The organism is Pseudomonas sp. NPDC047961 (assembly GCF_050272435.1).
Taxonomy (GTDB): Bacteria; Pseudomonadota; Gammaproteobacteria; order Pseudomonadales; family Pseudomonadaceae; genus Stutzerimonas.
The window spans coordinates 57,672-114,661 of record NZ_JBNNMD010000003.1 but is presented as its reverse complement, the minus strand read 5'-3'; the positions used below and the strand labels follow the sequence as shown (position 1 = coordinate 114,661).

Below are 56,990 nucleotides of genomic sequence, written 5' to 3'. Positions count from 1 at the left end.
TCGAATTGTACGAAGACCGCACCCTGGTGCATGCGCAGCTGGCGATGCGGCGCAATCCGGAAGCCGGCACCGGCTTGCCGCCCTTGCAGCTCAACGGCCAGGATCTGGAGCTGATGTCGCTCTCGCTGAATGACCGGCAGCTGGGTCTGGGTGACTACCAGATCGCCGAGGAAAGCCTGACTCTGCAACCCGACGCTGCGAGCTTCACGCTGGACAGCACCGTAGTGATTCATCCGGAGAGCAACACGGCGCTTGAAGGCCTCTATAAGTCCGGCAGCATGTTTTGCACCCAATGCGAAGCCGAGGGCTTTCGCAAGATCACCTACTACCTTGATCGCCCGGATGTGATGAGCACCTTCACCACGACGGTCACGGCCGAGAAGCATGCTTATCCGATCCTCCTCTCAAACGGCAACCCGATTGCCAGCGGCGAGGAAGACGACGGGCGTCACTGGGCGACTTGGGAAGATCCGTTCAAGAAACCTGCCTATCTGTTCGCGCTGGTCGCGGGTGACCTCTGGTGCGTCGAGGACAGCTTCATCACCATGAGCGGTCGCAACGTGGCGCTGCGCATCTACGTCGAGCCGGAAAACATCGACAAGTGCCAGCACGCCATGAACAGCCTGAAGAAGTCGATGAAGTGGGATGAAGAGGCCTACGGTCGCGAGTACGACCTGGACATCTTCATGATTGTCGCGGTCAACGACTTCAACATGGGCGCCATGGAAAACAAGGGGCTCAACATCTTCAACTCCAGCGCCGTGCTGGCGCGCGCCGAAACGGCCACCGATGCTGCACACCAGCGCGTCGAGGCGATCGTCGCCCATGAATACTTCCATAACTGGTCCGGTAACCGCGTGACCTGCCGCGACTGGTTCCAGCTGTCGCTCAAGGAAGGTTTCACCGTGTTCCGCGATTCGCAGTTCTCCGCTGACATGAACTCGCCGACCGTCAAGCGCGTCGAGGATGTGTCCTACCTGCGTACTCACCAGTTCGCCGAGGATGCCGGCCCGATGGCCCACTCGGTGCGCCCGGAATCCTTCATCGAGATCTCCAACTTCTACACCCTGACCGTTTACGAGAAGGGCGCTGAAGTGGTGCGCATGATCCAGACGCTGCTGGGTGAGGAGGGCTTCCGCAAAGGCAGCGATCTCTACTTCGAGCGGCATGATGGCCAGGCGGTGACCGTTGATGATTTCGTCAAGGCGATGGAAGACGCCAATGGTGCCGACCTGACGCAGTTCAAACGCTGGTACAGCCAGGCGGGCACGCCGCGATTGGCCGTCAGTGAGCAGTACGACGCCGCCGCAAAAACCTACAGCCTGACATTCCGCCAAAGCTGCCCGCCAACGCCGGGGCAAAGCGAGAAGCTGGCGTTCGTCATCCCAGTTTCGCTGGGCCTGCTGGATGGGCAGGGCAACGAAATTGCGCTGCGCCTGCAAGGTGAAGACGCACCGGTCGGTACCACCCGCGTGCTGGCCGTCGACCAGCCCGAGCAGACCTTCACCTTTGTCGACGTGCCAGAGCAACCATTGCCTTCGTTGCTGCGTGGTTTCTCCGCTCCGGTGAAGCTGGACTTCCCCTACAGCCGTGATCAGCTGATGTTCCTGATGCAGCACGATTCCGACGGGTTCAACCGCTGGGAGGCGGGGCAGCAGCTGTCGGTCCAGGTGCTGCAAGAGATGATCGGGCAGCATCAGCGCGGCGAAGCGCTGCAGCTGGATCAGCGTCTGGTCGCTGCACTGCGCAGCCAGCTCGAGGACGAAAGCCTCGATCAGGCGATGGTCGCGGAAATGCTGTCGCTGCCGAGCGAGGCCTACCTGACCGAGATCAGCGAGATCGCCGATGTCGATGCCATTCACGCCGCGCGTGACTTCGCTCGCCAAAGCATCGCCACCGCATTGTTCGAGCTGTTCTGGAAGCGTTACCAGGCCAATCGCGAGGTTTCGCGGCAGACGCCCTATGTTGCCGAAGCGGGCCACTTCGCTCGTCGTGCCCTGCAGAACATCGCTTTGTCGTACCTGATGCTCAACGGAAAGCCCGAAGTGGTCGCCGCCTGCGTCGAGCAGTTCGAGGACGCGGACAACATGACCGAGCGGCTCACGGCGTTAGCAGTGCTGGTGAACTCTGGCTTCGAAGCCGAGCGTGACAAGGCACTGGCCTCGTTTGCCGAGCACTTCAAGGATAACCCGCTGGTCATGGATCAGTGGTTCAGCGTGCAGGCTGGTAACACCCAGCCGGGTGGTCTGGAGCGCATCCAGCATCTGATGCAGCACCCGGCGTTCACGCTGAAGAATCCGAACAAGGTTCGCGCCTTGATCGGCGCCTTCGCCAACCAGAATCTGGTGAACTTCCACCGTGCTGATGGCGCTGGTTATCGCTTCCTGGCCGACCAGGTCATTGTGCTCAACAAGCTCAACCCCCAGATTGCATCGCGCTTGTTGGCGCCCTTGACCCGCTGGCGCAAATACGACGTAAGCCGTCAGGGACTGATGAAGACCGAGCTGGAGCGAATTCTGGCGTCCGGTGAGTTGTCGAGCGACGTGTACGAGGTGGTCAGCAAAAGCCTTGCCTGATCAGGCCTGCGACGCTAGATCGTGACAGACGAAAATCCCGCACTTGCTGCGGGATTTTCGCTTTCAGAAGACTGAGAAGGCCTGGTCAGACGCCCCCTTCCGATGCGTGACGTGAAGGACGCAAAGCGCCATGCCATAAGGCTCACCTATCACGCAACATCATTGAGCCATGCTTAACAAAACATAACGTCCAGGCAATTGCCGCCGCTTTCGAAAGCCCTATAGCATGGCCTCGCCTGTCTCCATACGCAGGCCCTACCTAATAAAAATAAAGGGGGTATGTATGAGTGAGCCCGTCATGTGGCGCACACCGGTTGGCCGCGCGAAAAAAACTTCCCGCACGCCGATGTTTAGTAGTCAATCGCCGCTGGCAAGAACGCTCTCGCTCTGCAGTGTTCTCTCCATTTTATTTCTAGCCGCGCCTGCTCAGGCCCAAAGCCCTGCCGAGCCAGGCGTTCGCTATGCGATCGAATCGCAGAAAGCCGCAACCAGCTTGCTTCTCGATATTGCCCATGCTGGCAAACGTCTGGTTGCAGCCGGTGATCGCGGCCACATCCTTTATTCCGACGATGGTGGCGCCAGCTGGACCCAGGCCAAGGTGCCCACCCGGCAGCTGCTTACGGCGGTGTATTTTGCTGATGACAAACATGGCTGGGCGGTGGGGCATGACGCGCTGATCCTCGGCACGACGGACGGCGGCCAGACTTGGACGCAGCAGTACGAAAACCGCGAAGGTGAAGTGCCGCTGCTCGACGTCTGGTTCGAGAATGCGCAGCACGGTTTTGCCACCGGCGCTTACGGCGTTCTGTTGGAAACCACCGATGGCGGGGAAAACTGGGAAGACGTAGCTGATCGCCTCGATAACGAGGACGGTTCCCACCTCAACGCCATTGCCGAGATTCCCGGGTCCGGCCTGTTCATCGTCGGCGAGATGGGTGGCATGTTCCGCTCCGCTGACATGGGCGAAACCTGGGAGCGCGTCGAGTCGCCCTATCAGGGCTCGTTCTTCGGCGTTGTTGGCGGCGGCGAGCCGGGCGTCGTCGTCGCGTTTGGCCTGCGTGGCAATCTGTTCCGCTCAGCCGATTTCGGCGACAGCTGGCAGGCGATCGAGCTGCTGGATGACGGTGATGCCGTGGAATCGGGTCTGGCTGATGGCAACCGGTTGGCCGATGGACGCATCGTCGTGGTTGGCCATGGCGGCACCGTGCTCAGCAGCGAGGACGACGGACAAAGCTTCAAGCTGTTCAGCCGCCCTGACCGGCGCTCCTTGTCGGGCGTCGTCGGCAACCCGGATGGCAATCTGGTCCTCGTCGGGCAGAGCGGCGTCCGGATCGTTTCGCCGACCGGCGCCAACCTGCCCGTACAACAACAATAAGCCGGAGCCAACATGACCAAGCATCAGCAGAAGCCGGCGTCTTTTCTCGAGCGCCTGATATTCAACAATCGACCGGCAGTGATCCTCGTCTGCCTGTTGATCAGCGTGTTCCTGTTCTATCAGGCCGCCCAGGTTCGTCCTTCGACCAGCTTCGAAAAGATGATCCCGCTGGGGCATCCCTACATTCAGAACATGCTCCAGCATCGCGACGATCTGGCCAACCTGGGCAACACGGTGCGGATTTCCGTGGCAGCCAAGGATGGTGACATTTTCTCCAAGGACTACATGGAAACGCTGCGTCAGATTCATGACGAAGTCTTCTATATCCAGGGTGTCGATCGCTCCAACATGAAGTCGCTGTGGAGCCCCAGCGTTCGCTGGACCGAGGTGACGGAGCAAGGCTTTGCTGGTGGTGAGGTCATTCCGCAGACCTATGACGGGTCGCCGGAAAGCCTCGATGACCTTCGCAGCAACATTCTTAAGTCCGGGCAGGTCGGGCGTCTGGTTGCCAACGACTTCAGGTCCAGCATCATCGACGTGCCGCTGATGGAGTCCTACTCGGATCCGGATGATCGCAGCAGGCAGATCAAGCTCGACTACCAGCAATTTTCTCACGAGCTGGAAGAGAAGATTCGCGACAAGTACGAGGCTCAGAATCCGAATGTGGAGATTCACATCATCGGTTTCGCCAAGAAGGTCGGTGATCTGATTGACGGTCTGGTCGGCGTTGCGCTGTTCTTCTTTGTTGCCATCGGCATCACCCTGGCGTTGCTGCTGTGGTTCACCCGCTGCTTCAAGAGCACCATCGCGGTCGTCGTGACCACGCTTATCGCCGTTGCCTGGCAGCTCGGTCTGCTGCACACGCTGGGTTTCGGGCTCGATCCTTACTCGATGCTGGTCCCGTTCCTGGTATTCGCAATCGGTATTTCCCACGGCGTGCAGAAGATCAACGGCATCGCCATGGCTTCCGGCGAAACCGACGATCCGCTTGCGGCCGCGCGGATGGCATTCCGTCAACTGTTTATCCCCGGCATGGTGGCGCTGGCCTCCGATGCCGTTGGCTTCGTGACGCTGCTACTGATCGACATCGGGGTAATCCGCGAACTGGCGATCGGTGCTTCGCTGGGTGTGGCGGTCATCATCCTGACCAACCTGATCCTGTTGCCGGTGGCGATTTCCTACATGGGCATCAGCCAGCGAGCAGTCAAGCAGGCTCGAGATGAGGCCGCGCGTAACCATCCGTTCTGGCGCCTGCTGTCCAACTTTGCCAACCCGATCGTCGCGCCGATATCCATTGTCATCGCGCTGCTCGCCGTGGGTGGAGGACTCTGGTACGGACAGAACCTGAAGATCGGCGACCTTGACCAGGGCGCACCGGAACTGCACCCGGATTCGCGCTACAACCTCGACAACGATTTCGTCATCAGCAACTACTCGACCAGTTCGGACGTGCTGGTGGTGATGGTGAAAACGGCGCCCGAAGGCTGCGCCCATTACGACACGCTCGCCGCCATGGACGAGCTGATGTGGAAAATGGAAAACACCGAGGGTGTCCAGTCAGCGGTGTCGATGGTCACCGTGGCGCGGCAAAGCATCAAGGGTATGAACGAGGGCAGCCTGAAGTGGGAAACGCTGTCGCGTAACCAGTTCGTACTGAACAGCTCCATTGCTCGTGCCGAAGGCATGTACAACAGCGATTGCTCTCTGGCGCCGGTGCTGGTGTTCCTCAATGACCACAAAGCCGAGACGCTTGAGCATGTGGTGTCCGCGGCGCGTGAATTCGCCGAGGAAAACAACCGCGAAGGTTTGGAGTTCGTCCTGGCTGCGGGCAACGCCGGTATCGAAGCAGCGACCAACGAAGTCATCGCCGCTTCTGAAACCACCATGCTGATTGCGGTCTACGCCGCGGTGAGTTTCATGTGCCTGCTGACCTTCCGCTCCGTCGCGGCGACTCTGTGTATCGTTCTGCCGCTGGTGCTGACCTCCATTCTCGGCAACGCGCTGATGGCCTTCATGGGGATTGGCGTAAAAGTCGCGACGTTGCCGGTGATCGCACTCGGGGTGGGTATTGGTGTGGACTACGGCATCTATATCTACAGCCGTTTGGAATCCTACCTGCGCCAGGGCATGACGCTGCAGGATGCCTATTACGAAACCCTGAAATCGACGGGCAAGGCGGTCATCTTCACCGGTATCTGCCTGGCGATCGGCGTGTTCACCTGGGTGTTCTCGGCGATCAAGTTCCAGGCGGACATGGGCCTGATGCTGACCTTCATGTTCCTCTGGAACATGGTCGGCGCGATCTGGCTGCTGCCTGCACTGGCGCGCTTCCTGATCAAGCCGGAGAAGCTGCGGCAGAAAGCGTGACATAGCCAGGCGCTAAACTAAGAACCCCGCAAAGCGGGGCTCTTAGTATCTAGCGCCGGGGACGCGGAGTCTGCCATCACGTCGCTCTACCATCGCGGGCTGTCTGGTGGGCTGAAGCCCACCCTACCTTAGGATCACGCCCTGCTGGGCATTCGCTGCCCGAACCTCAGAGTAGGGTGGGCCGGGCGGCGCTCCGCTTCAGCCCACCGTTCCCCGGTAGGACGGTCCGGTGATATGGACCACTACGTGCTGAGTGTCAGCTCCAGCTTCGACCATCCGGTCCAACGTATCAGCAGCTACCTATCACGCAATCTGGCTTAGCCCCTGCGTAACGGCTTGCGCGGCGACTTCGCCGATGACCAGGATCGCGGGGCTCTTCAACCGGAACGCGGCAGCATCGGTGTACATAGCCCCCAGTTGCGAACGGCATTCGCGCTGATATGGCAGCGAGGCGTTTTCAATCATCGCCACCGGAGTGCTGGCCGGCAGGCCGCCTTCCATGAGGCCGGCCTGTACCTGCTGCAAGCTGCTCACGCCCATGTAGACGACCAGCGTGGTGCCGGTTTTAGCCAAGGCATGCCACTCGGGGCTGCTGCCGTCCAGGGTATGTGCGGTGACCAGGGTGACGCCGCGCGCTACGCCGCGTTGGGTGAGTGAGATACCGCATTGGGTGGCGCCGGCCAAGCCTGCGGTGATGCCATTGACCAGCTCGACCTCGACGCCGCGCTCCGCCAGCCATTCAGCTTCCTCGCCGCCGCGGCCGAAGATGCAGGGGTCACCCCCTTTGAGCCGTACCACGCATTTGCCCTGGCGTGCGTAGCGGAGCATCAGCCGATGGATGAATGCCTGTGGCGTCGAGCGGCAGCCGCCGCGCTTGCCAACCGGGATTACCCGAGCGTTCGGGCAATGCTCGAGTACTGCAGGGTTGACCAGATCATCGATCAGCACCACCTGCGCCTCGCGCATTGCGCGTACGGCCTTGAGCGTCAGCAGTTCCGGATCACCGGGCCCTGCACCCACCAGCCAGACTTTTGCGCTCATGTTTCTACCTCTCATGCTGCTGTAATCGTATCGGCGACACGTCGTGCATCGCCGGTTGCTCTCAGGGTGAGCCGTTCAGGCCACCGCTGGCTGCTTTACCAGCAACCGCTTGATTTCCGGTAGACAGGACCCGCAGCTGGTGCCGCAACCCAGCTCCCGCTTTAAACCATTGAGGTCGAGGCCGCGATCTATGCCCGCACAGATCGCGCCCTCGCCAACGTTCATGCAGTTGCACAGGGTCTTGGCCGCGCGGACGCCTCCGCCCGGCGGTGTGCTCAGTGGCGCCAGCAGCCAGCGACGCAGTGCCTGATCGGCCGTGCCGTCGTGCCAGAGCTGTTTCAGCCAGTCGCGTGCGGCGGTTTCGCCGGACAGGCTAAGGGCGACGATGCGACCCTCCTCGATACGCACCCGCTTGCCGACAGCACGTCGTGGGTCGTCGTAAGCCACCACCGGGCCTTCGTCCAGCCCAAGCAGCTGTTCGATCTGCGCCAGTTGCGTCGCATCCGGGGCTTCGTTACAGGCGGCGCGGATGACCAGCGCCGAACGGTCTCGCCCGGTCAGGCTGAAACTGGCATAGGCGAAGCCTTCGAATAAGGGCCGCAATTTTTCGAAGCGCTTCTGCACACCGCCTTCTACCAGGGCAAAGAATTGCCAGGGCAGCTCCACCTTCTCCACTTCCACCCCGGCGTGCTTGAGCTCCGGCTGTTTGGAGACTGGATCGAAGTCGGGGAGGGTCAGCACATTCACGCCCATTCCCTTGAGGAAACGATCCCCCCAATGCATCGGCATGAAGGCCTGGCCGGGCCGCAGGCAGTCGTCCTTCTGTACCGGTAGCAGTAGCTCGCCGCGGCGGCTGCGGACCTTGACCAGTTGACCATCGAGCAGACGGCGACGGCGCATGTCGTCGGTGCTCATGCTCAGCAGTGCTTCCTCGACGTGGCCGAACAGGCGCGCCGCGGTGCCAGTGCGGCTCATGCCGTGCCAATGGTCGCGCAGGCGGCCGGTGTTCAGCGTGAGCGGGAATCGCGCCTCGCGTCGTTCCTTTGGCGCCTGGTACTGCTCGGTGAGAAAGCGTGCGCGGCCGTTGTCGGTAGGGAAGACCCCGTCGCCATAAAGGCGCGTGGTGCCCTCTGTGCTGCCGGCGGGGAAAGGCCACTGCTGCGGCCCGAGCCTGTCGATCAATGCGTGGCTGAGCCCGGACAGATCCAGGTCGCGGCCTGCGGTCAGCCACTTGTATTCCTCGAATATCGCCGACGGCGTATCGAACGCGAACAGGCTGGCCTGGCCCGGACGCATCAGCGTTTCCAGCCGGCGGGCGAAGTCACAGGCGATCGACCAATCGGCCCGCGCCTCGCCTGGCGCATCGATGGCGGGGCGAACATGGCTGATGCGGCGCTCCGAGTTGGTCACCGTGCCTTCCTTCTCGCCCCAGCTGGCGGCGGGCAGCAGGAGGTCGGCGTAGCGACAAGTTTCGGTGGTGAAAAAGGCTTCTTGCACCACTACGAAAGGGCAGGCGGCCAAGGCCTCGCAAACTTTTTGCTGGTCCGGCATGGATTGCGCTGGGTTGGTACAGGCGATCCACATCGCCTTGACCTTGCCGCTGCGCACCGCCTCGAACAGCTCGATGGCGGACAGGCCTGGCGCTTCCGGCAATGCCGGTACGTTCCAATAATCAGCCACTTCAGCTCGATGCCCCGCATTGCCCGCTTCGCGATGGCCGGGCAACAGGTTGGACAGGCTGCCGGTTTCGCGACCGCCCATGGCGTTGGGCTGACCGGTCAGGGAAAAGGGCCCGGCGCCGGGCTTGCCGATCTGGCCGGTGGCCAGGTGCAAGTTGATCAGCGCGCTGTTTTTGGCGCTGCCAGCGGTGGACTGGTTGACGCCCATGCACCAGAGCGAGAGGAAACTGTTCGACGTGCCGATGAGGCGGGCGGTGGCCTGCAGTTCATCAATGCCGATGCCGCAGAGGTCCGCCACCATGGCCGGGTTGTAGTCGCGCACCATGCGCTTGAGGTCGTCGAAGCCATCGGTGTGGGCCTCGATGAAGTCGCGGTCGATCCAGCCTTCCCAGAGCAGGATGTGAAGGATGCCGTGGAACAGCGCAACGTCAGTCCCCGGCAGGATCGCCAGGTGCATGTCCGCCAGGTCGCAGGTATCGGTGCGGCGTGGGTCGACGACGATGACCTTCATTTCCGGGCGCTTGGCTTTAGCTTCTTCGAGGCGACGGAACAGTACCGGATGGGCGTAGGCCATGTTGCTGCCGACGATCAGCAGGCAATCGCTCTGTTCGATGTCCTCATAGCTGCACGGCGGTGCGTCGGTGCCGAGGCTGCGCTTGTAGCCGACCACGGCGGATGACATGCATAGCCGCGAGTTCGAATCGATGTTGTTGGTGCCGACCAGCGCGCGGGCTAGTTTGTTGAAGGCGTAGTAGTCCTCGGTCAGCAGCTGGCCGGATATGTAGAAGGCCACGCTGTCCGGGCCGTGCTCGGCAATCGTATCGGCGAACACATTAGCCGCGTGGTCCAGGGCGCTGTCCCAGCTGGTGCGTGCGCGGGCCAGCCCCTTGGCCAGCCGCAGTTCCGGATAGTGCGCGCGGGCGTCCAGGTCGCCGGTCAGGTGCAGGGTCGCACCCTTGCTGCACAGCTTGCCGAAGTTGGCGGGATGATTCGGGTCGCCGGCGACATCGAGGATGCGCTCGCCGTCGTGCTCGATCAGTACGCCGCAGCCCACGCCGCAGTAGCAGCAGGTCGAAGCGGTTGTCTGGCGCATGGCGTCGGTTCCTAGGAAGTGTGGCTTCGTAGGGTGGGCTTTAGCCCACCGTTATTTATTGGTGCAGCGGTGCATCGTTGCCCGAGCTCGCGTCCTTCGGGGAAACCCTGCGGTGTTCGGGCCAGTTCATATGGTGGGCTGAAGCCCACCCTACGATTTGGGCCGCCGTGCGGTCGGGTAGGGTGGGCCGGGCGGCGCTCCGCTTTAGCCACCTGTCTGGCTGTTAAGCGAAAGCAGCACGCGGCCGTTCTCGATGCGCGCTTCGTGTCGATGCGCGCAACCCATATCCGGCGCCACGGCTTCGCCGCTATCCAGGTTGATCTGCCAGTTGTGCAGCGGGCAGGCGACCTGCTTGCCGAAGACGATGCCCTGGGACAGCGGGCCACCCTTGTGCGGGCAGCGGTCGTCCAGTGCGAACACCTGATCGTCGGAGGTGCGGAAGACGGCGATGTCACCCTTCGGTCCGGCGACGATGCGTGCACCGAGTGGGTTGATCTCGTCCAGGGAGCAGATATCGAACCATTTCATGGTTGTTTCCTCGCAATTCGGTTGATCAAGCAGCTTTCCGGCGGCGGCGCATCGTCACGCGGGCTCGATCTGGGCCAACTGGATGGTTTCGTATTCTTTCTTCAGCGATTGCTCGGCGATGGCCTTCTTCCAGCCATCGCCCTCGAAACTCAGCGAGAACATCAGCCGCTGGGCCAGTGCCTTGCGCCGGGCTTCGTCTTCCAGAACTATTTTCTTGATGTATTCCAAGCCGACGCGCTGCATGTAGTGCACGGTGCGTTCGAGGTAGAAGCCTTCCTCGCGGTAGAGCTGGAGAAAAGCGAAGCTGTATTCGGCGACTTCCTCGGCGGTCTTCACCTTGACGAAAAACTCGCCGGCCTCGGTCTTGATGCCACCATTGCCACCGACGTACAGCTCCCAGCCGGAATCGACGCCGATGATGCCGACGTCCTTGATACCGGATTCGGCGCAGTTGCGCGGGCAGGCGGAGACGGCCAGCTTGACCTTGTGCGGCGAGTACATGCCGAACAATGCCTTTTCCAGATCGATGCCCAGCCCGGTCGAGTTCTGAGTGCCGAAACGGCAGAACTCCTTGCCGACGCAGGTCTTCACGGTGCGAATGGATTTGCCGTAGGCATGGCCATCGGGCATGTCCAGGTCCTTCCAGACGTTTGGCAGGTCGTCCTTCTTGATGCCCAGCAGGTCGATGCGCTGGCCGCCGGTGACCTTCACCATCGGCACCTGGTACTTGTCGGCGACGTCAGCGATGCGGCGCAGCTCGGCGGCATTGGTCACGCCGCCGAACATCCGCGGAATGACCGAGTAGGTCCCGTCCTTCTGGATATTGGCGTGGGCGCGCTCGTTGATGAAGCGCGACTGTGGATCGTCCTTGGCTTCGCCGGGCCATGAAGAGATCAAGTAATAATTCAGGGCCGGGCGGCAGGTGGCGCAGCCGTTGGGCGTGCGCCAGTTCAGATAGCTCATCACCGCCGGGATGCTGATCAGGTGTTCGTCGACAATGGCCTTGCGCACCTGACCGTGATTGAAATCGCTGCAGCCGCAAATGGCCTTTTCACTTTTCGGCTTCACATCCGCCGCGCCGCCGACGGTACTCATCAGGATCTGTTCCACCAGCCCGGCGCAGGAGCCGCAGGAACTGGCGGCCTTGGTGTGCTTTTTCACATCGTCGACGGAGAACAGCCCGTGCTCCTGTATCGCCTTGACGATGGTGCCTTTGCACACGCCATTGCAGCCGCAGACCTCCATGCTGTCGGGCATCGCCATGGCCTTGTTCTGGCCCTGGTGACCGGTGTCGCCGATGGCACCTTCGCCGAACATCAGGTGATCGCGGATTTCGCTGACGTTATGGCCTTCGCGCACCTGGCGGAAATACCAGCCGCCATCGGCGGTGTCGCCGTACAGGCAGGCGCCGACGAGGATGTTGTCCTTGATCACCAGCTTCTTGTACACGCCGCCGATGGGGTCGGAGAGGGTGATGGTTTCGGTGCCTTCGCCGCCGAGAAAATCGCCTGCGGAGAACAGGTCGATGCCGGTGACCTTCAGTTTGGTCGACGTCACCGAGCCCAGGTAGCGGGAGAAACCCAGCATCGCCAGATGGTTTGCGCAGACCTTGGCCTGCTCGAACAGCGGCGCCACCAGTCCGTAGGCGGTGCCGCGATGATTGGCGCACTCACCGACTGCATAGACGCGTGGGTCGTAGGTCTGCAGGGTGTCATTGACAAGGATGCCGCGGTTGCAGGGAATTCCAGACTGTTCAGCGAGTTCGCTGTTGGGACGGATACCGGCGGCCATCACCACCAGATCCGCGTCGATCACTTCGTCATCGGCGAAACGCACGGCTCGCACGCGGCCCTCATCGTTGCCGATCAGCTCGGCGGTCTGCTTCTGCATTTTGAAGTTGAGGCCGCGTGCTTCGAGCGCCTGCTGCAGCAAGGTGCCGGCTGTCTTGTCGAGTTGGCGCTCCATCGGCCACTCGCCGATATGCACTACGGTGACCTCCATGCCGCGCAGCTTCAGGCCATTGGCCGCTTCCAGTCCGAGCAAGCCACCGCCGATGACCACGGCATGCTTGTGGGTCTTGGCGGTGTCCATCATCTTCTGGGTGTCAGCAATGTCGCGGTAGCCGATCACGCCGTCGAGCTGGTTGCCTGGTATCGGCAGGATGAAGGGGTTCGAGCCGGTGGCGATCAGCAGCCGGTCATACTCGGCCTCGCTGCCGTCGTCGGCGATCACGCGGCGCTTGGCGCGGTCGATCTCGACTACCTTGCGGTTGAGCATCAGGCGGATGTTGTTTTCTGCGTACCAATCAAGGCTGTTGAGTACGATTTCCTCGAAGGTCTGCTCGCCAGCGAGCACCGGGGAAAGCAGGATTCGGTTGTAGTTCGGGTGGGGCTCGGCACCGAAAACCGTGATGTCGTAGAGCTCAGGGGCGAGCTTGAGCAGCTCTTCCAAGGTACGCACCCCGGCCATGCCGTTGCCAATCATCACCAGCTTGAGTTTCTTCATGCTGTTCTCCGTGCCGGGCCGGGCGGTCAGCTGCGCCTGGCCATGCCTTTGAAAATCCAGAAACGAAAAAAGGCGTCCCACTGATCTCAGTGAGGACGCCTTTGTCCTTGTGTTCCGTATTCGGGGCCGGACCCTCCACGTTGAAGGTCCGGCTTGATGTAAGCCTGACAATGCAGAGGCTGTGCCAACCTGATCGCGGTTCAGCGGCAGGCCGCGGTCAGCCGTAGCGCGCATGTCGCCCTGCGCAATGTCTTCGTCGCGCAGCCCAGCACTGACGGGCGCCTGGCACGGAGCGAACCGGTACAGGCGCACGTAATGCTGCGCTGTCTTATCGTTTCGCCAAGCCTGCGCAACCGGGCCGAAGCGACTTGCAGCTGCACCCCTATATAGCAAGCTGCGCAGTACTGGTGCGTCGGAGGACTGCTGCGAGTCTTTTTGGTGGGCTGAAGCCCACCCTACGCAATGAGGCCGTGTGTCGTGACGGCTCTTGGTGGTTGAGACCCGTAGGTGAACCGGGTGGCAGCTCCGCTGCACCCGTATGGTGGGCTTCAGCCCACCATCACCGAGGAGGCCGCGGGCTGCATGGCGAAATTGACCGTTGACAGCCGCCGGCCCGCTTTTCTATTGTTTCGCCCATGCGCCGATTTAGTCAGCTACTTGCGGGGCGCCTGGAGCCAAGGCTTCGAAATACCGCTAAAGCGCTGGTTCGGTGTCGCCTCCCACCGCTGCCCAGCGGAATTTTCGAGGCGGGACTTCTCCCAATGAATGCACTACAACGCGCCCCTCTACGTTTGGCCCCTATCACCTGTGGGCTTGTCCGCAGCAACCCGAAAATCCTCCTTGGCGGTAGCCATCAACCTTCGTTGTTACGTTATCTCGATGGCTGGCCGAAGCGCTGGGGCAGGCCGCGTGCCTTTCAGGTTCAGTTCACCGGGGTCGATGAGTCGCTGGCGCACTTTGCATCGAACAGTTTCGATATGGCCGTGATCCAGGCGCCGAGCGCTGAACGTCTCGAAGACTGCGTGCGGCAACTGACGCGTGTGGCCCGGCAAGGTTTGATCGTCCGGCGCGTGTCGGTCTGATCGCAAGGTGATTGGTTAGCTGCCTTTCGCCAACCAGACCACCAGCATCAGATTTAGCAGCAGTGAAATCAGGGCCAGCCCACGCCAGACCTTCAGCGGTTCGCGTTCCAGCAGCGGTAGTGTTGCCGTGTTGCTGGCCAGCCGCTCCCCCTGTTCCAAGGTCAGCAGCCATTCTTCCGCGGTTTCGAAGCGCTGCGAGGGGTCAACCGCGACGGCGCGCCTGAGCATGTCATCCAGCCACTGGGGCAGATCAGGGCGATACCGGTTTGCTGGCACAGGGCTGCCGAAACGGGGCCGCTGGAAAGCCTCGACTTCACCGTAGGGAAAACGGCCGGTCAGCAGGAAGTAGAGGGTGACGCCTGCCGCATAGAGGTCCTGCTCCCGGCTCGGCGCTTCGCCGCTAAAGGCCTCGGGCGCGATGTAGCTTGGCGTACCCGGAAGATGATGCGGCAGGTCTCGGGACAAACCTGGGCAATAGGCGAGGCCGAAATCCAGCAGGCGCAGCTCGCCGTTGTCATCCAGATGCAGATTCTCGGGCTTGATATCGCGGTGCAGGATGTTGCGCCGGTGCAGCATGCCCAATGCGCGGACCAGGCATGGGGCCATCTGCAGCCAATCGGTCAGTGCCAGCGGGCCCTGCTGACTGAATTGCTGGCCGAGGGTCTGGCCACGGTATTCACGCTGCACGTAGTACAGGTGCTGGCGCTGGGGCAGTCCGTGGACTTCGGGAAAGGCGCGGCCGGCGACGCGGCGCAGAAACCACTCTTCCTGCAGCAGGGCTGGCCCGGCTTCGGGTTCATCGTCGCGGCTGGCCGGCAGCGTTTTCAGCAACCAGGGCTGACCCTGCTGATCACTCACGCGGTAGACCAGCGACTGGCGCGATTCGGCCAGCAGCGAGTCGACGGTCCAGCCTTCGAATATCTGTCCGGGGCGTAGCTTGGGTGGCAACGGCCAATCTGCCAGCTGTGCGAGCGAATCGGCCAATGCCGCTTCCGGCAGCTCGTCGACCCGCAGCAGCAGGGCGCTGGCGTTGTCCTGGCTGCCGGTCTGGTGGGCTAGATGGACCAGCGCCCTAGCCGCGCTGGTCAGATCAGGTTCGGCGCTGAGCACATTCCGGATATCGCCTTCGGTAATGCTGGCCCAGACACCATCACTGAGCAGCAAAAAGGATTCGCCGAGGCGCAGCTCGCCGTCGAGGTAATCCACCACCAGATGCTGGTCCAGACCCATGGCGCGCTTGAGCACGTGCTGCATGTTCGGCTGTTCCCACACGTGGTCTTCGCTGAGGCGCTGCAGCTCGCCGTCGAACCAGCGGTAGGCGCGGCAGTCGCCAACATGGGCGAGGGTGAAGCGACGCCCGCGCAGTATCAGCGCGGTCAGGGTGGTCAGCAGTGGCTGGCCGCCGCCATTGGCCTGCAGCCAGCGGTTGTGGGCCACCAAGAGCCGGTCGAGCGACTGCGCGACGGTCCAGGTTTCCGGGGTGGCGTAGTAGTCGGTGGCCAGCGCCTGCAGCGTGGCGCGTGCAGCTAGGCCGCCATCGGCGCACTGGCTGACGCCGTCGGCGATGGCAAACAGCGCGCCCTTGCTCGCGGCGAGCCCCGGCGTTGGCGTGATGATCTGCAGCGCATCCTGATTTTCTTCCCGGGGGCCGGTTGCGGTGGCTTCGCCAAACGACAGCTGCAAAGGCATGAAGGCAACACTCCGGATGGCGCGATAGGATGATCGAGCGGCAAAGGCAGGCCGGGTGGCCTGCCTTCTGGCTAGCGTATTCGAACTCAGACGCGTGCGGCGGTCATCGCGGCGGAACCCCAGGTGGTCCTCCAACGGCGCTTGACGCCATAGAGCCCGAACCAGGCCAGCGCACCCAGGCTGGCGAACAGCCACAGGCCCATCTGGTAGTCACCGGTGGCCTGCTTGACGGCGCCCAGGCCTGCGGTCAGCAGGAAGCCGCCGATGCCACCGGCCATGCCGACAAGTCCGGTCATCACGCCAATTTCCTTGTTGAAGCGCTGCGGCACCAATTGGAACACCGCGCCGTTGCCGGCACCCAGGCTGAGCATGGCAACGACGAATAGCGCCAGCGCCGCCGTCGAGCTTGGCAGGTTGAAGCCGACCACGAACAGACAGATAGCGGCGACGGTGTACATCACCAGCAGCGAGCGTATACCGCCGATGCGGTCCGCCAGTGCCCCGCCCAATGGGCGCAGCAGGCTGCCGGCGAATACGCAGGCGGCCGTGTAATAACCGGCCTTGACCGGGTCGAAGGCGTACTGATCGTGGAAATAGCCGGGGAGGGTGCTGGCCAGGCCAAGGAAGCCACCAAAGGTCACGCTGTAGAAGAACATGAACCACCAGCTGTCGCGATCGCCCAGTGCCTTCATGTAATCGGCGAAGGACTTCGGCGCAGGGCGGTTCGGCGCATTCTTGGCGAGCGAGGCAAAGATGATCAGCGTCAGCACCAGGGGAATCAGTGCCAGACCGAACACGTTGCTCCAGCCGAACATGGTGGCCAGTACCGGTGCGAACAGCGCCGCGAGCACCGTGCCGGAGTTGCCTGCACCGGCAATGCCCATGGCCTTGCCCTGATGCTGCGGCGGATACCACTGCGAGGCCAGGGGTAGCGCCACGGCGAACGAAGCGCCTGCCATGCCGAGGAACAGGCCGAGCAGCAGCGCTTGCTCATAGCTGTGAATGCCATGCAGCCAGGCGATGAACAAGGCGGCGATCACCACGACCTGGCCGAACAACCCAGCGGTCTTCGGCGAGGTGCGATCGGCCAGCATGCCCAGCACCAGTCTAAGCACGGCGCCGGAGAGAATGGGCGTGGCGACCATGAAGGCACGCTGTTGCGTAGTCAGCCCCAGGTCCGCGGCGATCTGCACGCCCATGGGGCCAAGCACGTACCAGACCATGAAACTCAAGTCGAAGTAGAGAAAGGCGGAGAACAGTGTTGGGGTGTGGCCGGCTTTCCAGAAACTGGTATTCATCGGGTAGGCTCCAGGCATTCATCTAGTGCAAAAGAGGCCGCCCCAGCTTCGAGGCGAAAACAAAAAGGCGCCGCAGCACGCCTGCCGGAGCAGGAATGTTGCGACGCCTTTGTCATAACGTGGAGACCGCCGTTGGCCTACCGTGCCGAGAGCCAAGCACCTAGCGTGCCAGTCTGCTGGCGGCCGCGTTTTACGCAGCAGTGATGCTGGGCACGCCCACCCGGCCGGCGTCGGCTGCACAACCGTTGTGCGATGAGCGCCATTTCGGGGCAGTGCTTTGGTGAATGTCTTTTCCCTCACGGCGGCTGCTAGGCTTGGCCGGCAAAACTTCGAGGAGTGATCGATGCCCGTTATTGCCACCCTGACCCTGAACCCGGCAATGGATCTGTCCGTCAGCACTGCGCGGGTGACCAGCACCGAGAAGTTGCGCTGCTCGCTGCCGCGCCATGACCCGGGCGGCGGAGGGATAAATGTCGCGCGGGTGGTCGATACGCTGGGGGGCGATGCGGTGGCCATCTATCCCGCAGGCGGTCCGTTCGGTGATCTGCTCACGCGTGCGCTGGATCAGCTGCGCCTGGCGCACCACCCCGTTCCGATCGTTGGCGACACGCGTGAAAGTTTCACGGTGGACGAGTTCGAGACTGGGCTGCAGTACCGTTTCGTGCTGCCTGGCCCTTCCTTGTCCTCAGATGAGCGGACCCGCTGCCTCGACGCATTGGCCTCGCTGGATCCAGCGCCGAGGTATCTGGTGCTGAGCGGGAGCTTTCCGCCGGCTGTGGCGCTTACGTTCTACGATGATCTGCTCAGACTGACGCGGCGCATCGGTGCCAGGCTGGTCGTCGACCTGTCCGGCGAGCCCCTGGCCTACGCTGCACGCCGGGGCGGTGCATACCTGCTGAAACCGAGCCTCAACGAGCTGTCGACTCTGGTGGGTCGCGCGATCACGAGCGAAGTGGAACAGGAGCAAGCGCTACGCGGCCTGATGGCGAGCGGTTGTGCGCAAATAATTGTGCTCTCGCTGGGCGCGGAAGGGGCGCTGGTGGCCTATGGCGAGCAGCTACACCGGCTGCGCTCGCCACAGGTCCCAGTCGTCAGTGCGGTGGGCGCCGGCGACAGTATGCTCGGTGCAATTGTGCTGGCGCTGGCCGAAGGGCGCGGCATTGACGAGGCTGTGCGCTTCGGTATCGCCGCCGGGAGCGCAACCGTGATGCGCCCCGGTACCGAACTCTGCCATCGCGAGGATGTGCAGCGACTGCTGCAGCTCGGCGATGGCGAATGTTGGGCTAATTGATCCGGTTGACCCGCGGGAATTTCGCGGCAAATGCGTCAGGCATGGCGACGACACGGCTTTGCGAATAGTCGTAAAAAACGAAGCCGGATTTGGCCATGGCAATCAGGGTGCCATCGGCCGGCCGGGTAATACGGAAGGTGATGTCGCCGCCGTACTTGTTGAAATCCATGACGCCGACCTCGAACAACAAGGCATCCCGTGCATGGGCTTCGGCTTTGTAGGTGGTGGCCAGGTCGGTGACGATAATTCCACCACCGTCCTTGTTGGTCTCTGCGATGCCATAGGCAAACAGGAAGCGCGCGCGGGCCTCTGAAATCATCGAGATCATCGAGTCGTTCGCCAGATGGTTGCCGGCGTTGATATCGGTGATACGTACCGTCAGTTGGGTGGTGAAACAGAACTGGTCTTCTGGGAACTGCAGGGTCAGACGGGCCATGGTGCTCTCGTGGACTGGATGCGTGGCGCCGGTTCAGCGCAACGTGCGGGACGCGGATTGTACGCGTCCGCCGAGCAGGCCCAAGTCCGACAATCGTCTCAAGTGGCTGCGCCCTTTGCTGTCATACCCATTAAGCGATGCTATGGCGAATACCCTGCAGGCGCTCATCAATAATCGGCGTGATCAACGCGTAGCATTCGGCCGGCGCGAGGTTGATTCGCGGCGCATTGATCAGGTTCTGCTCCAGGTGTTCGATGAGGCTGCTCAGCGTCTTGCCGCCAATCGGGTCGGCCAGTCGCTGGCACAGGTAACGCATTTGGATCTGCATATCCAGCGGGCAGGTGTCGAAATTGGCCGCACGCACCGCGAGGCCGCGCAACCGGCCAAGGTCTTCCAGTGCGCGGCAGGCTTCGCATAGGCCGGTGACCTGTGGATTGCCCTGGTAGGCCAGGCGCAGCTCCAGTACGTGAATGCTCTCGAGCACCTGTTCGATGAGGATGCAGTGCGGCTCGAAGTCGGCCGGGTTCTGGCGAACCTGCTGCCACAGCACGCGCATCGCGGGGCGGTTTTCGTCGCCATTCCATTCCTGCCAGAGCCGGTCGAGCCGGCCAGCCACTTCCAGGCGCTGCGTTGCTGCCGAGGCATCCCGTTGACCACCGAGGCCGCGATGCTTCTGGACGAACTGTAGAACTTCCAGCGCCTGCTGCAGCGCCTGGACGTCGGTGGTGCTGATTCGCTTGCGATGCCGCTCGGCCGCGACGCGGCTCAGATGGTTGCCAAGCAGGACCAGGCAGGCGGCCAGGGTCAGGGCGATTGATACTTCCATGGTCAGGCTTCCGTACGGCTGAGGCGGGTGAGATAGAGGGTCAGGCTGTGCAGTTCTTCGGCCTGGGCGCGCTGCTGATCGACGCCTGTTTCGACGTGCTCGAGCTGGACGCGGAGCAGGTGATTGCTGTTGCGCTGCTCATCGAGGGCCGCATGCAAATGGTCGAGCTCGGCCAGGCTCTGCTGACTGCGTCGCGCCAACTGATCGAGTTCGGTCGCCAACGCGCTGCTCTGCTGGCCGCTTTGCTCGAGCAACTGCTGATGCTGAATGACCTCGACTTCCACACGGCGGACAGCAGCGCCTGTGGTTGCAACCACACGGGTGATGTCTTGGGCGGCGCGGTCGCTGGTCAGCGCCAACTGACGAACCTCGTCAGCGACGACTGCAAAGCCGCGGCCATGCTCGCCGGCGCGCGCGGCTTCGATCGAGGCATTCAGGGCGAGCAGCTGGGTTTGTTTGGCGACGTTCTGGATGCTTAACGCGGCATTGCCCACCGCTGCGGTGTCCTGAAGCAGCTGGCCGACCGCATCGGCGGTGCGTTGCATGCTTTCGCGGACATCGCTCATCGAATGGCTGACAGTCAGAGCGCGGTCGCGACCGGCTTGGCTGTCACGATGGGTTTCGGCAAAGGCCTGCATGGCTTGCTGGCCCAGCGTGTCGACACGCGCGAGGTTGTCGCTCAGCGCTTTGCTGGCGTCACTGATTGCCAGGACGCGCTGACCCTGGTCGATGCTGCTGTGCTCGGCTGCACCGGCCATGCGCTCCAGAGCATCACTGGCGAATTGCACCTCGCTGCGCAGACGTTCGCTGCGCAGCGACTGGGCACTGAAAGCAGCGACCAGATCCTCGCGCGGCTCGCTGAGGCGCTGTTGCCGGCCAAGCAGCCTCAACAGGTGGTCGCTATGACGCTGGCTTGCGCGCCGTTTGCGCTGCTGGCCGAGCTGCATGCCTCCGGCAAGGCAACCGAGCGTCAGCGACAGCAGCGGCTGCTGCCAGAGGGCTGCGAGACAGGCGCCCGCCCAGGCCGCAAGCAGCAGCCAGTCCAGGTGCTGGTTTACCGCAGTGCCTGGCTCCGCTTTGCAGGCTTCTGCCGTCTGGCTGGTACCGATCAATGCTCTGTCCATGTCGTTGATTCCGGTTCGATTTGCTGAGGGCTGTGCGAGCTCGAACTGAACACGCTTCGCGAGCAACCTCGTTGATACGAAAAGTGCCGGTGCGGCGCGCCATGCAAGGCAAAGCTGAGCCGTGTGGCGGTCATGCCGCGGGCCGCTGCTGGCGTTGATAGAGGAACTCGAGGACTTGCGCGCGGTAAGCGTGATACTGAGCGTCGTGTGCCAACGTCATGCGGTTGCGTGGATGCGGGAGCTCAACACGCAGAATGTCGCCGATGGTGGCCGAGGGGCCATTGGTCATCATCACTATGCGGTCGGAGAGCAGGACGGCCTCGTCGACGTCATGGGTGATCATGATCACCGTGTTACCGAGGTCGGCGTGGATTTCCATCAGCGAGTCCTGCAGGTGCGCACGAGTCAGCGCATCGAGCGCGCCGAAGGGCTCGTCCATCAGCAATACCTTGGGTTGCATGGCCAGCGCGCGGGCGATGCCGATGCGCTGCTTCATGCCGCCGGAGATCTCGCTGGGGCGCTTGTCACGGGCGTGGGTCATGTGCACCAGTTCGAGGTTGTGCTCGATCCAGTCGCGCATTTCACGTCTGCTCTTCTGGCCCTTGAAGACCTGGCGCACCGCCAGTTCGACGTTCTCATAGCAGGACAACCAGGGCAGCAAGCTGTGGTTCTGGAACACCACGGCGCGTTCCGGGCCGGGCTCGTTGACCTCTCGGCCGTCGAGGATCACGCCGCCGGTGGTGGCCTGATAGAGGCCAGCGACGATGTTCAGCACCGTCGACTTGCCGCAGCCCGAGTGGCCGATCAGCGAAACAAATTCGCCCTTGGCGATGCGCAAATTGACGTTCTGCAGGGCGCAGTAGAGGCCTTTGTCGGTGGGGAAGCTGATACCGACGCCGGTGAGTTCGAGATGGGTAGGGTTCATCGTGGTTTCCTCAGCGCAGGTCTGCGTTTTTGTCCCAGCTCACGCGGCGCTGGAGCATCAGCATGATGCGATCCAGGGCGAAGCCGATCAGGCCAATGACGATCACCGCGACCATGATTCGGCCGAGGGAGTTGGAGCTGCCGTTCTGGAACTCGTCCCAGATGAATTTGCCGAGGCCGGGGTTCTGCGCCAGCATTTCCGCGGCGATCAGCACCATCCAGCCGGTCGCCAGCGACAGCCGCAGGCCGGTGAAAATCATCGGAATGGCAGCGGGCAGGACGATGCGACGCACGTGGCTAAGTGGTGACAGACGCAGCACGCGGCTGACGTTCTGCAGATCCTTATCGAGGTTGGCGACGCCCACCGTGGTGTTGATCACCGTGGGCCACAGGCAGCACAGCGCGACGGTGATGGCCGAGGTGACGAAGGATTTCGCCATCAGCGGGTCGTCACTGACATAGACGGCGCTGACCACCATGGTCACCAGAGGCAGCCAGGCCAGCGGCGACACCGGCTTGAAGATCTGGATCAGCGGATTGACGGCGCTGTACACCGTCTTGCTCAGGCCGCAGACGATGCCCAGTGGCACGGCTATCAGGGAGGCGATGGCAAAGCCGGTCATCACCGTGTAGAGGCTGGTGAAGATCTGCTCGAAGAAGGTCGGCTTGCCGGTGTAAGAGCGAATCTTCACCTCGGCGTCAGGGTTCTTCGCCAGTTTCGCGGCGTTGCGTTCCTCTTGGCGCAGGTAGAACGCGTCGGCTTTCTCCCGCGATTGAAGATGCGCATCGACCAGCCCGTTGAACTGCTCGGCTACTTGGCTGGGCCCTGGAAACTGGCCGAGGCTAGTCTGGATATTGGTCGCCACCAGCTGCCAGAACAGCAGGAAGGCCAGAATGCCCACCAGCGGCATGATTACCTGCGGCAGCCAGCGCTTGAGCCGGGCCTGACGGCCGGCCTCGAGCGTTTGCTTGATGTTTTTTGCGACGGCTGGATTGCTCATCGACGTGTCCTCTCCGGGTATCGGGAGCCGCTACGGCTCCCTGGTGGCGGGATCAGAGGGTGGTATCGCCTTTCAGGCCGATCGCGAACTGTTCGAGATAGGCGTTGGGCGTGTGGCCGTCGTAGGTGATGCCATCAATGGTGTCGGCCAGCGGCTCGCGGATGCCGTCTTCATCGGCTGCGGGAAAATCCTCGGCGCTGAGCAGGCCGTCTTCGATCAGCGCGGCGGCGGCTTCGCGGTAGATGTCGGGGCGATAAACTTGCTTGGCGGTCTCCATGTACCAGCTGTCCGGCTTGGCTTCGGCGATCTGGCCCCAGCGGCGCATCTGCGTCAGGTACCAGATGGCGTCGGAGTAATAGGGGTAGGTGGCGTGGTAGCGGAAGAAGACGTTGAAGTCCGGCACCTCGCGCTTGTCGCCTTTTTCGAACTCGAAGGTGCCGGTCATGGAATTGGCGATGACCTTGGCATCGGCACCCACATATTCGGGGCGTGAGAGGATCTCCACCGCTTCCTGGCGGTTGGCGTTGTTGTTTTCATCAAGCCACTTGCCGGCGCGGATCAGCGCCTTGACCAGCCGCTTGTGAGTTTCCGGGTTTGCTTGAGCCCAGGCCTTGGAGACGCCGAAGACCTTTTCCGACATGTTCTTGCGAATCGCGTAATCGGCCACCACCGGCACGCCGATACCCTTGAACACCGCCTGCTGGTTCCACGGCTCGCCGACGCTGTAGCCATGGATGGTGCCGGCTTCCATAGTCGAAGGCATCTGTGGCGGCGGAGTGACCGAGAGCAATGCCTGGGCATCGATCTGGCCGCTGATGTCGCCCTTGTTCGGTGCGTAGTAGCCGGGATGAATGCCGCCAGCGGCGAGCCAGTAGCGCAGCTCGTAGTTGTGCGTGGAGACCGGGAAGACCATGCCCAGGTTGAACGACTTGCCACTGGCGTTGAGCTGCTCGATCACAGGTTTCAGCGCGTCGGCCTTGATCGGGTGCTGCGGTTTGCCATCGACCATGGGCACGTTGGGTTTCATCTGCTCCCAGACGGCGTTAGACATCGTGATGGCATTGCCATTGAGGTCCATGGTGAAGGCCGTAATGATGTCGGCCTTGGTGCCAAAGCCGATGGTGGCGCCGATCGGCTGGCCAGAGAGCATGTGCGCGCCGTCCAGCTCGCCATCGATCACGCGGTCCAGCAGCACCTTCCAGTTGGCTTGAGCTTCGAGCGTGACATAGAGGCCTTCATCTTCGAAAAAGCCCTTTTCGTAAGCAATGGCCAGGGGCGCCATGTCGGTGAGCTTGATGAAGCCAAGCTTCAGTTCTTCTTTCTCGGGTTCGGCAGCCCAAGCGGTCATCGGTACCAATTGCAGCAGGGCAGAGCATCCGAGGCTGGCAACCAGTGTTTTCAGCAGCGTACGGCGAGTCTTGCGCATGATTCTTCCCTCAATCGCGAAACGAAAAAAAGGCGTAACGGACGCACCCTCTGCATGAGCAGAGCGAGCACCGTTGACGCCTTTGTCAATTCGTCCCGATCACCGCCGTTGGCGACCCGAAGACGTGGTGCTGGAGGGATTGCAAGGGGCTTGCCAGTTCGCGCAATGCCGGGATATGCAGCGGCTAAAAATAAAAAAGCTACATCAATACAATGGCTTGCGGATCGAGCCAGTCATGGGCGGGTTGCAGCCGTCTCGGCACGCTGCAACTCGGTTCGGCGCGATAGGCGTGCAGCCAGCGCACCCCTTGGCTCCGTTTTGGTTCGTTTGAACCGAACGCAGGTGTGCTGCTCATCGAGGCGAAAAGTGGGCTTGGCTGTCTAGGCGTTGTTGCGGGGGCGAGGGCAGTGCGGTTCGGCCCAGAACCGCGTGGTTTGAGAAGCGAACAAATCCGCTACGAGGGACGCATAGTGCAAGCCTCAGCACTGGGCCCTTAACTGACACCTAGTATGGTCTTGCACGGCCGAATTTATCCGGCCATTTGGCTAGGCTAACGCTAGGAGAGGGCCGAAACGCCGCTGCAGGTTACTGCCCCAGCAGGTCGTTCATCGCAATGATCTGTTCAGCCACCTGAATCAGCTTTTGCTGGCGGCTCATGGCCTGGCGGCGCATCAGGGTGTAGGCCTCTTCCTCGTTGCAGCTGCGCATCTTCATCAGCATGCCCTTGGCGAGTTCGATGCGCTTGCGCTCGACCAGTTGCTGGTCGCGCGCGTGCAGTTGCGCACGGATCGCCTGGTCACTTTCGAAGCGGGCCATGGCCACGTCGAGGATCGGTTTCAGGCGCTGGGCCTGGATGCCCTCGACGATATAGGCGCTGACGCCGGCGCGAATGGCCTGGCGCATGGCGTTGGGGTTGTTGTCGTCGGTGAACATGACGATGGGCCGCGGCTGGTCACGGCTGACCATCACCACTTGTTCCATTACGTCGCGGCCGGGGGAGTCGGTGTCGATCAGCACCACATCGGGGCGAATCGCTTCGACCCGTTCGGGCAGGTCGATGGTCAGACCGGATTCCTCTATCACTTCGAAACCGGCTTCGATCAGAGCGCTGCGCAAACGGCCGACCTTGCGCGGGGTATCGTCGATCAGGAGAACGCGAAGCATGACAGTCTCCCTTTTCAAGGCTTGGGGCGCAGTGCGGTGTCAGCCAGTGCATGCAACGCAAAGCTGCGTGCGTAACCCGCCGGATCGCTGCCATCCCAGCGACTGCCGTCCATGAGAATGGCGTTGCGCATGGGTGAGTCGGGCACAGGGATGTTCAAGGCAGTCGCCGCGTCACGGTAGAGGCTGGTCTGCTGCACGCTTTGCGCCACGGCGAGGTAATCCGGATCTTCGCGCAGCAGGCCCCAACGGCGTAGCTGAGTCATGAACCAGAGGCCGTCGGAGTAGTAGGGCATGTTCACTTCGCCGTTGCCAAAGAAGCGCAGCGGGTGCTTGTCCAGCCAGGCATGGCCGAGGCCGTCTTCATATTGACCGAGAAAGCGCGGCTCGATGGCCGCAACGGGCGCATCGACATAGTCGCTACCGGCGATCAGCTGTGCGGTGCTGCGGCGGTTTTCCTGGCTCTCGTCTATGAAACGGCTGGCCTCGAGGATGGCCATGACCAGCGCACGGGCGGTATTGGGGTACTGATCGACGAATTCGCGCGTGCAGCCGAGCACTTTTTCCGGATGGTCCGGCCAGATCGATTGGCTGGTCGCGATGGTGAAGCCCATGTCTTCTTCAATGGCCTGCGCCCCCCAGGGCTCGCCGGCGCAGAAGCCATCGATGCGACGCGCCCGTAAATGGGCCACCATCAGGGACGGCGGCACCACCAGCGTGCGCACGTCGGCCAGCGGGTGAATGCCGTAGGCGGCCAGCCAGTAGTAGAGCCAGAGTGCATGAGTACCGGTTGGAAATGTCTGCGCGAGGGTGAGTTTTGCACCACTCTGGCGCACGCATCTGCCGAGCGCATCGGGATCGGTCACGCCGGCGGCCTTCAGCTCACGGGAGAGGCTGATGCTCTGACCGTTTTGCGCCAGCCCCATCAGCACGGCCATGTCCTTCGGTGCACTGCCTCCTATGCCCAGATGCACGGCGTATATCAGCCCGTAAAGCCCATGAGCGGCATCCAGCTCGCCTTCAACGAGTTTGTCTCGCACGCTGGACCAGGAACTCTGCCGTTGCAGGTTGAGCGTGAGGCCGTAGGGCTGGGCAAAGCCCTGGGTGGCGGCGACGACCAGTGATGCAGCATCGGTCAACGCCATGAACCCAAGGTTCACGACATGCTTTTCTGGCGCGTCGCTGCCGGCGACCCAGGCTTTGGCGTCAGGGCGGAGCGAAGGGGTGGGATCGGTCATGCTGAGGGGAACCTTTGCCATACGAAGCGCACACCGTCCGGAAGGGGTTCGGTGCGAGCCGGGATACCTGACTCAGGTTTAGCAAGCCACATGCCAAGCGCAGGACACGACGCGTCTATCTAGTCGACGCACGAACCAGCGGCAGCGGCGAATGGACTGGCCGTAACCCCGGAACTGGGACCCCCAATTCAGCGCGGGTACAACGGCGGCAGTGCGCTGGCTTCCCGTTCTGCATCGCCAGCCTGTCTTGCCGGCAGGCTCTGAATGGCCTGCCACAAGGCTTCGCCTTGCCAGCGTTGACCGGTCTCGCTGTACAGCGCACCGTTTAGCCCGTCGAGTGCGTCGGACAGCGGCTCGAAGCGCGCCGCCATATCGGCCAGCGTCTCGGGCTGCTGACGCGCCCAGGCATCAAGTGCATGGCGGGTAGCCTGGGTGTCATTGGCCAGGCAGGCCCGTTTCAGGTCATCGAGCAGGCTGCGCGGGGTCGGGCCGGTCTGCACGGTACGGATCACCGCAGGCTGGCTACGCGCATGCAGCCACAGGCCAAAACCGAGCAGGGTGGTCAGCGCAAGCAAGGCGCTGCTCAGCTGCCAGGGCCACAGCCGACGCGCTTCACGCAGTTCAGGCACCTCTGGCGTGTCGATGTCGGGCTGTTGAAGGTTCGGGTTGTCGGCGACCAGCAGGTTCCGTCCAGGCAGAGTGCTGCGCTCCAGGCGATCGTCAAGGGTGTTCCACCAGACCACTTCAACGGGCGGGAGCTGGAAATCACCGGTGCGCGTCGCGACCAGGGCTTCGCGCTGCTCGCGACTGCCGCTGACGCCGTTGGCGGTGATTTCGTTGTTCAGGGTCGGCTGGTCGGGGTAGCTGCGCAGGCCTGGAACCTCGGTCGAGCCGATGGGTGGCAGCTGGCTACTGGTCAATCCGTCCGCTTTCAGCAAAAGGCTGCGGGTCAGGGCTTCACCCAGTTGAGCGTCCGCCGGCTCCGGACTCCAGGCTTCGACCAGCGTCAGGCTCCGGGCAGGCAGCCAGGGGACGCCGGCGGGATACTCAGCTGGCTTGGCTTTGACCGTCAACGGTATGGTGGGAGATTTCACCTGGGTCGAACGCCCGAATCTGGAGCCGTACTGATCACCGGTCGCCGGTGCGACCGTGGTGGCGCTGAACAGCTGTGCGGGGATCGTCAGCTCGCCGCTCTTCTGCGGAAACAGCGCATAGCGGATTTCGATCACGCCGTGGCGAACCCCATTGATGTCTTTTTCATAGGTGCGGGGTTCGCCCAGTCGCTCCACCAGCGCGTCGCTCATTTGCAGCGGGGACAAGGTGCTGTCGTCGTAGAGCGATACGGAATGGTAGATACGCAGGGTCAGCAGCACCTGTGCCTGCACATAGGCCACATCCTGATCGAGGCTGGCGTCGATGAAAATTGGAGCAAGAAGGTCGCTATCTCCGGCGCTGGGCTCGGTGACATGCAAGGTGATGGGTTCGCTACGGGCATCGCCGAGTTGCAGAGGCGGAATGACGACATAGCCGGTCTGCAGTGGCTGGAGCGTAACCTGCCATTGGGTTATCGCCTTCGCCTCGCCATTGGCGCCGGCAAGCTGGTTGCTCTGGCGAGTACCGGACACCTTGAAAAGCCCGTCGAGCGGCTGCAAGTCGGGCTTGCCAAAGGCGGTGCCGTCGGCCGTTTCCAGAGTGAGTTCGACCGTTTCGTCCAGGCTCAATTCGGTGCGGTCGACCCGAGCGAGCAAGGTTGCCGCGTTCGTCTGCAGGCCCAGCAGGAGCAGAAACACCAATGTCATCCAGCGCATCATCGATTCAATTCCTGCCGTTTGCGTTGTTCATAAAGAAACTTGCGCCTTAGCAGCTCGCCGGGATCGTCCGGAATCTTGCGCAGCCACTGGTCCATTGCCTGATCCTGCTCGGGATCGACAGGCACTTGCTGGGCTTGTGCTATCTGCTGCTCGGTCGCTTCTGAGTTGGACTCGGGAGGGGCCTCGTTCTGTGTTTCGCTCGACACCTCGCCCGCTTGGCTTGGCGGGGCCTGCGTCGTGGCTTGATCCGTCGAGGCAGGCGATGCGGCTGGCCCTTTGCTTCCGCGCGCCTGCTTGTGCTGTGCGGTTTCAGGTGGCCGTTCTTGCGGTGTCGACTCGTCGGGATTGGCTTCTTCCTGAGTCTGTTGCTGGCGCAGGGCCTCTTCGACTGCGGCTTTATTACGCCGCGCAACGTCCAGTCCGGGGTCCAGTTCCAAGGCTTGCTCATAAGCCTCGATGGCGGCTTTCAGCTCATCATTGCGCGCCAAGGCATTGCCGCGGTTGTAGTGGTCGGGTGCGGAGTCGCCGTGGCTGAATTGTTCGGCGGCGCCGGCAAAGTCTCCGGCCTGGTAGCGCGCATAGCCCTGCCACTGGTGATTCTTGAAGTGTTTCGCGGCTTCGTCTGGGCGAGAAGACTCCAGTAGGCGCATGCCCTGCTGATCGGGGCGCAGCCAGAGGTCGTCAAAGCTCAGAGCGCTGGCGGGTTGCGGGACGAACAGGAAGAGTGGCAAGCAGAAAAGCCAGCCCCGTCGTCCGGCACAGGCTGCAAGCAACAACAGGGGCAGTAGCAGCCAGTAGCCTTGGTCATGCCAGGTGTCGAGACGGGTGGTCTCGTCTTGGGCCACGAGCTTGCCGTTGCGTTCGAGCAAACCGAGGTTGCGCAGGTCCGCATCATCGACTCGAGCCTGCTGATAGCGCCCGCCGATACGGCTGGCAAAACGCCGCATGGCAGTTTCGTCGAGCCGAGGAATGATGATGGCGCCTTTATCATCTTTAAGGAAACTGCCGTCCTCACGGGGAATCGGGGCGCCCTGTTCGGTGCCGATGCCGAGCAGGAGCAGCGACTGATCGCTGTCTTCGAGCAGTTGCTCGATTGCTGTGCGTTCTGGCGCGCTCAGACTGCTGCCGATCAGCAGCAAACGGCCGCGGCCGTTGGCGCCCTGCTGGAGCAGTTCGATGCCTTTCATCACCGCCAGATCAGCGCGGTAACCAGGTTCGGGCATAAGGTCGGGTTTCAATGCATCCAGAAGATTTTGCGTGGTGGCCATGTCGTTGGACAGCGGCACCAAGGTGTGAGCGCTGCCGGCGAATACCACCACCGCCGTCTGCGCGTCCTGACGGGTCTGGAGCAAATCGATGATCTTGCGTTTGGCCTGCTCCAGTCGGCTTGGGCGCACATCGGTTGCCAGCATGGCCGGGGTGGTCTCCAGCAAGATCACCAGCGGGTCCGTGCGTGACAGGCTGGGCTGCTCGACCTGTTGCCAGCTTGGCCCCAACAGCGCCAGACAGCTTAAAAGCCAGGCGGAGCCAAGCAGAAGCCAAGGGAGCTTGCTGTTACGCAGCTTGCCGCGGGTGAGCAGAACGCTATGAAAGGCTTCGGGCAACAGGCGCTGCCAGCGGCCTGTCTGGCGCTGTCGATGCCATAACCGCCACAACAGCCATATCGGTAGTGGCAATAGGATTAACCAGAACGGTCTGAGCAAGTGCGGCAGAAGTTCGCTCATGATGGCGTGCTCCGCCGGCCGAGTTGACGCAGCGACAGCGGCCAGATGCTGCGCGCGACCAGCAGCCAGCTGAACAGCAGCGCGACCCCCAGAGGCCAGGCATAGAGCGCAGTGGCCACGCGTGCCTGAGCCGGCTGTTGGGCTGCAGGTTCGAGTTGGTCGAGCGTGGTACCGACTGCTTCAAGCTCTTCATGCGTACGCGCTCGGAAATACTCGCCGCCGGTTTCATGGGCAATCGCGCGCAGGGTCGTTTCGTCCAGATCGCCGCCGGGGTTGAAACCGAAGCGATTAAGCGTGCTGTCACTCGCTTCTGCACCGATGCCGATGGTATGCACCTTGACGCCTGCCGCCGCGGCGAGGCGAGCTGTGAGCAAGGGGTCGACTTCGCCACCGTTATTTGCGCCGTCGGTAATCAGCACCAACACGCGACTTTTCGCTGGCCGTTCGCGCAGGCGCTTGACGGCTAGGCCGATGGCGTCGCCGAGGGCAGTGTTGTTCCCGGCGATGCCGATCACAGCCTCATCGAGCCAGGTGCGTACCGTTTGCCGGTCGAAGGTCAGTGGTGCCTGCAGGTAGGCCTTGCTGCCGAATAGGATCAGCCCTACGCGGTCGCCGCGCCGCTCGGCAATGAAGTCACCGAGCAGGTGTTTGACCAGTTCCAGCCGGCTGACCTCTTCGCCTTGCCATTGCATGTCCGGGTAGTCCATGGACCCGGACACGTCGACCGCGAGCAATAGGTCGCGACCATTGGTGGGAAGCGGCAGCGGTTCGCCAAGCCATTGTGGCCGCGCGGCCGCGAATACCAGCAGAAGCCAAATGAGCAGATAGGGTAGCTGCTGTCGCCAGGCGGGCAGGGCGATGGCGGCGCGGCGGCCGGCAAGGGCTTCCAGTTCGGCCAGAAAGCCAACCTTCAGCGCCGCGTCGCCGCTTTCGGATACTGGCAAAAGCCAGCGCAACAGCCAGGGCAGTGGCAACAGGAGCCAGACCCACGGCCAGGCCAGCTCAAACATGCTTGCGAATCCAGATCTGCACGGACTGCTCTAGGCCTTGGATGGCCTTGTCGTCCAGCCGGCACTCGGCGCGGTAAGCGCCTTCAACCAACACCATCCAACGCGTCAATCCGGCCGCCGGACACCGATTGTCAAGAAACGCCAGCCAGGCACGCCCGTTCAACGTATGTGGATGATCGTCCGGATAGCGTATCCGACACAGGCGTTTGAGCAGCGCATTGAGTTGCTGCAGCCAGTGGCTGGCCGGTTGGCCATTGTAGGGCTTGTCCAACTGGGCAAGTTCCAGCAGTGCAATCTGGCGCTGAGGGTCGAGGGGGTGTTCGTGTTGGGTCAAATCGCCTCGTTTCCCGCGCTGGAGTCGCTTCCATGGTCGGAATTTCAGCAGAAGAACAACGCTGAGCAGCAGGGCGGCGAGGAACCACCAGCCGGCCGCCAGGGGCCACCAACTTATAGCCGCTGGGGTAATGAGGGGTTCAAGCTCGAGGGCGTTCATCGGGGCGCGCCTTTATGCTGCCCGATGAGGTGTTCGCGCATCTGCTCAACTAGTTCACGCGAGGTATTCAGCGGCATTAACGGCAGGCGTAAACGGTCAGCCAGACGTTTCCAGCGTGCGCTGCGCGCTTCGCCTTGCAGTCGGTAGGTATGTCGCAGCGCGGCGTCATGGGTGTCCAGCTCCAGCCGTGCGCCGAACTGCGCAAAACGCAACAGTCCGGCTGCCGGTAACGCATGATCGAGTGGGTCACAGACCGGGATCAGCAGCAGGTCAACATGCCGCGCAAGCAAGGTCATCTGCTGTTCCGCGGCATCGCTCAGGGCGCGTTCGTCACAGATGATGACCGCCAGGCTACCCGGACGTAGCACTTCGCGTGCACGCCTGAGGGCCAGGCCAAAGGCCTCGGGGTCATCGGGCTGGTCGGCTTCTAGACTGGCATTGGCGCGGGCCAGGCGGTCCAACAGTTGCAGCAGGCTCTGCTTGCTGCGCCGGGGTTTGATTTCTTGCTGTTCGCCGCGCCCGAAGACGAGACCGCCGACGCGGTCGTTGTGACTTAACGCGGCCCAACCCACCAGGCTGGCGGCCTGGGCAACCACCACTGATTTGAAGGCCCGCTCGCTACCGAAGAACAACCGTGGACTTTGTTCTACGAGCAGATAGATGGGTCGTTCGCGTTCTTCATGAAACAGCTTGGTATGCGGCTCCTGTGTGCGTGCAGTGACTCGCCAATCAATGGTGCGGACATCATCACCGGCCTGGTAGATGCGCACCTGATCGAAATCCACCCCACGCCCGCGCAGCTTCGAGTGGTGCAGGCCGACCAACTGGCTGCGCCGATGCGGGCTGGTAAACAAGGGCACTTCACGGACGCGATGACGCATGTCGATAAGCTCGCCAAGGCTCACCCGGATCCCATCGTCGGGCTTCGTAGGCGCCGACCTGTCGGTGGCGGACCGCGAGGGTTGCATCAGGCCACCGCGACCACGTCGAGGATGCGCTGCAGGACGCGATCCTGATCGATACCGGCGGCTTCCGCTTCGAACGAAAGGATCAAGCGATGACGCAACACATCGAACAGCACGGCCTGAATGTCTTCAGGGCTGACGAAGTCCCGTCCAGCCAGCCAGGCATGGGCGCGGGCACAGCGATCCAGCGAGATCGAGCCGCGCGGGCTGGAGCCGTAAGCAATCCAGCCAGCCAGCTCTGCGTCGAACTTTGCGGGAGTGCGCGTCGCCATGACCAGCTGCACCAGGTATTCCTCCACCGCGTCGGCCATGTACAGGCCAAGGATTTCCTTGCGCGCGGCAAAAATTGCCTGCTGAGAAACTCGGTGCTCGGGCGCGGTTTCGCCATTGATTGCTTCACCGCGTGCCTGTTGCAGGATGCGTCGTTCCACCGAAGCGTCGGGAAAGCCCAACTTAACGTGCAGCAGGAAGCGGTCCAGCTGCGCTTCGGGCAGAGGATAGGTGCCTTCCTGTTCGATGGGATTCTGTGTGGCCATCACCAGAAAGAGTGGTGACAGATCGTAGGTGCTGCGGCCGACGCTGACCTGCCGCTCGGCCATGGCTTCGAGCAGCGCCGATTGGACCTTCGCAGGCGCTCGGTTGATTTCGTCCGCCAGCACCAGGTTGTGAAAGATGGGGCCCTGCTGGAATACGAAACTGCCGGTTTCCGGCCGGTAGATCTCGGTACCGGTGATGTCGGCTGGGAGCAGGTCGGGCGTGAACTGGATGCGATGGAATTCCGCTTCGAGGCCACCTGCAAGCTCTTTGATCGCCCTCGTCTTAGCCAGTCCCGGGGCGCCTTCGACGAGCATGTGGCCATCAGCCAGCAAGGCGATCAGCAGACGCTCGATCAGCCGTTCCTGACCAAGAATCTGAGTTGAAAGAAAGTGTCGCAACGCGACTATGGCTTCACGGTGGTCCATCGCTTGGCTCTTCTGCAGGGGCGTGTCGGGGCGGGCGCTCGACCGGCACGACTTTAATTCATTACCGAGGGGCCGGCTATGCGCGGCTCGGCAAGTTCGTAACGCCAGATCAGCCGATGGTCTGCACTGGCCGGCGCCGTGCATTGTTCGTCATGCGCCTGAATTAAATGTGACTGCTGGGTCGCTGGCGTCGCCAGACTAAGGAGACCAGAGTGGGGTGCATTCCCAGTCCGCTGAACTAACGTTGAACTTACAGGTTGCGTTGCCGGTCAGGTCCCGCGACTGCCCAAGTCGAATTCCAAGCCAGAATGGAGCGAAAAAATGGCGTTCTTTACAGCTGCCAGCAAAGCCGATTTTCAGCAACAACTGAAAGTGGCCCTGGCACAGCATGTCGACGAGAAACTCCTGCCACAAGTGGGACTCTTCGCCGAACAGTTTTTCGGAATCGTCGCATTGCCCGAGCTGACCCAGCGGCGCATGACCGACCTGGTTGGCTCGACGCTGGCCAGTTGGCGTCTGCTGGAGCGTTTTGACCCGAGCAGCCCTGTCGTTCAGGTGTTCAACCCCGATTATGAAAAGCATGGCTGGCAGTCGACCCACAGCGTGGTCGAGGTGCTGCACCCGGATATGCCATTTCTGGTCGACTCGGTGCGCATGGAACTGACCCGTCGTGGCTATGCCATTCACACCCTGCAGAACAGCGTGCTGCAGGTCCGCCGTGACGGGGATGGCAGCCTGGTCGAATTACTGCCCAAGGGCAACTCAGGTGAAGACAGCGAAGCTGAGTCGCTGATCTTCGTCGAAATCGATCGCTGCGCCAGTGCCGCGGCTCTGCATGAACTGGAGCAGTCGCTGCATGGCGTGCTGGCTGAGGTACGCCTGGCTGTCAGCGATTTTCCGGCGATGAAGGCGAAGGCCGAGGAGCACCATGCCCGTCTGGCGATGTTGCAAACGGCTGATAATGCCCAGTTGGCTGAAAGCATGGATTTTATGCGCTGGCTGGCTGACGATCATTTCACCTTCCTCGGATACGAAGAGTTCACGGTTGTCGACCAGGGCGAGGGCGGCCGCATTATTTATGACGAGGCGTCGCTACTAGGTCTGTCGCGCCATCTACGCACAGGCCTTGAAGCAGATGATCAACTGATCATGCCGCCGGCCTTGGCCTATCTGCGCGAGCCGCTGCTGCTGTCATTCGCCAAGGCGGCTACTCCGAGCCGGGTGCACCGGCCGGCTTATCCGGATTTCGTCTCCATTCGTGAGTTCGACGAGCAAGGGCGGGTTACCCGTGAGTGCCGCTTCCTCGGGCTGTTCACGTCCTCGGTCTACACCCAGAGCGTGCGGCGAATCCCTTATATTCGGAGCAAGGTAGCGGAGGTGATCGAGCGGTCGCACTTCGATGATTCGGCGCATCTGGCCAAGGAGCTGACTCAGGTATTGGAAGTGCTGCCGCGCGACGAGTTGTTCCAGATGACGCTGGATCAGCTGTTCAGCACCGCTATCGCCATCGTGCAAATCCAGGAGCGCAACAAGCTGCGCCTGTTCCTGCGTATCGATCCGTATGGGCGCTTCTGCTACTGCCTGGCCTATGTCCCCCGCGACAGTTATTCGACCGAGACCCGCCTGCGCATCCAGCAGGTGCTGGTGGACCGCCTGGAAGCCAGCGGCTGTGAATTTTCCACCTACTTCTCCGAGTCCGTGCTGATCCGCGTGCAGTTCCTGCTGCGTCTGGATCCGAACAAGCAGGTGCAGTTCGATCCGGTCCAGCTGGAAAACGAGGTGGTTCAGGCCTGCCGAACCTGGCAGGACGACTACTCGAACGTGGTCATCGAGCGTTTTGGCGAAGCCCAGGGTACCGGGATACTCGCCGACTTCCCGAAAGGCTTCCCAGCTGGATATCGCGAACGTTTCGCGCCGCAATCGGCGGCTGTTGATATGCAGCACGTGCTCAGTCTCAGCGGACAACGGCCGTTGGTGATGAGCTTCTATCAGCCGATCACGGCGGTGGAAAACCGCCTGCACTGCAAGCTCTATCACCTGGATACACCGCTGCCGTTGTCCGACATGCTGCCGATTCTGGAGAACCTCGGGCTACGTGTTCTGGGAGAGTTTCCCTTCCATCTGCGGCGCAAGGATGGCCGTGAATACTGGATTCACGATTTCGCGTTCACCTATGCAGAAGGGCTCGAGATCGATCTGATGGAGATCAACGAGCCGCTGCAGGACGCGTTCATTGCCATCAATAACGGCCAGGCGGAAAATGACGCGTTCAACAGGCTGGTACTGACCGCGGGGCTCACCTGGCGCGAAGTCGCGCTGCTGCGCGCCTACGGCCGGTACCTCAAGCAGATTCGCATGGGCTTCGATCTGGGCTATATCGCCAGCGCTTTGCTCAACCACACCGCCATCGCACGCGAACTGGTGCGGCTGTTCAAGATGCGGTTCTACCTGGCGCGCAAACTCGGCGAAGAGGACCTCGCTGATAAACAGGCGCGGCTGGAACAGGCCATCATCACGGCTCTGGATGACGTGGCGGTGCTCAACGAGGACCGCATCCTGCGGCGCTATCTGGCGCTGATCAAGGCAACGCTGCGAACCAACTTCTATCAGGCCGATGCCAGCGGCAAACCGAAGAGCTATTTCAGCTTCAAGCTAGACTCGCGATCGATTCCAGAGATGCCGCGCCCGGCGCCGAAATTCGAAATATTCGTCTATTCGCCACGTGTGGAAGGCGTACACCTGCGAGGCGGCAAAGTCGCGCGAGGCGGCTTGCGCTGGTCCGATCGGGAAGAGGACTACCGCACCGAGGTGCTAGGGCTGGTTAAGGCGCAGCAGGTGAAGAACGCCATCATCGTGCCGGGGGGCGCCAAGGGTGGTTTCGTGCCACGTCGTCTGCCGACCAACGGCTCGCGCGATGAGGTGCTGGCTGAGGGCATCGCTTGCTATCGGATCTTTATCAGCGGCCTGCTGGACATTACCGATAACCTCAAAGAAGGCATCGTCGTACCGCCTGTCAACGTACTGCGCTACGACGAGGATGACCCTTACCTGGTGGTTGCCGCTGACAAGGGCACCGCAACCTTTTCCGACATTGCCAATGGCATCGCCGCGGAGTACGACTTCTGGTTGGGCGACGCCTTCGCATCGGGTGGTTCTGCCGGCTACGACCACAAAAAGATGGGCATCACCGCTAAGGGCGCCTGGGTCTCGGTGCAGCGGCACTTCCGCGAGCGGGGCATCGATGTCCAGCGAGACAACGTCAGCGTGATTGGCATTGGAGACATGGCTGGCGATGTGTTCGGCAACGGCTTGCTGATGTCCGAAACCTTGCAGCTGGTAGCCGCTTTCAACCATCTGCATATCTTCATCGATCCCGACCCGGACGCTGCGCGCAGCTTTGTCGAGCGGCAACGCCTGTTCGATATGCCGCGCTCATCCTGGACCGATTACGATTCTTCGTTGATTTCCGCTGGCGGTGGCGTGTTTCCCCGTTCAGCCAAGCGCATCGCGATCACGCCACAGATGAAGGTGCGGTTCGAGATCGAGGCGGATCAGCTGACCCCGGCCGAACTGATCCACGCATTGCTCAAGGCGCCGGTCGATTTGCTATGGAACGGCGGCATTGGCACCTATGTGAAGAGCACCGCGGAGACCCATGCAGACGTTGGGGACAAGGCCAACGACATCCTGCGGGTCAACGGGAACGAGCTGCGTGCCAAGGTCATCGGCGAAGGCGGCAACCTGGGCATCACCCAGTTGGGGCGCGTCGAGTACTGCTTGCAGGGCGGCGCGGCAAATACGGACTTCATTGACAATGCCGGTGGGGTGAACTGCTCCGACCACGAGGTCAACATCAAGATTCTCCTCAACGAGATCGTCAGTGCTGGAGACATGACCGGCAAGCAGCGCGACCAATTGTTGTTCGAGATGACTGACGCCGTGGCCGAATTGGTGCTGCATGACAACTACAAGCAGACCCAGGCGCTATCGCAGGCCGAACGTCGCGCCCATGAGAGCGGCAGTGAATACAAGCGACTGATCACTTCCCTTGAAGCGGACGGCTTGCTGGATCGCGCGCTTGAGTTTCTGCCGAGCGACGAAGTGCTGGCCGAGCGCGCAAACCTGGGCAAGGGATTGACGCGGCCTGAGCTGTCGGTGCTGATTTCATACAGCAAGATCGAACTGAAGGAGGCGCTGCTGCAGTCTCGCGTGCCGGACGATGCCTATCTTGCTCGGGAGATGGAAAGCGCATTCCCGCAGCTGCTAGCCGAGCAGTATCGCCCGGCGATGCTGCAACACCGTCTCAAGCGCGAGATCGTCAGCACGCAGATCGCCAACGACCTGATCAATAACATGGGGATCACCTTCGTTCAGCGGCTGAGAGAGGCGACCGGCCTGAGTGCCGCCAACGTTGCGGGTGCTTATGTAATTGTGCGGGACATCTTCCATCTACCCCATTGGTTCCGCCAGATCGAAGCGCTCGATTACAAGGTCCCGTCAGAATTGCAGCTCAACCTCATGGATGAACTGATGCGGCTGGGGCGGCGAGCGACCCGCTGGTTCCTGCGCAACCGTCGAAGCGAGCTGGACGCCGCACGTGACGTCGGGCACTTCGGGCCGCGGGTCGCGGCGCTCGGGTTAAAGCTCGATGAGCTGTTGCAGGGCGGAACACGCGAGCTTTGGCAGGCGCGTTACGAGCGGTACACCGACGCCGGGGTCCCCGAGTTATTGGCGCGAATGGTGGCCGGCACCAATCATCTCTATACGCTGCTTCCAATACTGGAAGCCGCTGATGAAACAGGGCAGCCACCCGCTGAAGTTGCAGCGGCCTACTTCGCTGTCGGCGGCGCGTTGGAGTTGCCCTGGTATCTTCAGCAGGTGACGGGTCTGCCGGTGGACAACAACTGGCAAGCCCTGGCTCGGGAAAGCTTCCGCGATGATTTGGACAGTCAGCAGCGCGCCATTACGGTATCGGTGTTGCAGATGGCTGACGCGCCTGAAAACCTGGATGCACGCGTTCAGCTTTGGCTGGAGCAACGGGAATATCAGGTCGAGCGTTGGCGGCGAATGCTGGTCGAGCTGCGCAGCGCCAGCAGTGTGGATTACGCCATGTACGCTGTTGCGGGTCGCGAGCTACAAGACCTCGCGCTGGAAAGTGCGAGACGCTAGGTGCGATTCACCGCCGGGTTTCCTGGCGGCTGATTTCGTCTGAGATGAAACGCCGGTGCCTTGTGCATCGGCGTTTTTTATTCAGCTGCAAATGATGCTGGTCGGCGAGGGGGGTGTCTGAGTTCCGTCGCAGTTGCGTCGGATAGATCAGTCCGCTTGTACCGTCCGGTTGCCGAGGCGGAAACGCGTAATCTGCGGCAGGTCGCGCAAGTAGCGAACCATATCCGGAGCGCCGGCGAGCTTGAGTCCTTCTCCCAACGCATTCGCCGCGGGTTGCGCCTTGTCCAGCAAGAGCAGCTCGGAGTTATTAGCGTTGCGCAGCAGCGTCAAGCGCGCATAGGGAATCTTCGCTTCGAGCAGAAGGCCCATAAATCCTCGGTCGCTCCATGCTTGTGCTGGCATGGTGACGGCATGGTAGTCACTATCTAGGGCCTGTAGACCGGCTGCATCGAGCCGGTAATCGGTGAGTTCGCAGGGAAGGTTGACCTCCAGCCCCCGCAGCCGTGCGTAGGCGATCGCACAGGCGAAGGCTTCGGCATGGTGCTCGCCACTCCAGTAAATCCGCTCGCCGAGCCAGCTGGCTTGACGAAGCTCGATTGGGGCCTGTTCGTTGTAGCCCGGCAGCGCAGCGGTGATGGTCCGTATGAAATCCTTGTAGCTGATCACGCGTAACTGGCGACAAGCGGGTGTGGCGGCCAGTGCTTCGAAGGTCGGGTAGACTGCTCCGTCAGTACTTTGCCCACCGAGACCGTCAACCTGACGTAAGTCGAGCGATGGATAAGCGCTCTGTTCCTGACGCACGAGCCGCGTCAACGCAGCGTGAGCCTTGGCTTTGTCTTCCTGAATCGGGCCGGATAGGGCGCTTCTCGGAAGATCAGCGAATCGCTGCAGACAAGGGCCGTCGTGCCAGAAGATGCTCGGCGCCGGCTCGGAGAGCGGGGCAAAGGGTAAGCTGATTTGGCTGGCATGCTCGAGGACCTGACGCGGCGATTTGCCGGTCAATCCAAGGCGTTGGGCAAATCTGACGATTCGTGAAGTCACGGGCGGCATCGGCTCGGGCAGACTCATCATGGTAGATGAACGCATAGGGCAACGGTCGAAGTGTGGCAGAGCCGCCCACGCTGCGCACCGTATTTGCCGAGCTTTTCTAGGTCGAGTTGGGCAACCAACAGCAGTGATAGGTCACTGCTAGAGAGCCGGTATGGCAAAATCGCTGCGCTGATCAATGAGGGAGCCTCCATGCCAAGCCTCTTGCTGGATATTGCACTGCCCGCCGATAAGCTGCTGGCGGTCTATCAGGGGCGCGCCAATCGTATCCTGATCAAAAGCCGGGAAGGGAAGAGCGTCAGCTTGCCGGCACATCATCTGCGACCCTTTCTGACAACTGCCGGTGTGTTTGGTTCATTCGAGATGGAGTTTGCTCCGGAAGGCAAATTGATTCGTTTGCGCCGACTCGAATAGCGCCTTTCTTTGGATGATCCAGATAAGGGCGCTACGTTGCGCCCGCTGTGAGTAATGCCCGCCTGCTATACTCTCGCGCCACACTTTCCAGGATCTAGGCTGCGTATGTATAACCTGGCCCGCCAGCTGCTTTTCAAGTTTACGCCTGAGACGTCCCATGAACTGTCGCTTGATCTTATCGGCGCGGGCGGCCGTCTAGGCCTCAACGCCATGCTGAACAAGGCACCGGCTAGTTTGCCGGTGCGGGTGATGGGATTGGATTTCCCTAACCCGGTGGGGCTGGCGGCCGGACTGGATAAGAACGGCGAGGCGATTTGCGGGATGTCGCAGCTCGGATTCGGGTTTGTCGAAGTGGGTACTGTGACGCCAAGGCCGCAACCTGGTAATCCAAAGCCGCGTATTTTTCGGCTGCCCGAGGCCGAAGCCATCATAAACCGTATGGGTTTCAACAATCACGGCGTCGATGCCTTGCTGGAGCGGGTCGATGCGGCTCGTTTCAAGGGCATCCTGGGTATCAACATCGGCAAGAATTTCGACACGCCGGTCGAGCGCGCTCAGGATGATTACCTGTTGTGCCTGGACAAGGTCTATCACCAGGCGAGTTACGTCACTGTGAACGTCAGTTCGCCCAATACACCGGGGCTGCGCAGCCTGCAGTTCGGTGACTCGCTCAAGCAGCTGCTTGGCGCGCTAGGCCAGCGCCGCGAAGACCTCGAAGTGCTTCATGGCAAGCGTGTGCCGCTGGCCATCAAGATCGCGCCGGATATGACCGACGAGGAAACCAGGCTGGTTGCCGAAGCGGTATTCCAGGCCGGAATGGACGCAGTCATCGCGACCAACACGACGCTGGGTCGTGACGGTGTGGCGGGGCTTGCCCATGCCGATGAGGCGGGCGGGCTTTCTGGTGCTCCGGTGCGAGAAAAGAGCACCCACACCGTTCGGGTGTTGGCCGAAACCCTGGCGGGCCGCTTGCCTATCATTGCCGTTGGTGGGATCACGCAAGGGCGCCATGCGGCAGAAAAAATCGAGGCCGGAGCAAGTCTGGTCCAGCTTTACACGGGTTTTATATACAAGGGGCCAGCGCTGATTCGCGAAGCTGTAGACGCCATCGCTGCACTGCAATCTCGGAAGGAAACGAATCGTTAAGTTGTTCTTCGGTGGGGCTCCCGATGGGAGCCCCGGGCTTCAAGCCCGCCGCCCGGATGGGGCGTGCCAGTCGAAGTCGGTGTGATTGTGTCAGCCGACCGCGTGAAGTTCGTTCAATCGGTGGAGACCGGCCGCGCCGGTCAGACCGTCCCAATTGTCGCCGCGACCCTCCCGCCAGCCGTTAATCCAGGCTTGGCGTACTTCGGGATGAGAAAAAGGACAGAGATCGCGAGATTTACCGTGTATGCCATGCTGATAACCGCGTAGAAATGCTCGTTCCATCGGATCACGCTTGAGTCTTCTCATTGGGTATTGCCCTCAGTGGTTGACTGGTGTTTCCGTTGTCCTCATGGCGAGGTTGGCAGATAGACTGCCAGTGAAGCCCGCTGCCGGCGTGGCGGGTTCTTCCAGCATCGTTGCGATGCCGGACTGAGTCGAGTTCTAACCCAATGACTGCAAAGCGGGAATGATCGTTTTGTAATAAGTAGGTCACCAAACCGTAGCACCGCCTATAAGGCAGGCAGGGAGCGCTCCCGGCGCTGCCAATGTTGTACCGCAGCGTCAGCTTCGCGACGAAAAGACAGTCGGAAACCGCGCGATATATCGAATCGAGATTCGGAAGTCTGCCCAACCGAATCGAACAATTGACTGGACATGCCATGACTGATCGCCACGAACTTATCCTCACGTGCCCCAAAGGTCTTGAAGGCCTGCTGCTCGAAGAAGCCAAAGAGCTCGGGCTCGAGGAGACGCGTGAGCAAACCGCGGCAATTCGCGGCTATGCCAGCATGGAGGTTGCCTATCGGTTGTGCCTCTGGTCTCGGCTGGCCAACCGAGTACTGCTGGTGATCGAGCGCTTCGCCACGGTCAACGCCGAAACGCTGTATGAAGGTGTGCACCAGGTCGACTGGTCGGAGCATCTCGCGGCGACCGGTAGCCTGGCGGTCGAATTCAGCGGTCATGGATCTGGTATCGACAATACTCACTTCGGCGCGCTCAAGGTCAAGGATGCCATCGTCGATCGACTCCGTACGGCGACCGGCGAACGACCCAGTGTCGATAAGTTGAATCCGGACCTGCGTGTCCATCTGCGCTTGGACCGTGGACAGGCGGTGCTATCTCTGGATCTGTCCGGACACAGCCTGCACCAGCGCGGCTACCGTCTCCAGCAGGGCGCGGCGCCGTTGAAGGAGAACCTCGCAGCCGCCGTATTGATTCGTGCGGGCTGGCCTCGCATTGCTGCTGCTGGCGGCGCTCTAACCGACCCGATGTGTGGCGTCGGCACCTTTCTTGTCGAAGGCGCAATGATGGCGGCTGATATTGCGCCTAATCTCCGCCGCGAACGCTGGGGATTCAGTGCCTGGCTCGGACATGTGCCGGCACTGTGGAACCGTCTGCATGCCGAAGCACAGGCGCGTGCCGAAGCGGGCATGGCCAAACCGCCATTATGGATACGTGGCTACGAGGCGGACCCGCGCCTGATCCAACCGGCGAAGAACAATATAGAGCGAGCGGGGCTGGCGAGTTGGATCCGTGTCTATCAGGGTGATGTGGCGACGTTCGAGCCTCGGCCTGATCAGAATCAGAAAGGCCTGGTCATCTGCAATCCTCCGTATGGCGAGCGTCTGGGCGATGAGGCGAGTCTGGTTTATCTCTACCAGAACCTCGGTGAGCGACTGCGACAGGCGTGCCTCGGCTGGGAAGCGGCTGTGTTGACCTCCGCACCGGAGCTGGGCAAGCGCATGGGCATCCGCAGCCACAAGCAATACGCCTTCTGGAACGGTGCGCTGCCTTGCAAATTGTTGTTGATAAAGGTCGAACTGGACCAGTTCGTCACTGGCCAACGTCCATCTGCCAGCACTGAGCAACAGAACGAAGACAAACCCGTGCAGGAGTTGGCGCGCCTCAGTGAAGGTGGGCAGATGTTCGCCAACCGACTGCAGAAAAATCTGAAGCTTCTGGGCAAATGGGCCCGCAAGCAAGGTATCCAGTGCTACCGCCTGTACGATGCCGACATGCCCGAGTATGCACTGGCGATCGATCTATATGGCGACTGGGTGCATGTGCAGGAATATGCCCCGCCGCGCTCGATTGACCCTGAGAAAGCCCAGGCGCGACTGTACGACGCGTTGGGCGCCATCCCTCAGGCGCTGGGCATTTCCCAGGACCGTGTTGTGGTCAAGCGTCGTGAGCGCCAGAGTGGAACGCGGCAGTACGAGCGCCAGGCCAGTCAGGGAACCTTTCTTGAGGTCACGGAGGGCGATGTCAAGCTATTGGTGAATCTCACCGACTACCTCGATACCGGGTTGTTTCTTGACCATCGGCCGATGCGTCAACGTATCGCGCGCGAGGCGGCTGGCAAGCGTTTCTTGAACCTGTATTGCTACACCGCAACTGCAACCGTTCACGCAGCCAAGGGCGGCGCGCGCAGCACAACCAGTGTTGATCTGTCGAAAACCTATCTGGATTGGGCGCGACGCAATCTGGCACTGAATGGTCTGTCAGATCGACAACGTCTGGAGCAGGCTGACGTTATGGCCTGGCTGGAGGAGGATCGTGGCGAATACGATCTGATCTTTATCGACCCGCCGACGTTCTCCAACTCGAAGCGCATGGAGGGGGTGTTCGATGTCCAGCGCGATCATGTCGCTTTGCTCGACCTGGCGATGGCGAGATTGGCCGCTGGAGGCACGCTGTATTTTTCCAACAACTTCCGCAAGTTCGTACTCGACGCGGGCGTGGCCGAGCGCTACGCCGTGGAAGAAATCACCAGCGCCACTCTGGACGAGGATTTTCGCCGCAACAGCAAGATCCATCGTGCCTGGAAGCTGCAGGCACGCTGATTGACGGTGGGGTGGGCGCCACTGCGTTGCGATCCCAGCAGAGCGCACGAGTGATGCCTGCGGCGGTTACCTAGCGTTGCTGCCGTAAGTCCAGCGTCGGCGGAGACCTCCGACGCTGGACTTAATCGACTAACGTTGCGCGGTATTCTCGTTTGCCGGGCGGTTGTACAGACTCACCAGTACCTGATCCAGCACCGAGGAAGCGCCCCACGGCCGAGGATGGTTGAGTATCGCGACGACGGCCCAGGTATTGCCGTCGTTGTCGCGGCTATAACCTGCAATTGCGCGCACTGTGTTCAACGTTCCGGTCTTGACATGCGCCTTGCCGGCAACCCCTGTATTGCGCAAGCGCTTGCGCATGGTGCCGTCCACTGCGGCCAGCGGCATGGATGATATGAACTCTGCCGCGTATGGGCTTTTCCAAGCGGCTTGTAGCAGGCTGGCCAATTCGCGTGCGCTGACGCGTTCGGCCCGCGACAGGCCGGATCCGTTCTCGATGACCAAGTGCGGCGAAATCAAACCCTTTTTCGCCAGCCACTGCCGGATGACCCGCTGCGCGGCCATGGAATCATCTGCATCCGCTTCGTTACGGAATTCGGCGCCCAAACTCAGGAACAACTGCCTTGCCATGGTGTTGTTACTGTACTTGTTGATGTCGCGAATGATCTCAACCAGATCTGGCGAGTAGGCTCGTGCAATCATTTTTGCATCCTTGGCCACTGGCGCTACTCGATCCCCGCCGAGAATAGTGCCGCCAAGCTCCTTCCAGATCGCCCGTACCGCACCGGCGGCATAGCGCTGGTGGTCGAGTACTGACAGGTAAGTCTGTCCGCTGCATCCAGCCGGCAGCTTGCCGGTGACGACCACGGTTACCCCATTACCGTTTTCGATCGGGTTGTAGCGGATGTCGGGCCAGCCCGGGCATTTGGCTTTTGGCAATGCCTGAATGCGATTGTCGATCTGAACGGTGGCAATTGGCGGCTCGACCAAGACTTTGACGTTGCCGCCATCGTTGCGGGCGATGAAGCGAAGTGCCTTGAGGTTGACCAAGAGTGCATCTGGTCCGACCAGGAAAGGCTTGTTCTTGTCATTGCCATCGTCGTCGAAGACCGGCAATGTCGGTTGCACGAAATGGCTGCGGTCGAGGACAAGATCGCCCGTAACGGTCTCTACGCCGTTGGCTCGCAGGTCTCGCAGCAACAACCAGAGCTTTTCCATGTTGAGCTTCGGATCACCGCCGCCCTTGAGGTAAAGGTTGCCATTTAGGGTGCCGTTCTCGATCGGTCCGTCAGCATAGAACTCTGTCTTCCACTGGTGGTTAGGACCCAGTAGTTCCAGCGCGGCGTACGTCGTGACCAGCTTCATGGTCGAGGCTGGGTTAACCGAGACGTCCGCATTTACGAACGTCGGTGATCCGGTACCGTTGAGCGGTAGCATGACGACGGATAGCGCGCTGTTCTCGATCTTGTTTGCCTTGAGCGCCTGCGCCACGCGGGGCGGTAAGGTCTGATTGACGGTTTCGGCGAAGGCGGGAAACGCCAGCGGCAGCGCTAGCGCGGCAGCGGCGACACGGGAGAGGAACTGGCTAATCGCGCCGCTCCGATTGGATGGGGCAGACAGACTCGAGATCAATGACATACAGGTTCCCTACAGCGTTCAGGGAAGAATGGCGGGCCATTATGCCCACGTCCGAGAAGTGACGTGCTTCTCATCCGACAAGCGTAGACGTCTGGCTCCCTTCCCTGCAAATAAAGACTTAGCGAGCTGTCGTCGTTTTGGAAATATTGGTCTAGCAGGCCGGCCCGGCAATCGCACTAGCCGTCCGTTGCTGTTAGAGTGCGCGCCGTTATTATCGTTATGTAAGGACCGAATCAATGGCTACCAATCGCTCGCGTCGTTTGCGCAAAAAACTTTGTGTCGATGAATTCCAGGAATTGGGTTTCGAGGTCAGTTTGACCTACCGTGATGGTCTCGAAGCCAAGGCGGTCGATGCGTTTCTGGAAGCCTTCCTGAACGAAGCCATCGAGATCAACGGTCTGGGCTATATTGGCGGCGAAGATTACGGTTTCGTCTGCCTGGCCAGTCGCGGCTCGGTCAATGAAGAGCAGCGCGGTCAGGTAGAGGCTTGGCTCAAGGGCCGCGAAGAACTGTCCGAATTCAACGTGAGCCCGTTGATGGACGTTTGGTACCCGGAAAACGAGATCAACGCTAAGGCGTGATCGAATCATCCCTGCCCTGATCGGTTGCGGCTGGTTGCCTGGATTTTCGCAACGCAATTCGGGTGACCAGCCGGCGCAGTAGGTACATGAGTAAGGTAGCAACCAGCGCCACGCCCACGCCAATGGCGGCATTAATTAGACGCAGCTGTGGCAAACCCCAATCTTGCGCCAACGTTTCGGCCAGCAGAACGAAGCTCAAGGTTGTCTGCAGAACGAATAACCCATAGTGGTGTGACTGGAATGCCCGGCTGAGCATTACCAACGGCAGCATGATCATGACCATCATGGGTGGATCGGCCAGGCTGTGGCCCATATAGATCAACACCGCCGCTGCACAGAAGATCCCGATGCTGGCTTGCAGGGCGCGAACGAAGCTGCGCTGAAGGTCCATCTGCAGAGTGGTGAACACCGCAAGCGTCAGCCAGTAGCCTCGGGGTAGATCTGCCAGGGTTACGATCAGACCGCCAATCGCTGCTGCCAGGACGTAGCTAATCGCGTGCAGCCGCCACTGGCGAATGGGTGTGCGCCGTGCTCGGCGGCGCAACACTTTCAACAAGCTCAACAGTCGTGGCATATACGGCCACATACGCAAGCCATGCATGCCTCGAAGACCGAAAGCTAGAAGAGTGACCCAAAGGCCGCCCAGGGCGAACAGCGCGGCAATCGCCTGAGGATTGTTGAAATCGCCAACGCCATGCTGGCCCTGGCCCAGACACAAGCAGATGGCCAGACCTATCCCGAGCTTACCGGCCTCGCTGCCATATCGTTGCAGCCATGCGAGCAACAGGCCGTAAAAGGCAAACAGGCCGAGACTGATCAGGGGGTGTGTCGCTGACCAGAAGCCGAGCCCGGCGCTACCGGCGCCAAGCCCAATCAAGAGCAGCATTCGCAGCATGCCGAGGCGGTGGAGCGGGTTCGCCTTTGCCGCCTGGAATGCACCAACCGTCGCCCACAGGAAGCCGGGATGCCCGCTAAACAGTCCCAGCAGCAAGGGCAGGGCGCAACCCAGACCGGCGACTGCGGCAGCACCCCAGGCGGGGCGCCCAGGCTGCCAGCCGACATACTTCCATAGCGACTTCTTCATCAGGCTCACGTCGGGCTCGAGCGTCCGGTCATTTCGCTGGCCATCTCGGTCGCGTAGCTGTCAGTCATGCCTGCGATGAAGTCGATCATTCGAACAAACGATTGATACAGCGGCCAGTCAGGATCTGGTGCGTTGTTTCCGAGCAGATCCAGGATGCGGCGATTCTTGAACGATAGTGTGCGACCCCCGTGTTGCTCCAGCGCTGCCCCACAGAAGGCGTTGAGCAGTATTTCGAGTGTCGTATAGGCGCCAATCTCGTGCAGTGTCTTGCGCTTGTCTTGGAAAATCTTTTCCCGGGCCATGGCCTTGGCCTGCAGGACGCATTGCTTGGCTGGGCCATGCATATGCTCGACCAAATCTCCAGTAAGCTGACCGGTCAGCAACGCCTGCTGTTGTTCGACGAAAGCTTCCGCGGCGGCATTGGTGAGATGCTCAATGGCCTTGCCCCTGAGGATCGCCAGCTTGCGCCGACGTGAGCCTTCGGGGCCCAGCTGCCGGTAGGTCTCAGGCACGTCATCGCCCACCAGATTCAAAAGTAGGGCTTCAACCTCGCCATATTCCAGAAGGTCCATCTCAAGGCCATCTTCGAGATCGATAAGCCCATAGCAAATATCGTCGGCAGCCTCCATCAGATAGACCAGGGGGTGACGCGCCCAGCGCTGCTCGTCCAGCTTTGGAAGGCCGAGCTTAGCGGCTATCTGCTCCAATAACGGCAGCTCGCTCTGGTAGCAACCGAATTTGTGTTTCTTGTAGCCAAGCGCTTCTGCATGACGCGATGTCCAGGGGTACTTGAGGTAAGTTCCCAGCGTTGCGTAGGTCAGGCGTGTGCCGCCGTCGAACTGGTGGTACTCGAGCTGAGTGAGCACCCGGAAGCCCTGGGCGTTGCCCTCGAAATTGAGAAAATCAGCGCGTTCGGCATTGCTCATGTCATCCAGCCAACCACGTGCGGCAGCCTGCTGAAACCAATGGCGGATGGCATCCTCTCCGGAGTGACCGAACGGTGGATTGCCGATATCGTGAGCCAAACAGGCGGACTGGATCACCATGCCGAGGTCTGCTGGGCTGCACCACTCTGGCATGTCATCGCGAAGCACTTCACCCACGCGCATGCCGAGCGAGCGGCCAACGCAGCTCACCTCCAGCGAATGGGTAAGGCGCGTGTGAATATGGTCGTTGCTTGATACCGGATGCACCTGGGTTTTGCGCCCAAGCCGGCGGAACGCACCGGAAAAGATGATCCTGTCGTGGTCCTTGTGGAACGGACTCCGACCAAGCTCTTCATTACTGCGTACAGATTTTCCGAGCCGCTCACGATTGAGCAGCGTGTGCCAGTCCAAAGAGCAACCTCCTTGATGTCGCCAGTGGGGGAGGCTTGCTCAGCGGATCAGATTCCTCTGCACGCACAACTGAGCAGCCTGATAACCATTCCTGTAGAAGGCTGCCAGCCTACAGGAGTTGCTGGCCGCGAGACCATCAGCATTTAGCTGGGAGGCAAATCACCGGAGTCACGCACAAAAACCATGTCTACGGCTAGTGCCGCAGCCTGCGGATCAGGGGGTAGAGCATTATGCCCACCCTTGCCAGTCTGCCGACCTTGCCCAGTCGACGGCCGAAGAGGGTAAGCCCCGCAGTCGCGGCAATCATCAGTGGGCCTTTCCCGCTATGGTGCTCCGAGGTCGTGCCACGGCTCGCGACCATTCCCTTAATCCGTTGAAAAGGATGGACTAACGGCTGTGAGTGATACAGGACTTGTTGGCGGTTCATTTCCATGCGCAAGCGAACCAGGTCCTTGCGCATGGCTAGATCGCCGGAGCTGCTAAGTGGAAGGCTCATGGCAGTAAACGCTCTCGGTTGCGGGCCAATTCTTCGACCGTCGCCTGAAAAGGCGAGACGCTTTCTTTGGCGAGACGTATGGCGCGGCTGATACAGACGGCCAGCACAACCGCATAGATAGCGCAGAGAACCAGAATCGCCGCGATAGGGTTGCTGTCCCAAAAGGCGATCACAATTGCCGCCGACAGCCCAACGAGAATCAGCAACCCAAGGATCAAGCTGAGACTGGCCAGAAGAAACAGCTTGAAGACCCGCGCCCGCTCTTCCTGAATCTCGATTCCGATGAGCTCCAGATGCCCTTGTACGAGGCCAGCAACCGCGCTGCCCATCTTCTTGATGGACGGCGCAGGGGCGTCTTCAGCGTGTCTGGTTTCCATTGGATCCGTTCCCCACATTATTAGCGGCGGGTAATCAGGCCGAAGAGAAAGCCAACTCCCGCCGCTATACCGATCGATTGCCATGGGTGAGTATGAACATACTCCTCGGTGCACTGGATGGCGGCCTGGCCCTGTTCCTTCAGGGTGCCTTCCTGATCCTTAAGCATCTGGCGGGCCCGACTGAGGTTGGCGTTGATCTTACCGCGGAGCTCTTCGGTCTGAGTGCCTGCAGTATCCTGCGTGTGTTTCAACAGGCGCTCGGTATCGCCGATGAGGGTATGGAACTCTTCGATGAGCGCATTCTGAGCTGCCTGCAGATTGCGACGATGAGCGGACTTGTCGATCAGGGACGAGTTGTGGGTTTCGGTTGTTCCGTCAGGGATTGGCGTGTTGTCGCTGGTGCCGAAAGTCGATTCGGTAGACATCTGCAGTTCCTCTTGAGTCTCGCAGGGACGTTAGGTCCGGTGCTTAGGGTTTCGAGCGTGCAGGCGGTGCAAGGTTCCCGTTTCGGTTGAAAGCGCTTAGAGCAGCCATTTACCCGACGTTCACGATGGCTCCGCAGCATGAGAAAAGGCCAGGAAAAAGAAAACCCGCCGAAGCGGGTTTCCCTCTCTACTGCGTTTTCACGCTGCAGCCGCTATTACATCAACGGGATAGTGTAGCTGGCGATCAAACGGTTTTCGTTGATATCGTTGCCGGTACCATTGCTACGGGCAGTCGCATTACGCCATTTCAGATTCAGGTTTTTCAGGGCACCTTCTTGGAACGTGTAGGCAATGTCCATGTCACGTTCCCACTCTTTGCCTTCAACCCCAGCACTACGCTCGAAGTTATCGCCGGTGACGTAACGGGTCATGAAGGTCAGCCCAGGAACGCCGATGGAAGCGAAGTTAAAATCGTAGCGTGCCTGCCAGGATTTTTCGTCTTCGTTGGCAAAATCATTGATCTGAACATAGTTCACGAGGAACGGATCTGTTGCGCCAGCCAGGTAGGCGAAGCCAGTGTCGCCGCTCATCTTCTGGTAACCCAGACCAAAACTATGGCCGCTCAACGAATAAGTGACCATCGCTCCGAGGGCTTTGTTGTCAACGTTGCTGCTACCATCGTCAGTGGAGCGTGCATAGCGCAAGTCCGTTTTCAAGGATTGCTTGTCGCCAAGTGGTAGAACATGCACGAGGTTGTAAGAGTGCTGCTTGTATAGGTCTTCCAGGTTGCTGTAGTAATAACCTGCTGTCAGGTTATCCATCAGCTTATAGTTACCGCCGAGGAAAACGAACTCATCGGATTCGTTGACCGCGTTGGCGTCCATGACGATGCCGCGCGTGTTAGTGGTTTTACCGAATGCAGTAGCGCCGTTAACGGCCATCAGTTCATGGTTCATCGAATCGCGGTGGTTGATACGATTCGCATATCCGGCTTCGAGCGTTAGATCTTTGATCTCCTTGGAAACCAATTGTGCGCCTTGCATGACCTGAGGGAGCAGCCGGCTGTCGCTGGTGCCGATGGCCTGGTTTTTCAGCTGAAGAGTACCGACCTTAAGTACGGTTTCGGAGAGCTTCGCTTTGGCAGTTAGGCCGAATTCGGAAAAATCATCCGGAGCTTCGTTTCCGAAGGAGCTAGGCATCAAGCCTGACCCGGCAGTGTCTTCGCTGGAATACAGCTTTACGCCCAGCAGACCGAGTGCGTCAACACCAAAACCTACGGTGCCTTCGGTGTAGCCAGATTCAACGCGCAGAATAAAGCCTTGTGCCCATTCTTCTTGCTTCGATTGGCCTTTTACTCCGCCGTCCTGACGGAAGTCGCGGTTGAAATAGAAGTTACGCAGTTCCAAACCAGCCTTGGTATCTTCAACGAAGGCAGCCTGAGCCATGGTTGGAATAGCCAGTGTTGCTCCCAGAGTGGCAAGGGCCACGCCCCGGGCGATTGGGGTCTTGAGCATTTCTTATTTCTCCTCGTTGGATGATGCTCTGAAGTCGCTCTTTGGCGCCGTGTAATAAAACACTACCTCAGTATTTGAGCCTTTAGACCTTAGTCTTTAAGGCTTAAGTGTGGGGCGTTGGTAGCTCTCTGATAGCTGTTTCAAACCAATTAAACGCCGGCCAGAAATACTACCGATACGTGCCTAGGCCTCCGGCCCTGCGGCTCTGGGGTCGCTTGGGCTGCCGCATCCTAGCCGTTTGCCAGCGTCGCGTCGATTCGCAAAATCAAACCGTTGTTTGAGTGGGTTCAAGGTCACACTTTTTTATTCGGACTAGGTCCGGAGAACGAGACGCTGTGGGCAGTCAGCTGCATCGTGACGGGCCTGCTAGAATTGCGCTGCCCCTTAATGAGCTCCTGACTATGCATCTGCCAGAATGTCAACTATTCGGAACGCTGGGTTGCCACCTGTGTGAGCAAGCCGAGGCGGTAGTGCTGCCGCTCGTAGAGAATGGGTTGCTAGTTGAACTGCTGGATATAGCGGAGCGTCCGGATTGGTTTGACAACTATGGCCTTCGTATACCCGTGCTCCGGCGCGTCGACACGGGCGCTGAACTGGATTGGCCGTTCGAGGTAGAGCAAGTCGTTTGGTTCTTGCGGAGCTAGCGTCGATGACGCGTGGCGGATGAGTCCGAGCCAGCGATGACGAATCGATATCAAAAGGGGCGAGGGACGTAAACCTAGGCAATGCCTTATGGTTTTTCAAAGCAAAAAAACCGGCCATGGGGCCGGTTTTTTCTAAGACTGATTAAGCCTGAGCGGGATTTTGGTCGGAGCGACTGGATTCGAACCAGCGACCTTCTCGTCCCGAACGAGACGCGCTACCAAGCTGCGCTACGCTCCGAAGATGGCGCGCATTTTACATAAAAAGTTTTGCTTCACAAGCGTCTAGCGAAGGCTTTTTCACCAGTGCCAAGGATGATGCGTCGCCCGAAAGAGCGGTGAGCTAGAGCTCTTGGACGGTGCGAACCTGATCCTTATTTACTCTGCCCGGTTTCCCGTCAATGCCTTCAAATTCATAGAAGCCTGCTTCGTCGTCATATTCAGGCTGGTCCAGCGTTTGAATTTCGCGACCGTCGTTGAGCGTGATGACGCTGGGGCTCGAGCAACCGGTAAGGAGGGTCATTCCGACCAGGGCGGCCAAGGCGGGCCCGGTAATTGTACGCATATTGAAACTCCTCTGTAGTTGCGTCTGTGACGGCGTTTGACGCGCCTAAGTTCCCTCTGGAGGCGCCTGCTGCGAAAGCAGCTCCGGTGAGTTTAGATTGGCCAGGCGCGGGTCGTCTGTATCGAGATCAAGGGCGCGCACTTGCAGCGTCAGTAACGCCTTCAAATTGCTTCGTTCGCCCATTTGCCAGGCGGCCTCGATAGCGGGGGCGAGTTTGACCGGGATGATGCAGAACAATGGTTCCCACTGTGCGCCTCTTCGAGTCATCAGAGGCGTGTCGGGGTCTTGTTGTGCCGTTTCGTACAGTTGTCTTAGTAATGCTTCGTCTATCAGGGGTGCGTCGCAGGGCAGCACCATCATCCAAGGGTGGTAAGCCGCTGCGAGCCCGGCTCGTATGCCTGCAAGCGGCCCTGGAAAATCCGGCTCATCGTCATTAACCAGCCGGTCGGCAAAAGCGGCGTAACGCGTTTGGTTGCGGTTGCAGGAAATAAGAAGATCATCCGTCAGGGAGCGAGCGATGCGATGCGGCCATGCCAAAAGGGGCTTGCCATGCCAGTTTACGAGCCCCTTGTCTTGCCCGCCCATTCGCTGTCCTCGCCCGCCCGCCAACAGCAGAATTGAGCAATTCGCAAGCCTGCTTTGAATCATCGAATGCTCCTTCAAAATCCTGTCTATAACACCCGGTCGCAGTATCCAACAACCTCAAGGTGGGGCAAGGCGATGGCTCAATCGGTCGTCGTTCTGTTGGGTATCGAACGAAAAGGGAGCGCCGGGTAGGCAGGGTTTAGCTTCAAGCGCCCTCTGACTGCAGCCTCGGTGAAGAGGCGTCTTGAGAGCTATCAGTCTGCATCCTTTGGGCAATGCTGTGCTCAGTGAATTTTACGTCGAGTTACCCTTACTTAAGGGCTAAATCAGCAATGGACCGGATGTCTGCCGTGCCGCCAAGGCGCGAGGCATTACGTCGGACATCGTCGCCCCTCGCTGCCGGCGACAAACTGATCGGATTTTTTATTGTCTACCTTTCCCGTCTTTGCCAACTCTGGCTGTGATGTGTCTGGTATTGCCCATAACCAAGGAGAAATATGATGCAGGAGAGAAATGCCTGGGTCGATTACGCCAAAGCCATTGGGATCATTCTGGTGGTCTACGGACATGTCGCGCGTGGAGTCTTTAACGCCGGTTTGCCGATGGATCAAGACAAGTATCTTCTCGTCGATAGCGTCATCTATAGCTTCCACATGCCACTGTTTTTCTTCCTGTCGGGTTTGTTCTTTTACGACTCACTGGTTAAGCGAGGGAAAACCGGACTGGTCGTGAACAAGGTCGATACCATTGTTTACCTCTTCATTGTGTGGTCTTTGTTGCAGGGCGTGGTAGAGGTCCTGCTATCAAACTACACGAACGGTGATGTGACATTAGGGGAGGTGTTCTCGTTGCTCTGGTCGCCACGGGCTCAGTTCTGGTTCCTCTATGCGCTGTTCCTGGTCTTCGTTGTCTGCTCCTTGGTTTACGCTAAGACCGACCGTCGTTACTTTCTGCCGCTTTTGCTGGTCTTCGGTGTGCTGTATGTGCTCAGTCGAGATCTGGCTGTCGGCAGTATCGGCAAGTTTATCTTCGGCAATGCTGTGTTCTTTGCGCTGGGTATCTGGTTCAACGAGATCAAGGCGTACTTCCTTGCCCGGTATGTCCCTCTCACCTTGTTGCTCGGGGCGTCATTTGTAATTGGGCAGTACCTGTTTCACGTAACGTTCGGCTTGAATTGGGAGGTGGGCGGCTTGCCGGTGCTTGCGCTGGCGACTGTTTCGATCCTGTTCGTGATCGCCCTTTCGATGTGGCTCGGCCGGTTTCGCATGGGCTGGCTGCTATTCATCGGCGCCTCATCCATGACGATCTACCTGATGCATATTCTCGCGGGGAGCGGTATCCGGGTGGTCCTTAGCAGCTTTATGGGTATTGACTCCATAGCTGTCCATTTGATTGTCGGAACCCTGATCGGGCTTACTGCGCCCTTGCTGGCTCAGATGATCATCAAGCGGTACGACCTGTATTTCTTGTTGGCTCCGCCAAAGCCGTTTTCCGCGAGCCACCTGTTGGCACGCAGGGCAATGGCACATTGATCGGGTAGATTTACAGGTGTAACGGTTGGCCTTGCCTGCGCGCTGTGTCGTTTTGTTGTCAGTATCCGAACAGGTTTCGGAATCTTTTTGCGGCCAGTAGCGGTTTTCCTCAGCCACAGCTGACTCGTAGAATTTCAAGCGATTCGTCTGTCGTCAGGGTTAGTCGCTGAGCGTTGTATTCCATTGTGACAACGTCTCCCGGTCGAACGATGCGAGCTATGGCGGCCTTGCTTTTTCGTCGGGCCTGATCGAGAAGCGCCGGGCTGGCTTGCTCCCCAATAAGCGTCTGGATAGGAGAAGCATCGCATTTACCGGCATTGCTTCCTGTCGGTTGCATGGTGCCGAATGGCGGCTGACAGCCTGTTAGGATGGCGCTGCATGCAATCAGAGCAGCTATGCGGGCAATATTCATATCGGTCTCCTTCGGTTTTGACGTTGTTGATAACAGTCACGAGTCCGCAAATCCAGTCGAGCCGCTGGCGCCAACCACAGCGGGCAAGGGAACTGGCGGAACAGCCGGCCCGTCTTACTGTTGAAGGCACATTGCGCACCGCACTGGCCGCAAACAAAAATCAAGGAATTCCGCCATGTTTAACTCGTCCGTGATGAAGCGTGTTGCCACCCTTTTAGCAGCGATGCATTTCATGCTGTTCGCACAGATTCCACTAGCCCAGGCGGCAATGATCGGCAGTGCGGAAATAATTACCGAACAACAGCAGCAGGTAGATCGCCAGCAATTGCTGACGATGCTTGAGAATGAAGACGTCCAGAAAAAACTAGTCTCAATGGGCGTTGAGCAGGATCAGGTCGAGCAGCGAATCAACAGCCTGACACCTGCAGAACTTGCACAATTCAATCAGCAATTGGATCAAGCGCCGGCCGGTGCAGGGGTGGTTGGGATTATCGTGCTGTTTCTCGTCATATTCATCGTGACCGACCTCTTGTGCGCTACGAACATCTTTAACTTCGTCAACTGTATCAACCGTTAATGCAGCGACTGCTATTGCTGTTTGCCGTACTCCTTCTCGGGGCGTGTGCGCGAGCGCCGATTGTCCCGGTTGGAGTCGCGGGTCTCCCCGAGCAGGTTGAGTTGGACGAAGTTCCATTCTTTCCGCAAGAAGCCTATCAATGCGGGCCTGCTGCGCTCGCGACTATGCTTACCCAGCGTGGCATCGCTACCCGGCCGGAGCAGCTAGTCGAGCGGGTTTATCTTCCGCAGCGCAAGGGCAGCCTGCAGGTTGAAATGGTTGCGGCTGCCAGGGCTCACGATTTGCTGGTCTATCCGTTAGAGCCCCGGCTTGAAGCGGTGCTGACCGAAGTGGCAGCTGGAAATCCTGTTCTGGTGCTGCAGAACCTTGCCTTTGATCGCTGGCCTCAATGGCATTTTGCGGTGGTGGTGGGGTATGACCTGGCGACGCAGACCCTTGTACTGCGCTCCGGGACTACTCGACGCTGGACCGGAACTTTTCGCCAGTTCGAGCGAAGCTGGGCCAAGGGCAAGCGTTGGGCTGTGGTGACGGTTTCGCCCGATCAGTTGCCTCGTACTGCGCAGGAAACTGTCTGGCTGAAGGCTGCGAATGATCTTGAGCAAATTGGGCGTGATGGTGCGGCTTTGAACGCTTATGAAACGGCTGCGCAACATTGGTCTAGTGGCTTGTCATGGTTCGTGCTCGCCAACGCTCGGTACGCGCTAGGGGACGGGCATGCTGCGGAGCAAGCCCTGCGGACCAGTGTTCAGCGTGACAACTCTTTCGCACCTGCCTGGTTCAACCTTTCGCAGGTCATGGCGGAGCGGGGATGCCGTATTCAGGCATCTGCATCCCAGGCGTGCGCGGTGCAGCTGGCGCCGAAGGACCGCCGATTCAGAGCAGAGCTACCCCCAGGGCCGGACGAGCCGGGCGCCTGTGAGGCCGCTCCAGCTTGCCCCGTTCAGTGACGCGTCAGAAGCCAATTCTGTCGCGCAGGCTGTAA

General features: G+C 60.5%; 47 protein-coding genes and 1 tRNA gene (2 of these 48 cut by a window edge). 14 read left to right on the top strand and 34 right to left on the bottom strand.

The genetic code is table 11. The annotated features are described in order from the left end of the window. The 3 genes from pepN to ACQKIK_RS11210 form a co-directional block, all read left to right on the top strand. Positions 1-2,576, top strand: partial view of an aminopeptidase N gene (pepN, locus tag ACQKIK_RS11220; protein WP_499135994.1) — the 3' portion only. It extends 82 nt beyond the left edge of the window; 2,576 of the gene's 2,658 nt are visible here — the last part of the coding sequence; its start codon lies off the left edge, out of view; its stop codon occupies positions 2,574-2,576. Between the two features lie 283 nt (positions 2,577-2,859). After that, positions 2,860-3,951 (top strand): WD40/YVTN/BNR-like repeat-containing protein, encoded by a 1,092-nt coding sequence (locus tag ACQKIK_RS11215; protein ID WP_499135992.1) that lies wholly within the window; start codon positions 2,860-2,862, stop codon positions 3,949-3,951. A 12-nt stretch (positions 3,952-3,963) separates the two neighbouring features. Continuing rightward, a complete protein-coding gene (locus ACQKIK_RS11210; protein WP_045426169.1) occupies positions 3,964-6,318 on the top strand; it encodes an efflux RND transporter permease subunit in 2,355 nt (784 codons plus the stop codon). Between the two features lie 303 nt (positions 6,319-6,621). On the opposite strand, the gene cobA is transcribed toward ACQKIK_RS11210, so the two are convergent. The 4 genes from cobA to nirB all read right to left on the bottom strand — a co-directional run bounded on the left by cobA (position 6,622) and on the right by nirB (position 13,164). Beyond that, positions 6,622-7,359 carry a uroporphyrinogen-III C-methyltransferase gene (cobA, locus tag ACQKIK_RS11205; RefSeq protein WP_499135990.1) on the bottom strand — a complete coding sequence of 246 codons (738 nt, stop codon included), beginning with the start codon at positions 7,357-7,359 and terminating at the stop codon, positions 6,622-6,624. Between the two features lie 75 nt (positions 7,360-7,434). Then, positions 7,435-10,131, bottom strand: coding sequence for a nitrate reductase (locus ACQKIK_RS11200; RefSeq protein WP_499135989.1), 2,697 nt, complete (start codon positions 10,129-10,131; stop codon positions 7,435-7,437). Positions 10,132-10,335: 204 nt separating this feature from the next. Next, positions 10,336-10,659 (bottom strand): nitrite reductase small subunit NirD, encoded by a 324-nt coding sequence (gene nirD, locus ACQKIK_RS11195; protein ID WP_463308423.1) that lies wholly within the window; start codon positions 10,657-10,659, stop codon positions 10,336-10,338. 54 nt (positions 10,660-10,713) lie between these two features. Further along, positions 10,714-13,164 carry a nitrite reductase large subunit NirB gene (nirB, locus tag ACQKIK_RS11190; protein ID WP_499135988.1) on the bottom strand — a complete coding sequence of 817 codons (2,451 nt, stop codon included), beginning with the start codon at positions 13,162-13,164 and terminating at the stop codon, positions 10,714-10,716. Positions 13,165-13,925: 761 nt separating this feature from the next. Between nirB and ACQKIK_RS11185 the strand changes: the two genes are divergently transcribed. Continuing rightward, positions 13,926-14,246, top strand: coding sequence for a class I SAM-dependent methyltransferase (locus ACQKIK_RS11185; protein WP_499135987.1), 321 nt, complete (start codon positions 13,926-13,928; stop codon positions 14,244-14,246). Positions 14,247-14,261: 15 nt separating this feature from the next. On the opposite strand, the gene ACQKIK_RS11180 is transcribed toward ACQKIK_RS11185, so the two are convergent. Together ACQKIK_RS11180 and ACQKIK_RS11175 are read right to left on the bottom strand one after the other, a co-directional pair. Beyond that, a complete protein-coding gene (locus ACQKIK_RS11180; RefSeq protein ID WP_499135986.1) occupies positions 14,262-15,935 on the bottom strand; it encodes a bifunctional protein-serine/threonine kinase/phosphatase in 1,674 nt (557 codons plus the stop codon). Positions 15,936-16,021: 86 nt separating this feature from the next. After that, on the bottom strand, positions 16,022-17,233 hold the full coding sequence (locus ACQKIK_RS11175; protein WP_499135985.1) for a nitrate/nitrite transporter: 1,212 nt from the start codon (positions 17,231-17,233) through the stop codon (positions 16,022-16,024). Positions 17,234-17,576: 343 nt separating this feature from the next. On the opposite strand from ACQKIK_RS11175, the gene ACQKIK_RS11170 reads away from it, so the two are divergent. Beyond that, on the top strand, positions 17,577-18,524 hold the full coding sequence (locus ACQKIK_RS11170; protein ID WP_499135984.1) for a 1-phosphofructokinase family hexose kinase: 948 nt from the start codon (positions 17,577-17,579) through the stop codon (positions 18,522-18,524). Here the strand turns inward: ACQKIK_RS11170 and ACQKIK_RS11165 are convergent. The 14 genes from ACQKIK_RS11165 to ACQKIK_RS11100 form a co-directional block, all read right to left on the bottom strand. Further along, complete coding sequence (locus tag ACQKIK_RS11165; RefSeq protein ID WP_045426193.1) at positions 18,517-18,960, bottom strand: thioesterase family protein; 444 nt, start codon at positions 18,958-18,960, stop codon at positions 18,517-18,519. The genes ACQKIK_RS11170 and ACQKIK_RS11165 overlap by 8 nt on opposite strands. Before the next feature lie 130 nt (positions 18,961-19,090). Further along, positions 19,091-19,786, bottom strand: a complete 696-nt coding sequence (locus ACQKIK_RS11160; protein ID WP_499135982.1) for a hypothetical protein — start codon at positions 19,784-19,786, stop codon at positions 19,091-19,093. Positions 19,787-19,788: 2 nt separating this feature from the next. Beyond that, positions 19,789-20,331, bottom strand: a complete 543-nt coding sequence (locus ACQKIK_RS11155; protein ID WP_499136425.1) for a methyl-accepting chemotaxis protein — start codon at positions 20,329-20,331, stop codon at positions 19,789-19,791. A 709-nt stretch (positions 20,332-21,040) separates the two neighbouring features. Beyond that, on the bottom strand, positions 21,041-21,835 hold the full coding sequence (locus ACQKIK_RS11150; RefSeq protein WP_499135981.1) for an ABC transporter ATP-binding protein: 795 nt from the start codon (positions 21,833-21,835) through the stop codon (positions 21,041-21,043). 10 nt (positions 21,836-21,845) lie between these two features. Further along, entirely contained in the window at positions 21,846-22,835 is a 990-nt protein-coding gene (locus ACQKIK_RS11145; RefSeq protein WP_499135979.1) for an ABC transporter permease, read from the bottom strand. A gap of 52 nt (positions 22,836-22,887) precedes the next feature. Further along, positions 22,888-24,261 carry a CmpA/NrtA family ABC transporter substrate-binding protein gene (locus ACQKIK_RS11140; RefSeq protein ID WP_499135978.1) on the bottom strand — a complete coding sequence of 458 codons (1,374 nt, stop codon included), beginning with the start codon at positions 24,259-24,261 and terminating at the stop codon, positions 22,888-22,890. 585 nt (positions 24,262-24,846) lie between these two features. After that, a complete protein-coding gene (locus ACQKIK_RS11135) occupies positions 24,847-25,425 on the bottom strand; it encodes an ANTAR domain-containing response regulator (protein WP_045426206.1) in 579 nt (192 codons plus the stop codon). Positions 25,426-25,439: 14 nt separating this feature from the next. Further along, entirely contained in the window at positions 25,440-26,660 is a 1,221-nt protein-coding gene (locus ACQKIK_RS11130; RefSeq protein ID WP_499135977.1) for a CmpA/NrtA family ABC transporter substrate-binding protein, read from the bottom strand. 188 nt (positions 26,661-26,848) lie between these two features. Then, positions 26,849-28,471 (bottom strand): BatD family protein, encoded by a 1,623-nt coding sequence (locus ACQKIK_RS11125; protein ID WP_499135976.1) that lies wholly within the window; start codon positions 28,469-28,471, stop codon positions 26,849-26,851. Beyond that, positions 28,468-30,195, bottom strand: a complete 1,728-nt coding sequence (locus tag ACQKIK_RS11120) for a VWA domain-containing protein (RefSeq protein WP_499135975.1) — start codon at positions 30,193-30,195, stop codon at positions 28,468-28,470. Before ACQKIK_RS11120 ends, ACQKIK_RS11125 begins: the two co-directional genes overlap by 4 nt. Further along, the gene (locus ACQKIK_RS11115) at positions 30,192-31,205 is read right to left on the bottom strand and encodes a VWA domain-containing protein (protein WP_499135974.1); all 1,014 of its coding nucleotides are present in this window, start codon (positions 31,203-31,205) and stop codon (positions 30,192-30,194) included. Before ACQKIK_RS11115 ends, ACQKIK_RS11120 begins: the two co-directional genes overlap by 4 nt. Then, the gene (locus tag ACQKIK_RS11110) at positions 31,198-31,698 is read right to left on the bottom strand and encodes a DUF4381 domain-containing protein (RefSeq protein ID WP_499135973.1); all 501 of its coding nucleotides are present in this window, start codon (positions 31,696-31,698) and stop codon (positions 31,198-31,200) included. Before ACQKIK_RS11110 ends, ACQKIK_RS11115 begins: the two co-directional genes overlap by 8 nt. Further along, positions 31,695-32,666 (bottom strand): DUF58 domain-containing protein, encoded by a 972-nt coding sequence (locus ACQKIK_RS11105; RefSeq protein WP_499135972.1) that lies wholly within the window; start codon positions 32,664-32,666, stop codon positions 31,695-31,697. Before ACQKIK_RS11105 ends, ACQKIK_RS11110 begins: the two co-directional genes overlap by 4 nt. After that, positions 32,666-33,625 carry an AAA family ATPase gene (locus ACQKIK_RS11100; protein WP_046162160.1) on the bottom strand — a complete coding sequence of 320 codons (960 nt, stop codon included), beginning with the start codon at positions 33,623-33,625 and terminating at the stop codon, positions 32,666-32,668. The genes ACQKIK_RS11105 and ACQKIK_RS11100 overlap by 1 nt, the downstream gene beginning before the upstream one ends. 321 nt (positions 33,626-33,946) lie before the next feature. Between ACQKIK_RS11100 and ACQKIK_RS11095 the strand changes: the two genes are divergently transcribed. Beyond that, positions 33,947-38,794, top strand: a complete 4,848-nt coding sequence (locus ACQKIK_RS11095; protein ID WP_499135971.1) for an NAD-glutamate dehydrogenase — start codon at positions 33,947-33,949, stop codon at positions 38,792-38,794. Positions 38,795-38,941: 147 nt separating this feature from the next. Here the strand turns inward: ACQKIK_RS11095 and ACQKIK_RS11090 are convergent, their stop codons facing one another. After that, on the bottom strand, positions 38,942-39,865 hold the full coding sequence (locus tag ACQKIK_RS11090; protein WP_499136424.1) for a DUF6685 family protein: 924 nt from the start codon (positions 39,863-39,865) through the stop codon (positions 38,942-38,944). 168 nt (positions 39,866-40,033) lie between these two features. Between ACQKIK_RS11090 and ACQKIK_RS11085 the strand changes: the two genes are divergently transcribed. Next, complete coding sequence (locus ACQKIK_RS11085) at positions 40,034-40,255, top strand: DUF2835 domain-containing protein (RefSeq protein WP_045431722.1); 222 nt, start codon at positions 40,034-40,036, stop codon at positions 40,253-40,255. A gap of 105 nt (positions 40,256-40,360) precedes the next feature. Next, positions 40,361-41,401: a quinone-dependent dihydroorotate dehydrogenase gene (locus ACQKIK_RS11080; protein ID WP_064482523.1), complete on the top strand. Its 1,041-nt coding sequence runs from the start codon at positions 40,361-40,363 to the stop codon at positions 41,399-41,401. A 90-nt stretch (positions 41,402-41,491) separates the two neighbouring features. Here the strand turns inward: ACQKIK_RS11080 and rmf are convergent, their stop codons facing one another. After that, complete coding sequence (rmf, locus tag ACQKIK_RS11075) at positions 41,492-41,707, bottom strand: ribosome modulation factor (protein WP_021207445.1); 216 nt, start codon at positions 41,705-41,707, stop codon at positions 41,492-41,494. A gap of 353 nt (positions 41,708-42,060) precedes the next feature. On the opposite strand from rmf, the gene rlmKL reads away from it, so the two are divergent. Continuing rightward, entirely contained in the window at positions 42,061-44,244 is a 2,184-nt protein-coding gene (gene rlmKL / locus ACQKIK_RS11070) for a bifunctional 23S rRNA (guanine(2069)-N(7))-methyltransferase RlmK/23S rRNA (guanine(2445)-N(2))-methyltransferase RlmL (protein WP_499135970.1), read from the top strand. A gap of 129 nt (positions 44,245-44,373) precedes the next feature. Here rlmKL and dacB read toward each other — a convergent pair whose 3' ends face one another. Next, positions 44,374-45,834: a D-alanyl-D-alanine carboxypeptidase/D-alanyl-D-alanine endopeptidase gene (dacB, locus tag ACQKIK_RS11065; protein ID WP_499136423.1), complete on the bottom strand. Its 1,461-nt coding sequence runs from the start codon at positions 45,832-45,834 to the stop codon at positions 44,374-44,376. A 284-nt stretch (positions 45,835-46,118) separates the two neighbouring features. Between dacB and ACQKIK_RS11060 the strand changes: the two genes are divergently transcribed. Next, positions 46,119-46,463, top strand: coding sequence for a YggL 50S ribosome-binding family protein (locus tag ACQKIK_RS11060; RefSeq protein WP_499135969.1), 345 nt, complete (start codon positions 46,119-46,121; stop codon positions 46,461-46,463). Here ACQKIK_RS11060 and ACQKIK_RS11055 read toward each other — a convergent pair. From ACQKIK_RS11055 to ACQKIK_RS11030, 6 genes are all read right to left on the bottom strand, one after another. Further along, complete coding sequence (locus ACQKIK_RS11055) at positions 46,453-47,547, bottom strand: FUSC family protein (protein ID WP_499135968.1); 1,095 nt, start codon at positions 47,545-47,547, stop codon at positions 46,453-46,455. The genes ACQKIK_RS11060 and ACQKIK_RS11055 overlap by 11 nt on opposite strands. Positions 47,548-47,552: 5 nt before the next feature. Further along, on the bottom strand, positions 47,553-48,884 hold the full coding sequence (locus tag ACQKIK_RS11050) for a deoxyguanosinetriphosphate triphosphohydrolase (RefSeq protein ID WP_128119259.1): 1,332 nt from the start codon (positions 48,882-48,884) through the stop codon (positions 47,553-47,555). Positions 48,885-49,077: 193 nt separating this feature from the next. Continuing rightward, a complete protein-coding gene (locus ACQKIK_RS11045) occupies positions 49,078-49,380 on the bottom strand; it encodes a hypothetical protein (RefSeq protein ID WP_499135967.1) in 303 nt (100 codons plus the stop codon). Then, entirely contained in the window at positions 49,377-49,757 is a 381-nt protein-coding gene (locus ACQKIK_RS11040; RefSeq protein ID WP_045426252.1) for a phage holin family protein, read from the bottom strand. The genes ACQKIK_RS11045 and ACQKIK_RS11040 overlap by 4 nt, the downstream gene beginning before the upstream one ends. Positions 49,758-49,777: 20 nt before the next feature. Beyond that, positions 49,778-50,182: an ElaB/YgaM/YqjD family protein gene (locus ACQKIK_RS11035; protein WP_499135965.1), complete on the bottom strand. Its 405-nt coding sequence runs from the start codon at positions 50,180-50,182 to the stop codon at positions 49,778-49,780. Positions 50,183-50,397: 215 nt separating this feature from the next. Continuing rightward, a complete protein-coding gene (locus ACQKIK_RS11030) occupies positions 50,398-51,696 on the bottom strand; it encodes an OprD family porin (RefSeq protein WP_499135964.1) in 1,299 nt (432 codons plus the stop codon). Between the two features lie 401 nt (positions 51,697-52,097). Between ACQKIK_RS11030 and ACQKIK_RS11025 the strand changes: the two genes are divergently transcribed. Further along, entirely contained in the window at positions 52,098-52,340 is a 243-nt protein-coding gene (locus tag ACQKIK_RS11025; RefSeq protein WP_045431728.1) for a glutaredoxin family protein, read from the top strand. Between the two features lie 161 nt (positions 52,341-52,501). Here ACQKIK_RS11025 and ACQKIK_RS11020 read toward each other — a convergent pair. The 3 genes from ACQKIK_RS11020 to mobA form a co-directional block, all read right to left on the bottom strand. Beyond that, positions 52,502-52,578: transfer RNA gene (locus tag ACQKIK_RS11020), tRNA-Pro, on the bottom strand. Positions 52,579-52,680: 102 nt separating this feature from the next. Beyond that, entirely contained in the window at positions 52,681-52,902 is a 222-nt protein-coding gene (locus ACQKIK_RS11015; protein ID WP_045426262.1) for a YgdI/YgdR family lipoprotein, read from the bottom strand. Positions 52,903-52,947: 45 nt separating this feature from the next. Continuing rightward, positions 52,948-53,550, bottom strand: coding sequence for a molybdenum cofactor guanylyltransferase MobA (gene mobA, locus ACQKIK_RS11010; protein ID WP_064482520.1), 603 nt, complete (start codon positions 53,548-53,550; stop codon positions 52,948-52,950). A 437-nt stretch (positions 53,551-53,987) separates the two neighbouring features. On the opposite strand from mobA, the gene ACQKIK_RS11005 reads away from it, so the two are divergent. After that, positions 53,988-55,019: an acyltransferase family protein gene (locus ACQKIK_RS11005; protein WP_499136422.1), complete on the top strand. Its 1,032-nt coding sequence runs from the start codon at positions 53,988-53,990 to the stop codon at positions 55,017-55,019. A gap of 109 nt (positions 55,020-55,128) precedes the next feature. Here the strand turns inward: ACQKIK_RS11005 and ACQKIK_RS11000 are convergent, their stop codons facing one another. Then, entirely contained in the window at positions 55,129-55,431 is a 303-nt protein-coding gene (locus ACQKIK_RS11000) for an I78 family peptidase inhibitor (RefSeq protein ID WP_499135963.1), read from the bottom strand. A 175-nt stretch (positions 55,432-55,606) separates the two neighbouring features. Between ACQKIK_RS11000 and ACQKIK_RS10995 the strand changes: the two genes are divergently transcribed. Both ACQKIK_RS10995 and ACQKIK_RS10990 read left to right on the top strand, forming a co-directional pair. Continuing rightward, complete coding sequence (locus ACQKIK_RS10995; RefSeq protein ID WP_499135962.1) at positions 55,607-56,008, top strand: PA2779 family protein; 402 nt, start codon at positions 55,607-55,609, stop codon at positions 56,006-56,008. Beyond that, positions 56,008-56,955, top strand: coding sequence for a PA2778 family cysteine peptidase (locus ACQKIK_RS10990; protein ID WP_499135960.1), 948 nt, complete (start codon positions 56,008-56,010; stop codon positions 56,953-56,955). Before ACQKIK_RS10995 ends, ACQKIK_RS10990 begins: the two co-directional genes overlap by 1 nt. A 4-nt stretch (positions 56,956-56,959) precedes the next feature. Here ACQKIK_RS10990 and ACQKIK_RS10985 read toward each other — a convergent pair whose 3' ends face one another. Further along, positions 56,960-56,990 carry the 3' end of an NAD(P)/FAD-dependent oxidoreductase gene (locus ACQKIK_RS10985; protein WP_499135959.1) on the bottom strand. The gene runs 1,253 nt beyond the window's last position, so only the last 31 of its 1,284 coding nucleotides appear in the window; its start codon lies beyond the right edge, outside the window — the gene reads right to left on this strand; the stop codon is at positions 56,960-56,962.

Coding starts and splice junctions, on each gene's coding strand:
- ACQKIK_RS11215 (WP_499135992.1), top strand. CDS start 2,860: ATGAGTGAGCCCGTCATGTGGCGCACACCGGTTGGCCGCGCGAAAAAA.
- ACQKIK_RS11210 (WP_045426169.1), top strand. CDS start 3,964: ATGACCAAGCATCAGCAGAAGCCGGCGTCTTTTCTCGAGCGCCTGATA.
- cobA (WP_499135990.1), bottom strand. CDS start 7,359: ATGAGCGCAAAAGTCTGGCTGGTGGGTGCAGGGCCCGGTGATCCGGAA.
- ACQKIK_RS11200 (WP_499135989.1), bottom strand. CDS start 10,131: ATGCGCCAGACAACCGCTTCGACCTGCTGCTACTGCGGCGTGGGCTGC.
- nirD (WP_463308423.1), bottom strand. CDS start 10,659: ATGAAATGGTTCGATATCTGCTCCCTGGACGAGATCAACCCACTCGGT.
- nirB (WP_499135988.1), bottom strand. CDS start 13,164: ATGAAGAAACTCAAGCTGGTGATGATTGGCAACGGCATGGCCGGGGTG.
- ACQKIK_RS11185 (WP_499135987.1), top strand. CDS start 13,926: ATGAATGCACTACAACGCGCCCCTCTACGTTTGGCCCCTATCACCTGT.
- ACQKIK_RS11180 (WP_499135986.1), bottom strand. CDS start 15,935: ATGCCTTTGCAGCTGTCGTTTGGCGAAGCCACCGCAACCGGCCCCCGG.
- ACQKIK_RS11175 (WP_499135985.1), bottom strand. CDS start 17,233: ATGAATACCAGTTTCTGGAAAGCCGGCCACACCCCAACACTGTTCTCC.
- ACQKIK_RS11170 (WP_499135984.1), top strand. CDS start 17,577: ATGCCCGTTATTGCCACCCTGACCCTGAACCCGGCAATGGATCTGTCC.
- ACQKIK_RS11165 (WP_045426193.1), bottom strand. CDS start 18,960: ATGGCCCGTCTGACCCTGCAGTTCCCAGAAGACCAGTTCTGTTTCACC.
- ACQKIK_RS11160 (WP_499135982.1), bottom strand. CDS start 19,786: ATGGAAGTATCAATCGCCCTGACCCTGGCCGCCTGCCTGGTCCTGCTT.
- ACQKIK_RS11155 (WP_499136425.1), bottom strand. CDS start 20,331: ATGCAACGCACCGCCGATGCGGTCGGCCAGCTGCTTCAGGACACCGCA.
- ACQKIK_RS11150 (WP_499135981.1), bottom strand. CDS start 21,835: ATGAACCCTACCCATCTCGAACTCACCGGCGTCGGTATCAGCTTCCCC.
- ACQKIK_RS11145 (WP_499135979.1), bottom strand. CDS start 22,835: ATGAGCAATCCAGCCGTCGCAAAAAACATCAAGCAAACGCTCGAGGCC.
- ACQKIK_RS11140 (WP_499135978.1), bottom strand. CDS start 24,261: ATGCGCAAGACTCGCCGTACGCTGCTGAAAACACTGGTTGCCAGCCTC.
- ACQKIK_RS11135 (WP_045426206.1), bottom strand. CDS start 25,425: ATGCTTCGCGTTCTCCTGATCGACGATACCCCGCGCAAGGTCGGCCGT.
- ACQKIK_RS11130 (WP_499135977.1), bottom strand. CDS start 26,660: ATGACCGATCCCACCCCTTCGCTCCGCCCTGACGCCAAAGCCTGGGTC.
- ACQKIK_RS11125 (WP_499135976.1), bottom strand. CDS start 28,471: ATGATGCGCTGGATGACATTGGTGTTTCTGCTCCTGCTGGGCCTGCAG.
- ACQKIK_RS11120 (WP_499135975.1), bottom strand. CDS start 30,195: ATGAGCGAACTTCTGCCGCACTTGCTCAGACCGTTCTGGTTAATCCTA.
- ACQKIK_RS11115 (WP_499135974.1), bottom strand. CDS start 31,205: ATGTTTGAGCTGGCCTGGCCGTGGGTCTGGCTCCTGTTGCCACTGCCC.
- ACQKIK_RS11110 (WP_499135973.1), bottom strand. CDS start 31,698: ATGAACGCCCTCGAGCTTGAACCCCTCATTACCCCAGCGGCTATAAGT.
- ACQKIK_RS11105 (WP_499135972.1), bottom strand. CDS start 32,666: ATGCAACCCTCGCGGTCCGCCACCGACAGGTCGGCGCCTACGAAGCCC.
- ACQKIK_RS11100 (WP_046162160.1), bottom strand. CDS start 33,625: ATGGACCACCGTGAAGCCATAGTCGCGTTGCGACACTTTCTTTCAACT.
- ACQKIK_RS11095 (WP_499135971.1), top strand. CDS start 33,947: ATGGCGTTCTTTACAGCTGCCAGCAAAGCCGATTTTCAGCAACAACTG.
- ACQKIK_RS11090 (WP_499136424.1), bottom strand. CDS start 39,865: ATGATGAGTCTGCCCGAGCCGATGCCGCCCGTGACTTCACGAATCGTC.
- ACQKIK_RS11085 (WP_045431722.1), top strand. CDS start 40,034: ATGCCAAGCCTCTTGCTGGATATTGCACTGCCCGCCGATAAGCTGCTG.
- ACQKIK_RS11080 (WP_064482523.1), top strand. CDS start 40,361: ATGTATAACCTGGCCCGCCAGCTGCTTTTCAAGTTTACGCCTGAGACG.
- rmf (WP_021207445.1), bottom strand. CDS start 41,707: ATGAGAAGACTCAAGCGTGATCCGATGGAACGAGCATTTCTACGCGGT.
- rlmKL (WP_499135970.1), top strand. CDS start 42,061: ATGACTGATCGCCACGAACTTATCCTCACGTGCCCCAAAGGTCTTGAA.
- ACQKIK_RS11060 (WP_499135969.1), top strand. CDS start 46,119: ATGGCTACCAATCGCTCGCGTCGTTTGCGCAAAAAACTTTGTGTCGAT.
- ACQKIK_RS11055 (WP_499135968.1), bottom strand. CDS start 47,547: ATGAAGAAGTCGCTATGGAAGTATGTCGGCTGGCAGCCTGGGCGCCCC.
- ACQKIK_RS11045 (WP_499135967.1), bottom strand. CDS start 49,380: ATGAGCCTTCCACTTAGCAGCTCCGGCGATCTAGCCATGCGCAAGGAC.
- ACQKIK_RS11040 (WP_045426252.1), bottom strand. CDS start 49,757: ATGGAAACCAGACACGCTGAAGACGCCCCTGCGCCGTCCATCAAGAAG.
- ACQKIK_RS11035 (WP_499135965.1), bottom strand. CDS start 50,182: ATGTCTACCGAATCGACTTTCGGCACCAGCGACAACACGCCAATCCCT.
- ACQKIK_RS11030 (WP_499135964.1), bottom strand. CDS start 51,696: ATGCTCAAGACCCCAATCGCCCGGGGCGTGGCCCTTGCCACTCTGGGA.
- ACQKIK_RS11025 (WP_045431728.1), top strand. CDS start 52,098: ATGCATCTGCCAGAATGTCAACTATTCGGAACGCTGGGTTGCCACCTG.
- ACQKIK_RS11015 (WP_045426262.1), bottom strand. CDS start 52,902: ATGCGTACAATTACCGGGCCCGCCTTGGCCGCCCTGGTCGGAATGACC.
- mobA (WP_064482520.1), bottom strand. CDS start 53,550: ATGATTCAAAGCAGGCTTGCGAATTGCTCAATTCTGCTGTTGGCGGGC.
- ACQKIK_RS11005 (WP_499136422.1), top strand. CDS start 53,988: ATGCAGGAGAGAAATGCCTGGGTCGATTACGCCAAAGCCATTGGGATC.
- ACQKIK_RS11000 (WP_499135963.1), bottom strand. CDS start 55,431: ATGAATATTGCCCGCATAGCTGCTCTGATTGCATGCAGCGCCATCCTA.
- ACQKIK_RS10995 (WP_499135962.1), top strand. CDS start 55,607: ATGTTTAACTCGTCCGTGATGAAGCGTGTTGCCACCCTTTTAGCAGCG.
- ACQKIK_RS10990 (WP_499135960.1), top strand. CDS start 56,008: ATGCAGCGACTGCTATTGCTGTTTGCCGTACTCCTTCTCGGGGCGTGT.